The 54,396-nt window shown below is 59.8% G+C and carries 60 protein-coding genes and 1 tRNA gene (2 of these 61 cut by a window edge); 29 read left to right on the top strand and 32 right to left on the bottom strand.

All coding sequences use genetic code 11. The features are described from left to right. On the top strand, nt 1–281 hold the 3' portion of the coding sequence (locus E4P01_RS16340) for a hypothetical protein (RefSeq protein ID WP_078820533.1). 88 nt of this gene lie to the left of the window's left edge; the window shows 281 of its 369 coding nt (coding positions 89–369); the start codon falls outside the window, past its left edge; its stop codon occupies nt 279–281. A gap of 156 nt (nt 282–437) precedes the next feature. Beyond that, nucleotides 438–890: a DUF3757 domain-containing protein gene (locus tag E4P01_RS16335; RefSeq protein WP_078820534.1), complete on the top strand. Its 453-nt coding sequence runs from the start codon at nt 438–440 to the stop codon at nt 888–890. On the opposite strand, the gene E4P01_RS16330 is transcribed toward E4P01_RS16335, so the two are convergent. After that, complete coding sequence (locus tag E4P01_RS16330) at nt 876–1,988, bottom strand: enoyl-CoA hydratase/isomerase family protein (protein ID WP_078820535.1); 1,113 nt, start codon at nt 1,986–1,988, stop codon at nt 876–878. The two genes, E4P01_RS16335 and E4P01_RS16330, sit on opposite strands and share 15 nt — an antisense overlap. A gap of 136 nt (nt 1,989–2,124) precedes the next feature. Between E4P01_RS16330 and ung the strand changes: the two genes are divergently transcribed. Next, on the top strand, nt 2,125–2,817 hold the full coding sequence (gene ung / locus E4P01_RS16325) for a uracil-DNA glycosylase (RefSeq protein WP_032877279.1): 693 nt from the start codon (nt 2,125–2,127) through the stop codon (nt 2,815–2,817). A gap of 15 nt (nt 2,818–2,832) precedes the next feature. Here ung and E4P01_RS16320 read toward each other — a convergent pair whose 3' ends face one another. From E4P01_RS16320 to E4P01_RS16295, 6 genes are all read right to left on the bottom strand, one after another. Beyond that, the gene (locus E4P01_RS16320; RefSeq protein WP_216090877.1) at nt 2,833–3,768 is read right to left on the bottom strand and encodes a YncE family protein; all 936 of its coding nucleotides are present in this window, start codon (nt 3,766–3,768) and stop codon (nt 2,833–2,835) included. Nucleotides 3,769–3,886: 118 nt separating this feature from the next. Next, complete coding sequence (locus E4P01_RS16315; protein WP_078820536.1) at nt 3,887–4,915, bottom strand: AbrB family transcriptional regulator; 1,029 nt, start codon at nt 4,913–4,915, stop codon at nt 3,887–3,889. After that, nucleotides 4,908–6,422: a tripartite tricarboxylate transporter permease gene (locus E4P01_RS16310; RefSeq protein ID WP_057701193.1), complete on the bottom strand. Its 1,515-nt coding sequence runs from the start codon at nt 6,420–6,422 to the stop codon at nt 4,908–4,910. Before E4P01_RS16310 ends, E4P01_RS16315 begins: the two co-directional genes overlap by 8 nt. A 1-nt stretch (nt 6,423) precedes the next feature. Continuing rightward, entirely contained in the window at nt 6,424–6,882 is a 459-nt protein-coding gene (locus tag E4P01_RS16305) for a tripartite tricarboxylate transporter TctB family protein (protein WP_078820537.1), read from the bottom strand. Between the two features lie 61 nt (nt 6,883–6,943). After that, nucleotides 6,944–7,927 (bottom strand): tripartite tricarboxylate transporter substrate binding protein, encoded by a 984-nt coding sequence (locus tag E4P01_RS16300; RefSeq protein WP_216090878.1) that lies wholly within the window; start codon nt 7,925–7,927, stop codon nt 6,944–6,946. 47 nt (nt 7,928–7,974) lie between these two features. Next, a complete protein-coding gene (locus E4P01_RS16295) occupies nt 7,975–9,267 on the bottom strand; it encodes an OprD family porin (RefSeq protein WP_032877274.1) in 1,293 nt (430 codons plus the stop codon). Between the two features lie 247 nt (nt 9,268–9,514). Between E4P01_RS16295 and E4P01_RS16290 the strand changes: the two genes are divergently transcribed. Further along, complete coding sequence (locus E4P01_RS16290; protein WP_005785982.1) at nt 9,515–10,186, top strand: response regulator; 672 nt, start codon at nt 9,515–9,517, stop codon at nt 10,184–10,186. Beyond that, nucleotides 10,179–11,564, top strand: coding sequence for a sensor histidine kinase (locus tag E4P01_RS16285; protein ID WP_078820540.1), 1,386 nt, complete (start codon nt 10,179–10,181; stop codon nt 11,562–11,564). Before E4P01_RS16290 ends, E4P01_RS16285 begins: the two co-directional genes overlap by 8 nt. On the opposite strand, the gene E4P01_RS16280 is transcribed toward E4P01_RS16285, so the two are convergent. Both E4P01_RS16280 and E4P01_RS16275 read right to left on the bottom strand, forming a co-directional pair. Beyond that, nucleotides 11,565–12,386, bottom strand: a complete 822-nt coding sequence (locus tag E4P01_RS16280) for an HDOD domain-containing protein (RefSeq protein ID WP_032877272.1) — start codon at nt 12,384–12,386, stop codon at nt 11,565–11,567. 36 nt (nt 12,387–12,422) lie between these two features. Then, nucleotides 12,423–13,364 (bottom strand): folate-binding protein YgfZ, encoded by a 942-nt coding sequence (locus E4P01_RS16275; RefSeq protein ID WP_216090879.1) that lies wholly within the window; start codon nt 13,362–13,364, stop codon nt 12,423–12,425. A 139-nt stretch (nt 13,365–13,503) separates the two neighbouring features. Here E4P01_RS16275 and E4P01_RS16270 point away from each other — a divergent pair, with 139 nt between their 5' ends. Together E4P01_RS16270 and E4P01_RS16265 are read left to right on the top strand one after the other, a co-directional pair. After that, nucleotides 13,504–13,758, top strand: coding sequence for a succinate dehydrogenase assembly factor 2 (locus tag E4P01_RS16270; protein WP_005785986.1), 255 nt, complete (start codon nt 13,504–13,506; stop codon nt 13,756–13,758). Continuing rightward, nucleotides 13,742–14,188 carry a protein YgfX gene (locus tag E4P01_RS16265; protein ID WP_216090880.1) on the top strand — a complete coding sequence of 149 codons (447 nt, stop codon included), beginning with the start codon at nt 13,742–13,744 and terminating at the stop codon, nt 14,186–14,188. Before E4P01_RS16270 ends, E4P01_RS16265 begins: the two co-directional genes overlap by 17 nt. Here the strand turns inward: E4P01_RS16265 and nadB are convergent. Further along, nucleotides 14,157–15,773, bottom strand: coding sequence for an L-aspartate oxidase (nadB, locus tag E4P01_RS16260; protein WP_216090881.1), 1,617 nt, complete (start codon nt 15,771–15,773; stop codon nt 14,157–14,159). The two genes, E4P01_RS16265 and nadB, sit on opposite strands and share 32 nt — an antisense overlap. Before the next feature lie 461 nt (nt 15,774–16,234). On the opposite strand from nadB, the gene rpoE reads away from it, so the two are divergent. The 4 genes from rpoE to E4P01_RS16240 all read left to right on the top strand — a co-directional run bounded on the left by rpoE (nt 16,235) and on the right by E4P01_RS16240 (nt 20,084). Next, on the top strand, nt 16,235–16,816 hold the full coding sequence (rpoE, locus tag E4P01_RS16255; RefSeq protein ID WP_003172477.1) for an RNA polymerase sigma factor RpoE: 582 nt from the start codon (nt 16,235–16,237) through the stop codon (nt 16,814–16,816). A gap of 32 nt (nt 16,817–16,848) precedes the next feature. Then, a complete protein-coding gene (locus tag E4P01_RS16250) occupies nt 16,849–17,436 on the top strand; it encodes an RseA family anti-sigma factor (RefSeq protein ID WP_005786011.1) in 588 nt (195 codons plus the stop codon). 16 nt (nt 17,437–17,452) lie between these two features. After that, nucleotides 17,453–18,412 carry a MucB/RseB C-terminal domain-containing protein gene (locus E4P01_RS16245; RefSeq protein ID WP_216090882.1) on the top strand — a complete coding sequence of 320 codons (960 nt, stop codon included), beginning with the start codon at nt 17,453–17,455 and terminating at the stop codon, nt 18,410–18,412. Between the two features lie 235 nt (nt 18,413–18,647). Further along, nucleotides 18,648–20,084 (top strand): DegQ family serine endoprotease, encoded by a 1,437-nt coding sequence (locus tag E4P01_RS16240; protein WP_005786015.1) that lies wholly within the window; start codon nt 18,648–18,650, stop codon nt 20,082–20,084. 80 nt (nt 20,085–20,164) lie between these two features. Here E4P01_RS16240 and E4P01_RS16235 read toward each other — a convergent pair whose 3' ends face one another. Beyond that, on the bottom strand, nt 20,165–21,598 hold the full coding sequence (locus tag E4P01_RS16235; protein ID WP_032877266.1) for a M48 family metalloprotease: 1,434 nt from the start codon (nt 21,596–21,598) through the stop codon (nt 20,165–20,167). A gap of 95 nt (nt 21,599–21,693) precedes the next feature. On the opposite strand from E4P01_RS16235, the gene E4P01_RS16230 reads away from it, so the two are divergent. Further along, nucleotides 21,694–21,933, top strand: coding sequence for a sulfurtransferase TusA family protein (locus E4P01_RS16230; RefSeq protein ID WP_078820544.1), 240 nt, complete (start codon nt 21,694–21,696; stop codon nt 21,931–21,933). A gap of 19 nt (nt 21,934–21,952) precedes the next feature. Here the strand turns inward: E4P01_RS16230 and E4P01_RS16225 are convergent, their stop codons facing one another. Then, entirely contained in the window at nt 21,953–22,426 is a 474-nt protein-coding gene (locus tag E4P01_RS16225; RefSeq protein ID WP_005786022.1) for a peroxiredoxin, read from the bottom strand. 10 nt (nt 22,427–22,436) lie between these two features. Beyond that, the gene (locus E4P01_RS16220) at nt 22,437–22,997 is read right to left on the bottom strand and encodes a glycine cleavage system protein R (protein WP_003189463.1); all 561 of its coding nucleotides are present in this window, start codon (nt 22,995–22,997) and stop codon (nt 22,437–22,439) included. Between the two features lie 262 nt (nt 22,998–23,259). On the opposite strand from E4P01_RS16220, the gene dapA reads away from it, so the two are divergent. From dapA to E4P01_RS16195, 5 genes are all read left to right on the top strand, one after another. Continuing rightward, nucleotides 23,260–24,138, top strand: a complete 879-nt coding sequence (dapA, locus tag E4P01_RS16215; protein WP_032877264.1) for a 4-hydroxy-tetrahydrodipicolinate synthase — start codon at nt 23,260–23,262, stop codon at nt 24,136–24,138. A gap of 17 nt (nt 24,139–24,155) precedes the next feature. After that, nucleotides 24,156–25,271 carry an outer membrane protein assembly factor BamC gene (gene bamC / locus E4P01_RS16210; RefSeq protein ID WP_078820545.1) on the top strand — a complete coding sequence of 372 codons (1,116 nt, stop codon included), beginning with the start codon at nt 24,156–24,158 and terminating at the stop codon, nt 25,269–25,271. A 4-nt stretch (nt 25,272–25,275) separates the two neighbouring features. Next, on the top strand, nt 25,276–26,034 hold the full coding sequence (locus E4P01_RS16205) for an MBL fold metallo-hydrolase (protein WP_005786028.1): 759 nt from the start codon (nt 25,276–25,278) through the stop codon (nt 26,032–26,034). A 27-nt stretch (nt 26,035–26,061) separates the two neighbouring features. Beyond that, nucleotides 26,062–26,775, top strand: a complete 714-nt coding sequence (gene purC, locus E4P01_RS16200; RefSeq protein WP_005786030.1) for a phosphoribosylaminoimidazolesuccinocarboxamide synthase — start codon at nt 26,062–26,064, stop codon at nt 26,773–26,775. 83 nt (nt 26,776–26,858) lie between these two features. Next, nucleotides 26,859–26,948, top strand: a tRNA-Ser gene (locus E4P01_RS16195). A gap of 95 nt (nt 26,949–27,043) precedes the next feature. Here the strand turns inward: E4P01_RS16195 and E4P01_RS16190 are convergent. Then, nucleotides 27,044–27,337: a type II toxin-antitoxin system RelE/ParE family toxin gene (locus E4P01_RS16190; protein WP_057022032.1), complete on the bottom strand. Its 294-nt coding sequence runs from the start codon at nt 27,335–27,337 to the stop codon at nt 27,044–27,046. Beyond that, nucleotides 27,327–27,566, bottom strand: a complete 240-nt coding sequence (locus tag E4P01_RS16185; RefSeq protein ID WP_014717442.1) for a type II toxin-antitoxin system RelB/DinJ family antitoxin — start codon at nt 27,564–27,566, stop codon at nt 27,327–27,329. The genes E4P01_RS16190 and E4P01_RS16185 overlap by 11 nt, the downstream gene beginning before the upstream one ends. A 643-nt stretch (nt 27,567–28,209) precedes the next feature. On the opposite strand from E4P01_RS16185, the gene E4P01_RS16180 reads away from it, so the two are divergent. Then, nucleotides 28,210–28,461, top strand: coding sequence for a DUF3077 domain-containing protein (locus E4P01_RS16180; RefSeq protein ID WP_103733513.1), 252 nt, complete (start codon nt 28,210–28,212; stop codon nt 28,459–28,461). A 73-nt stretch (nt 28,462–28,534) separates the two neighbouring features. Here E4P01_RS16180 and E4P01_RS16175 read toward each other — a convergent pair whose 3' ends face one another. The 4 genes from E4P01_RS16175 to E4P01_RS16160 form a co-directional block, all read right to left on the bottom strand. Further along, a complete protein-coding gene (locus E4P01_RS16175) occupies nt 28,535–29,761 on the bottom strand; it encodes an MFS transporter (protein ID WP_032877262.1) in 1,227 nt (408 codons plus the stop codon). Between the two features lie 238 nt (nt 29,762–29,999). Continuing rightward, nucleotides 30,000–30,287, bottom strand: a complete 288-nt coding sequence (nadS, locus tag E4P01_RS16170; RefSeq protein ID WP_003189536.1) for a NadS family protein — start codon at nt 30,285–30,287, stop codon at nt 30,000–30,002. A gap of 2 nt (nt 30,288–30,289) precedes the next feature. Continuing rightward, complete coding sequence (locus E4P01_RS16165; protein ID WP_057022036.1) at nt 30,290–30,604, bottom strand: type II toxin-antitoxin system RelE/ParE family toxin; 315 nt, start codon at nt 30,602–30,604, stop codon at nt 30,290–30,292. Between the two features lie 105 nt (nt 30,605–30,709). After that, complete coding sequence (locus E4P01_RS16160) at nt 30,710–31,651, bottom strand: LysR family transcriptional regulator (RefSeq protein ID WP_216090883.1); 942 nt, start codon at nt 31,649–31,651, stop codon at nt 30,710–30,712. A 157-nt stretch (nt 31,652–31,808) separates the two neighbouring features. On the opposite strand from E4P01_RS16160, the gene E4P01_RS16155 reads away from it, so the two are divergent. From E4P01_RS16155 to E4P01_RS16145, 3 genes are all read left to right on the top strand, one after another. Then, nucleotides 31,809–33,125: an MFS transporter gene (locus E4P01_RS16155; RefSeq protein ID WP_216090884.1), complete on the top strand. Its 1,317-nt coding sequence runs from the start codon at nt 31,809–31,811 to the stop codon at nt 33,123–33,125. An 11-nt stretch (nt 33,126–33,136) separates the two neighbouring features. Further along, on the top strand, nt 33,137–34,369 hold the full coding sequence (locus E4P01_RS16150; protein ID WP_216090885.1) for a Zn-dependent hydrolase: 1,233 nt from the start codon (nt 33,137–33,139) through the stop codon (nt 34,367–34,369). Nucleotides 34,370–34,503: 134 nt separating this feature from the next. After that, a complete protein-coding gene (locus E4P01_RS16145) occupies nt 34,504–35,541 on the top strand; it encodes a histone deacetylase family protein (protein WP_216090886.1) in 1,038 nt (345 codons plus the stop codon). Between the two features lie 18 nt (nt 35,542–35,559). Here the strand turns inward: E4P01_RS16145 and E4P01_RS16140 are convergent, their stop codons facing one another. Both E4P01_RS16140 and E4P01_RS16135 read right to left on the bottom strand, forming a co-directional pair. Further along, nucleotides 35,560–35,913 (bottom strand): type II toxin-antitoxin system RelE/ParE family toxin, encoded by a 354-nt coding sequence (locus E4P01_RS16140; protein ID WP_216090887.1) that lies wholly within the window; start codon nt 35,911–35,913, stop codon nt 35,560–35,562. Continuing rightward, a complete protein-coding gene (locus E4P01_RS16135) occupies nt 35,910–36,314 on the bottom strand; it encodes a type II toxin-antitoxin system ParD family antitoxin (RefSeq protein ID WP_216090888.1) in 405 nt (134 codons plus the stop codon). Before E4P01_RS16135 ends, E4P01_RS16140 begins: the two co-directional genes overlap by 4 nt. A 210-nt stretch (nt 36,315–36,524) precedes the next feature. On the opposite strand from E4P01_RS16135, the gene E4P01_RS16130 reads away from it, so the two are divergent. Further along, the gene (locus tag E4P01_RS16130) at nt 36,525–37,427 is read left to right on the top strand and encodes a LysR family transcriptional regulator (protein WP_057701145.1); all 903 of its coding nucleotides are present in this window, start codon (nt 36,525–36,527) and stop codon (nt 37,425–37,427) included. Here the strand turns inward: E4P01_RS16130 and E4P01_RS16125 are convergent. Continuing rightward, a complete protein-coding gene (locus E4P01_RS16125) occupies nt 37,419–38,177 on the bottom strand; it encodes a substrate-binding domain-containing protein (RefSeq protein WP_216090889.1) in 759 nt (252 codons plus the stop codon). The two genes, E4P01_RS16130 and E4P01_RS16125, sit on opposite strands and share 9 nt — an antisense overlap. Further along, nucleotides 38,174–39,481, bottom strand: coding sequence for an MFS transporter (locus tag E4P01_RS16120; RefSeq protein ID WP_032877256.1), 1,308 nt, complete (start codon nt 39,479–39,481; stop codon nt 38,174–38,176). Before E4P01_RS16120 ends, E4P01_RS16125 begins: the two co-directional genes overlap by 4 nt. A 198-nt stretch (nt 39,482–39,679) precedes the next feature. Between E4P01_RS16120 and E4P01_RS16115 the strand changes: the two genes are divergently transcribed. After that, nucleotides 39,680–39,826: a hypothetical protein gene (locus E4P01_RS16115; protein WP_164699504.1), complete on the top strand. Its 147-nt coding sequence runs from the start codon at nt 39,680–39,682 to the stop codon at nt 39,824–39,826. 187 nt (nt 39,827–40,013) lie between these two features. Then, nucleotides 40,014–40,934: a LysR substrate-binding domain-containing protein gene (locus E4P01_RS16110; protein WP_032877255.1), complete on the top strand. Its 921-nt coding sequence runs from the start codon at nt 40,014–40,016 to the stop codon at nt 40,932–40,934. A 28-nt stretch (nt 40,935–40,962) separates the two neighbouring features. On the opposite strand, the gene E4P01_RS16105 is transcribed toward E4P01_RS16110, so the two are convergent. From E4P01_RS16105 to E4P01_RS16095, 3 genes are all read right to left on the bottom strand, one after another. Further along, nucleotides 40,963–41,904, bottom strand: coding sequence for a LysR family transcriptional regulator (locus tag E4P01_RS16105; protein WP_032877254.1), 942 nt, complete (start codon nt 41,902–41,904; stop codon nt 40,963–40,965). Nucleotides 41,905–42,041: 137 nt separating this feature from the next. Next, a complete protein-coding gene (locus E4P01_RS16100) occupies nt 42,042–43,229 on the bottom strand; it encodes a cyanate transporter (protein ID WP_103733519.1) in 1,188 nt (395 codons plus the stop codon). Nucleotides 43,230–43,360: 131 nt separating this feature from the next. Further along, nucleotides 43,361–44,998 carry a 5-guanidino-2-oxopentanoate decarboxylase gene (locus tag E4P01_RS16095; protein WP_216090890.1) on the bottom strand — a complete coding sequence of 546 codons (1,638 nt, stop codon included), beginning with the start codon at nt 44,996–44,998 and terminating at the stop codon, nt 43,361–43,363. A 111-nt stretch (nt 44,999–45,109) separates the two neighbouring features. On the opposite strand from E4P01_RS16095, the gene E4P01_RS16090 reads away from it, so the two are divergent. Then, nucleotides 45,110–45,979: a LysR substrate-binding domain-containing protein gene (locus tag E4P01_RS16090; RefSeq protein ID WP_032877251.1), complete on the top strand. Its 870-nt coding sequence runs from the start codon at nt 45,110–45,112 to the stop codon at nt 45,977–45,979. 38 nt (nt 45,980–46,017) lie between these two features. Here the strand turns inward: E4P01_RS16090 and E4P01_RS16085 are convergent, their stop codons facing one another. Both E4P01_RS16085 and E4P01_RS16080 read right to left on the bottom strand, forming a co-directional pair. After that, nucleotides 46,018–46,632 carry an NAD(P)-dependent oxidoreductase gene (locus E4P01_RS16085; RefSeq protein ID WP_216090891.1) on the bottom strand — a complete coding sequence of 205 codons (615 nt, stop codon included), beginning with the start codon at nt 46,630–46,632 and terminating at the stop codon, nt 46,018–46,020. Between the two features lie 34 nt (nt 46,633–46,666). After that, on the bottom strand, nt 46,667–47,533 hold the full coding sequence (locus tag E4P01_RS16080) for an MBL fold metallo-hydrolase (RefSeq protein WP_216090892.1): 867 nt from the start codon (nt 47,531–47,533) through the stop codon (nt 46,667–46,669). 105 nt (nt 47,534–47,638) lie between these two features. On the opposite strand from E4P01_RS16080, the gene E4P01_RS16075 reads away from it, so the two are divergent. Both E4P01_RS16075 and E4P01_RS16070 read left to right on the top strand, forming a co-directional pair. Further along, a complete protein-coding gene (locus tag E4P01_RS16075; protein WP_216090893.1) occupies nt 47,639–48,544 on the top strand; it encodes a LysR family transcriptional regulator in 906 nt (301 codons plus the stop codon). A 100-nt stretch (nt 48,545–48,644) separates the two neighbouring features. Continuing rightward, the gene (locus tag E4P01_RS16070; protein WP_003189580.1) at nt 48,645–48,824 is read left to right on the top strand and encodes a hypothetical protein; all 180 of its coding nucleotides are present in this window, start codon (nt 48,645–48,647) and stop codon (nt 48,822–48,824) included. On the opposite strand, the gene E4P01_RS16065 is transcribed toward E4P01_RS16070, so the two are convergent. Beyond that, entirely contained in the window at nt 48,817–49,692 is an 876-nt protein-coding gene (locus tag E4P01_RS16065; RefSeq protein WP_005786075.1) for a helix-turn-helix domain-containing protein, read from the bottom strand. The genes E4P01_RS16070 and E4P01_RS16065 overlap by 8 nt on opposite strands. Nucleotides 49,693–49,872: 180 nt before the next feature. Between E4P01_RS16065 and pobA the strand changes: the two genes are divergently transcribed. Further along, nucleotides 49,873–51,066 carry a 4-hydroxybenzoate 3-monooxygenase gene (gene pobA / locus E4P01_RS16060; protein ID WP_216090894.1) on the top strand — a complete coding sequence of 398 codons (1,194 nt, stop codon included), beginning with the start codon at nt 49,873–49,875 and terminating at the stop codon, nt 51,064–51,066. A 66-nt stretch (nt 51,067–51,132) separates the two neighbouring features. Beyond that, complete coding sequence (locus E4P01_RS16055; RefSeq protein ID WP_216090895.1) at nt 51,133–52,650, top strand: MDR family MFS transporter; 1,518 nt, start codon at nt 51,133–51,135, stop codon at nt 52,648–52,650. A gap of 87 nt (nt 52,651–52,737) precedes the next feature. Here the strand turns inward: E4P01_RS16055 and E4P01_RS16050 are convergent, their stop codons facing one another. The 3 genes in view from E4P01_RS16050 to E4P01_RS16040 are tightly spaced (at most 54 nt apart) and all read right to left on the bottom strand, a layout consistent with a single transcriptional unit that may run on beyond the window. Then, nucleotides 52,738–53,577 carry a cache domain-containing protein gene (locus E4P01_RS16050; RefSeq protein WP_148852364.1) on the bottom strand — a complete coding sequence of 280 codons (840 nt, stop codon included), beginning with the start codon at nt 53,575–53,577 and terminating at the stop codon, nt 52,738–52,740. Between the two features lie 54 nt (nt 53,578–53,631). Further along, nucleotides 53,632–54,102 carry a cyanase gene (gene cynS / locus E4P01_RS16045; RefSeq protein ID WP_005786081.1) on the bottom strand — a complete coding sequence of 157 codons (471 nt, stop codon included), beginning with the start codon at nt 54,100–54,102 and terminating at the stop codon, nt 53,632–53,634. A gap of 27 nt (nt 54,103–54,129) precedes the next feature. Then, nucleotides 54,130–54,396 carry the 3' portion of a carbonic anhydrase gene (locus tag E4P01_RS16040; protein WP_005786082.1) on the bottom strand. It continues 375 nt past the right edge of the window, so the window shows 267 of its 642 coding nt (coding positions 376–642); its start codon lies off the right edge, out of view — the gene reads right to left on this strand; the stop codon is at nt 54,130–54,132.

Here is a 54,396-nt window from a genome sequence, read left to right as displayed (position 1 = left end):
GCTCCGAAGTCTATACCGCACCGGCGCCCGCCTATTATTACGGCGGCCCGCGCTATTCTCCCTATGGGCGCAGCTATTACACCCCAGCGCCTCGCTACTATGCACCACAACCTCGCTATTACTCGGCGCCGCGTTATTACCAGCCGGCCCCGCGTTATTACCCAAGGGCGGGTTACCGACCTTACTCCAATCAAGGGTGGGGTAATCGCTGGGGCAACGGCGGGCATGGCGGGCATGGGCGTGGTTCCGATCACGGAGGTGGCCGCGGCGGTCATCGTTAAATATCTTGAAAAACAAGCGGCGCATCAAGCGCCGTTTTTTATAGGTACCGTATGTCCGTACTGTCAGATTTAACAGCTATCTTTGAGGCGATAGCTGTATTTCACTAGCGAAAAGCCCTGCGCTTTGCGTGGTGAAACTGAGCAGATGGAATCCCTATGTTCAAACAACTTATTTGCGTGCTCCTGCTGACGAGCTGCATCGTTGCATCGGCCAGAGCGGAGCAAGGCTGTCCTTACCCGGCGCAGGTCTTGTATGTCGACGGGCATTATCGCGTCGAGGATAACGGCCTGCGGTGGCAAAGCCCGAAGGTCAAGTATCGGGGCCTTATCGACGGATTCATCGGCGCGGTCTTCATACCGGGGGAGCAAGAGCAGAGGGAAAACGGCTACATGGATAAGTGCATCTACCGCACCGGTTGGGACGGGGTTGTAGCGCTGAGGCCCTACAAGGACAGTAAAATTATCAACATGTCATTGACCAGCACCTTGTATTGGGAACTGCGGCCCGGCGCGTTCACACTGCCGGTATATACCTGCACGGACAGCCAGCCGGACAACTGCGCTTTCAACGTCAACGACAAGCGAACGGACCTGTCAGTAGTCAGATAAATCCGCCAGAGGATTCCTACCTTCCCATGCCTTGCTGAAATGCGCGTGCACCACCGCTTCCGGAAGGGTATTGATATCCGGCCAATGCCAATGAGGTGTCTGGTCCTTGTCGATCAGGCGTGCTCGAACACCTTCGGCGAACTCTGGATGACGGCAGCAATTGAGGCTCATGGTGTACTCCATCTGAAACACCTGTGCCAGGGATAGATGACGGGCACGCTGAATCTGCTCCCACACCAGGTGTGCCGTCAGCGGGCAGCCTTCACTGAGGGTTTTACCCGCGCGGGCCAAGAGCGGATCGCTGTGATCACGCAACAGGCTCAATGCACGCCAGGCACACCGTATATCACCCACATCCAGCCATTCGTCGATCAGCCCACGGCGCGGCAACCATTGCGCTTCGGGTTGGTGGCCGACCGCTTCCTGGGCAAGGGCCTTGAGCAAACTGTTGAGCTGCATTGCGGCCTGTTCCTGCCAGTTCAGTTGCAGCAAACCGTCAAGCAGCTCGTCTTGCTGGTCATCACGCAGGAAGCGGTCAGCCAGGCCCAGTTCCAGGGCATCGCGGCCGTTGACATGAGCACCGGTAAGGCCCAGGAACAAACCGAGCTTGCCCGGCAGGCGAGACAGAAACCAGCTGGCACCTACATCCGGGTACAACCCGATGCTGATCTCGGGCATGGCCAGGCGACTGCTCGGCGTAACAATACGTACCGAGGCACTTTGCAACAAACCCATACCACCGCCCAATACATAGCCGTGGCCCCAGCAAATCAGCGGCTTGGGGTAGGTATGCAAGCGGTAGTCGAGGCGATATTCGGCAGCAAAAAACTGCGCGGCCAGGGCCGGTACTTCGCCGGGTTGTTCACGGCACTCCTGAGCCAGGCTGCGCACTTCACCCCCAGCGCAAAAGGCTTTTGGCCCGTTGCCGCGCAACAACACACAGGCGATTTGCGGGTCGTTGGCCCAGGCATCCAGGCGTTCTGCCAACGCCAGAATCATGGGCAGGGAGAGGGCGTTGAGGGATTTTTGAGCGTCCAGGCTGGCGATGCCTATGCGCGCACCGCCGTTGCCGGCCAGTTCTTCGAAGTGCAGGTTCATTGTGACCTCAATCGAGAAGGTGAAGGATGAGTATGATCCCTTCGTGGGAAAGTGCCGGTGGTGTGTCAGATCAATTGACAAGCGGGGTCGGCTTTCCTAGGGTTCGCCTCATTCTTTTTTACAAGACAATTCAACTATGACCGATGGCGACCGTATCAAACTCGAACCCAGCTGGAAACACGCCTTGCGCGATGAGTTCGAGAAGTCCTACATGGCCCAGTTGCGCGAATTCCTGCGCCAGGAACATGCCGCCGGCAAAGAGATCTACCCGCCCGGTCCGTTGATTTTCAACGCTCTCAATTCAACGCCCCTGGACAAGGTCAAGGTCGTGATCCTCGGCCAGGACCCCTACCACGGTCCCGGCCAGGCCCATGGCCTGTGCTTTTCGGTACAACCGGGGGTGCCGGCGCCGCCGTCGCTGGTCAATATCTATAAAGAGCTCAAGCGCGACCTGAACATCGACATCCCCAACCACGGCTACCTGCAAAGCTGGGCCGATCAGGGCGTGCTGATGCTCAACACCACCATGACCGTGGAGCGCGCCAACGCCAACGCCCATGCGGGCAAGGGCTGGCAGTTCTTCACCGATCGGATTATCGAGGTAGTCAGCGAGCATCAGCCGCACCTGGTGTTCCTGCTGTGGGGCGCTCATGCTCAAAGCAAGCAGAAGCTGATCGATGCCACCAAGCATCTGGTGCTGACGTCGGTGCATCCGTCGCCGTTGTCGGCGTATCGCGGGTTTCTGGGCTGCGGGCATTTCAGCCGGGCTAACAAGTTTCTTGAACAGAATGGCGAGGCACCGATCGAGTGGCGGCTGCCGCCACTCTGAACCGGACGACCATGGCTACAGACGGACTTGCGACACTGTGCTATTGCCAATATTGGCCACGTAGGCGGTTCGGCCGTTGGGTGTCACGACGATACCCCGCGGTTTGTTGAAGCCTGTGAGGGTGTCCGTTACGGTTTGTGTGCGGGTGTGGAGGATACTCACGCGATCGCCATCGGTTTCCGTGATGTAGGCGAATTCGAGCATCGTATGAAATGCCACCTGATAGGGGCCTAGCAAACCGTCCAGTATGGTACTGACCTGTGCGGCGGAGGTATTGCCGATATAGACCTCACCACGGTCCTGGTAGGTGATGTAGACACGTGCGTTGAAGCGAGCATGAGCAATGGAGGTAGGTTGACCGGCAACGGTATTGGTTTGGGTCACAACCCTGTTGGTCCCCAGGTGGATGCTGGTCCACCCATCCAAATCCGAGGCAAGGTGTAAACGGGCGTTGCCGGGTGCTATCGCTATCTCTCGAGGGTAACGCACTGGGGTGGTGGCGATTCGCTGATGATTGGCGGTATCGATCACCACCACTTCCGATGCGGCGTGGTCGGCGACGTACAAGCGTGCTCCGGTAGAATTCAAGGCCAACCCATTGATGGCAGTAAACCCCCTGATCTGGTCACTGACGGTATCGGTCAAGGTGTCTATCACTGTGATCGGCGTATTGCTGGCCTGGCTGTTATCGCTGGCGTAAAGGCGCGGGGCCGTGGGGTGCATGGCCAGCCAAATGGGGGATCCCACATTGGTGATGGTCCTGACGACGCTAAAGTTCGCTGTGTCGATGACAGTAATGCCTTGTGGCAATGTGGAGCTTGCGACATACAGACGCGTTCCATCCCCATTGAGTACAAGGCGATTGGGGGAACCATGGACGGTAATCGTATTGACGATTGCGGCGGGCTCTTCATTCTCGTTTTTGAGCGTTGTTTCGGTTGGGGTCACCACGATTGCGCTCCTCAAAGGGAAGTCGCGCCATGGAACACCTGATAAGGTGAGCTTGGCTAGCTGTGAAGAGTGCCAGTTCAGACAAACGGTCGTGGCCCCTGAGGGGCCACTTCCAGAGTTAAGATTGGCGGTTCCAGTGCCTGAACAACGGCTCTGCCAAAAACAGCACAAACAGCAGACGCATCACCTGCATTGCTGTCACCAACGGCACCGACAATTGCAGGGTCTCTGCCGTCAGGCTCATCTCGGCAATGCCGCCAGGCATCATGCCCAACGTCAGTGAGCGCAGGTCCAGGTGGGTCAGCGCACTCAACCCTACCGCTGCCAACGTGGCGAGCGCCATGGTCAAGGCCGTGCCAATCAAGGTGCGGCCCATGAACGCCGGGGCGCTGCGGAAGAACTGCCGATTGAAGTGGCAGCCCAAACCGCTGCCGATCAGCCATTGGCCGATCTGGCTGCCGCCGTCGGGTAGGCCGATGTGCAAGTCCCACGTCACACTGGCGATGGCGCTCACCAGCAACGGCCCGAACAGCCAGGGATTGGGTTGGCGCAAACGCTGCCAGCCCCAGGCCACCAGCGCACCTACCGGGAACAGCAGGGCCAGCCAGGCCCAGTCCACAGGCGCCGGGTGAAACTGCGGTGCACCGCCGCCCAGCAAATACTTGAAGATCGCCGGCACACACAACACCACCACCAGCACACGCAGGCTTTGCCCTGCCGCCACCCGGCTGAGTACCGCACCATTGCGGGCGCCCAGGTTGACCATCTCCCCGGAGCCGCCCGGCATACTCGAGAAAAACGCCGTGGCGCGGTCTTCACCGCTGCGGCGCATCAGCCACACACCCACCACGCTCGACAAACTGGTGACCAGCGCCCCGAAGAAGATCAGGCCGAAGTGGCTCATCACCTGTTCGATCACCACGGGCGTGAAGTGCAGGCCGATGCCGATGCCCACCACCCATTGGCCGCACTTGCGCCCGCCGGGAATCTCTGCCAACTGCCAGGGCGTGAGGCAGCGAACCAGGATGATCGCCAGCAACGCGCCGACCATATACGGCAAAGGCCAGCCGACGAGGCTGGCCAGGTAACCGCCGGCCAGGCCGACCAGCGGTGTTCCCCACCAATGTTTGAAGGTGACTTCAGACATCGGCTACGGCACGGCGCTGCAAGGAGCGCTTGCGCCAGATACGCAGCAATGGCACGAGCAGCATGATGGCGGTCAGTACCCATACACCGAAGGTGATCGGGCTGGACCACAGGATCTCCAGCGCGCCATTGGAAATCGACAATGCGCGACGCAGGTTCTGCTCCATCAGACCACCGAGGATAAAGCCCAGCAGCAACGGCGACAGTGGGAAGTCCAGCTTGCGCAGGATGTAGCCGAAGATGCCGATGGCGATCATCAGGAACAGATCGAAGGTGGTGGCATGGACGGCGTACACGCCAATCGCGGTGATGATAGCGATCACCGGTACCAGCGCCCAGTTCGGCACGGCAAGGATGCGCGTGAAGATACGGATCATCGGGATGTTGAGGACCACCAGCATGATGTTGGCAATAAACAACGAGGCGATCAGGCCCCAGACGATATCAGGTTGCTGTTGAAACAGCAGCGGACCGGGGGTGATGTTGTACAGCGACAGCGCGCCGATCATCACGGCCGTGGTACCCGAGCCGGGAACGCCGAGGGTCAGCATCGGCACCATGGCGCCGCAGACCGAAGCGCCGATGGCGGTTTCCGGTGCGGCCAGGCCGCGCATGTCGCCTTGGCCGAATTTGCCGCTGGCGCCGGCGATACGTTTTTCGGTCATGTAGGCCACGGCCGAGGCCATGGTCGCGCCGGCACCGGGCAACACGCCGATGATAAAGCCCGACACCCCGCAACGCAGGTTCACGGTCAACACCGACAAGGCTTCCTTGACGTTAAACATCATGCGCCCGGTGGCTTTCACCGCTTCCTGGCCGCGGTGAGTTTTCTCCAGCAGCAGCAGGATTTCACTGATGGAGAACAGGCCCAGCACCAGCACCACGAACTGGATGCCGTCGGTCAGGTGAATATTGTCGCCGGTAAAGCGGTACACACCACTGTTGGCGTCGATGCCCACGCAGGCAAGGAACAGGCCGATCAGCGCCGACACAAAGGTTTTCAGTGGTTTGTCACCGGCCATGCCGCCCAGGCAGACAATCGCAAATACCATCAACACGAAGTATTCCGCCGGCCCAAAGGCAATTGCCCATTTGGCCAGCAGCGGGGCGAACAGCACCATGCCGCAGGTGGCGATAAAAGCACCAATGAACGAGCTCCAGGCAGACAGCGACAGCGCCACGCCGGCCATACCTTTACGAGCCATCGGGTAGCCGTCGAGGGTGGTCATCACGGTGGAGGCTTCGCCCGGGATATTAAGCAGGATCGAGCTGATCCGGCCGCCGTATTCACAACCCAGGTACACGGCTGCCAGCAGGATCAGCGCTGACTCGGGCGGCAGGCCCAGGGCAAACGCGATGGGGATCAACAGTGCCACGCCGTTGATCGGTCCCAGGCCCGGCAGCAGGCCGACCACGGTGCCGATCAGGGTGCCGCACAATGCGGTTACCAGGTTGTAGGGGCTCAGCGCGACGCCGAAACCCTGGCCCAAATAGCCAAAAGTATCCATATCAGTTCTCCAGAACGTCGAGCAGACCGAGGGGCAGTGGCACATCCATGGTTTTATCGAACAACAGATAAAGACCGATGCTCATCAAGGTGATGATGACCACGCTGTGCAACCAGCGGCCGCCATACAGCCGCGCCATCGGAATACCGATCAGCATGCTGCTGAGAATGAAACCCAGGGATTCGAAAGTGCTGGCAAACACCAGCAGCAAAGCCACGCAAATCCCGATTTTGATCAGGGTCGGGCGGTCCAAAGCTGGCTCATCGTCGGTGTGCTTGGTCGGTTGCGGACGAATCAGCATGTAGATCAGCGCCAGGCCCATCAGCCCAATCAGCAGCAGGGGGAAAGCCCGAGGCCCTACCGGTTCGTAGGAAAAGGCCGCCTGATACGGCCAGGCCATCAATGCCAGGCCGATACAGGCCAATAACATCACGGCAGCGAAAATGCGTTGAAAGAGCATGGAAAACTCCTGGGCCACGCCCTCGATGCGTGAAGGCGTGGCCGCGCGAACAGGTAGGCAATTACTGGATCAGGCCGAACTCTTTGGCCAATACTTTGTAGTCGGCCACCTGTTTCTTCACGTAGGTGTCCAGTTCCGGGCCGGTCATGGCGAACGGGAACAGCTCGCGTTGGTCACGCAGCTTGGCGAAGTCCTCGGATGCCAGCAGTTTGTCGAACGCGTCTTTCCACCAGGCATAGTCGGCATCGCTGACTTTTGGCCCAAGGTAGAAACCGCGTACCACCGGCCAGACGATGTCGTAGCCTTGCTCCTTGGCCGTCGGAATATCTTTCATTTCCGGCTCGTCCAGGCGCTTTTCAGCGAACACGGCCAGTAGGCGCATATCGCCGCTTTGGATGTGTGGCATGGAGTCGGAAATGTCGGTACTGCCTACCTGGATATGGCCGCCCAGCAGCGCCGTGGCGATTTCGCCGCCACCTTCGAGCGCCACATAACGCAGGTCACGCGGGTTGATGCCGGCGGCCTTGGCGATCAGTGCGGTTTGCATCCAGTCCTGGCTGCCGACGGTGCCACCGGAACCAATCACCACCTTGCTCGGATCTTTCTTCAACGCCTGGACCAGATCGTCGAGGGTCTTGTAGGGCGAGTCGCTTTTCACCGCGATGGCGCCGTAGCTGGTGCCCACCGCCGCCAGCCAGCGCACGTTGGTTTCGTCGAAGCGACCGAACTTGCCTTGGGCCAGGTTCAACAGCGAACCACTGGACCAGGCCACCAAAGTGCCTGCGTCCGCAGGGCGCTGGGCGACCACTGCGTTGTAGGCCACCGCGCCAACGCCGCCGGGCATGTAGGTCACACGCATCGGCTTGCTCAGCAGCTTCTGGTTGACCAGCGCGCTTTGCGCCAGCTTGCAGGTCAGGTCGAAACCGCCGCCAGGTGAGGCCGGGGCGATGCATTCCGGGCGCTTGGGTTCGTCAGCGGCCAGCAGTTGGCCGGCGAACAACATGCAGCCGGCGGCGAGGGCAAATTTACGCACTGAAGGGTTCATGGTTATCTCCATCGTTGTTGTTATAAGGTTTTAGTACCAACGCACATTTACCAAAGGGCAATGCTATAGCTGACCAGCAAACGCATTTCATCCGCATCACGGGCTGAATAGTTGGAGCGGTAGGTCGCGTTACGCAGACGCACGGCCACATCCTTGAACGTGCCGCTTTGCACCACGTACTTGATCTCGCTGTTGCGCTCCCACTCTTTGCCCGTTTGGCCGTTCTTGAGCTTGATGTTGTCGCCCGACAGGTAACGGCTCATGAAACTCAGGCCGGGAATCCCCAGCTTGGCGAAGTCGTAGTCGTAGCGTGCCTGCCAGGAGCGTTCTTCGGCGCCGGCAAAGTCGTTGATCTGTACGAAGTTGACCAGGTACGGGTCGCTGCCATCCACATACGGAAAGGCGCTGTCGCCGGACATGTGCTGGTAGCCGGCGCTGAGCTTATGGCCATTGAGGGCATAGCTGAACAGGCCGTTGAGGGATGTGTTGTCGATATTGCCGCCGCGGGCGCTACCGGTGTCGTCACTGATGGCCATGCGCAGGTCGGCGGCAAACGTGCCGGGGCCCATCGGGCGCGCGGCGACCAGGCCGAGGAAATGCTGGCGGTACACGTCATCGAGTTGGGCGAAGTGATAGCTGCCGGTGATTTTGTCGGCGAACTTGTAGTCCACGCCGCCGAAGTTGAAGTGCTTGCCGGTGGCGCCACTGAGGAAGCGGCTGTTCTTGTTATTGAGCGCAATATCTTCGTAATTGGTGTCGTCGCGGTCCTTGGCCTTATCCAGGCGGCCACCAGTGAACACAAGGTTCTTGAATTCCTTGGACGTCAGCAGGCCACCGTTGAAGGTCTGCGGCAGGATGCGACCGTCGTTGGGCTTGAGGATTGGCAATTCGGGTATCAGCGCGCCGATCTTCAGCTCGGTGGCGGAGATTTTCACTTTGCCGGTCAGGCCCAGCTTGGAGTACTCATTGGCGGCACGGCCGTCGTCGTGGGTCGGCAGCAGGCCGGTGCCGGTGCGGTCGGGGCTGGAGTCGAGCTTGATGCCGAGCATACCCAGCGCATCCACGCCAAAACCGACAGTGCCGTCGGTGTAGCCCGATTGCAGGTTGAGCATGAAACCCTGGGCCCATTCGTCGCGTTTGGATTGCTGCGCACGGGTACCGTCGCGAAAGTCGCGGTTGAAGTACATGTTGCGGGTTTCCAGGGTCGCGGTACTGTCTTCGAAGAAGGCAGCCTGGCTTAGCGGCGAAAAGCCGGCGAGGGCGCAAGCACTGGCGAGAGCGGTGTGGCTCAGACGGCAAGAACGAACAGGCGTGCAAGCCTGGGGCTGTGTCGACAGCATCGTGATGGACTCCGTTATTGTTCTTATTTTTGGCGAAAACGCTTCGAGGCGTTTTTCGGGCGCTACGGATGAGGCAGCTCGGCGGGCAGAAACCACCGTAGCTGGATGCTAAAGGGCGAAGCTTTCACTAACCTTTCAATTGTCTTTCAATGTTTTCGGGCTTCACAGGGCAGGTTGCGCCTGTAAACTCGCCGGCCAGCGGGCCAATAAAACGCCGCGCCGACCACTCCTCATGAGGTAGAAATCCATGCGTGTCCTCCTGGTTGAAGACCATCTGCAACTTGCCGAAAGTGTTGCGCAAGCGCTCAAGGGCATGGGTCTGACCGTCGACGTGCTGCACGATGGTGTGGCCGCGGACCTGGCCTTGGGCAGCGAGGAATACGCGGCGGCGATCCTCGATGTGGGCCTGCCGCGCATGGATGGTTTCGAGGTGCTGGCGCGCTTGCGGGCCCGAGGGAAAAACCTGCCGGTGCTGATGCTGACGGCACGCAGTGATGTCAAAGACCGCGTGCACGGCCTGAACCTGGGCGCCGACGACTACCTCGCCAAGCCGTTCGAACTGACAGAGCTGGAAGCGCGGGTCAAGGCGCTGCTGCGCCGCAGTGTATTGGGCGGGGAGCGCCAGCAGACGTGCGGGGTGCTGGTATACGACCTGGACACACGACGCTTCACGGTTGGCGGTGAATTGATGACGTTGACCTCCCGCGAACAAGCCGTACTCGAAGCCTTGATCGCCCGACCGGGCCGCGTGATGAGCAAAGAGCAATTGGCCTCTCAGGTTTTCGGCCTGGACGAGGAGGCCAGCCCCGATGCCATCGAAATCTACGTGCACCGCCTGCGCAAGAAGCTCGACGGCCAGCCCATCGCCATCGTGACGTTCCGCGGCTTGGGCTACTTGCTGGAAGCCCGCGATGCATAAGCCCAGCAGTCTGCGCTGGCGCTTGCTGTGGAACCTGGCGCTGTTGCTGGTGCTGTTGATGCTCGCCAGCGGCATGAGCGCCTACTGGAACGGGCGCGAAGCCGCCGACACGGCCTATGACCGCACGCTGTTGGCTTCGGCGCGCACCATTGCCGCAGGCTTGACCCAGGTGGACGGCACCCTCAGCGCCAATGTGCCGTATGTGGCCCTCGACACTTTCGCCTACGACAGTGCCGGGCGCATCTATTATCAGGTCAACGATATCCATCAGAAGCTGATTTCCGGTTACGAAAACCTCCCAGGCCCGCCGCCCGGCACTCCCCGCACCGACGATTACCCGGCCTTGGCGCGCTTCTACAACGCCATGTACCAGGGCCAGCACGTGCGAGTGGTGAGCCTGCTCAAGGCCGTTTCCGAGCCGAACATGAATGGGATGGCCGAGATTCGTGTCGCGGAGACCGACGAAGCACGCGTTGCCATGGCCCGCAGCTTGATGGCCGACACGTTGCTGCGCCTGGGGATGCTGGCCATCGGCGCGTTGCTGCTGGTGTGGTTTGCGGTGAGCGCTGCACTGCGTCCGCTCGAACGCCTGCGTACAGCGGTGGAAGAACGCCAACCCGATGATTTGCGGCCGCTGCCATTGGTGGAAGTTCAGGATGAGTTCGGCCCGCTGGTGCGCTCCCTCAACCATTTCACCGAACGTCTGCGCGGCCAGTTCGAGCGCCAGGCCCAGTTTATTGCCGATGCAGCCCACGAACTGCGTACGCCCTTGGCGGCGCTCAAGGCTCGCCTGGAACTGGGCTTGCGTGCCCAGGAGCCGTCCACCTGGCACAGCACCCTGGAAAGCGCTGCCCAGGGCACCGACCGCCTGACCCATCTGGCTAATCAATTGTTGTCCCTGGCCCGTATCGAAAACGGTGCCCGAGCCATTGCTGAAGGAGGCGCGCAGTTGCTCGACCTCAGCCAGTTGGCGCGCGAACTGGGCATGGCCATGGCGCCGCTGGCTCACGCACGCGGGGTGGCCCTGGCACTGGAGGCGGACGAGCCGGTCTGGTTGCGCGGTGAACCGACGCTGTTGAATGAGCTGCTGAGCAATCTGGTGGATAACGCTATGGCCCACACGCCACCTGGCGGCAATGTGATTTTGCGCGTGACCGCGCCGGCGGTGCTGGAGGTTGAGGATGATGGCCCAGGCATCCCGTTGGATGAGCGGGACCGGGTATTCGAGCGCTTTTATCGCCGTAGCCAGCAGGGCATGGGGTCTGGCTTGGGGCTGGCGATTGTCGGGGAGATCTGCCGTGCGCACCTGGCGCAGATCAGCCTGCATGATGGCGAGTTGGCCGGGTTGAAAGTGCGCGTGAGTTTTATCGCCGGTTGATCAGTAGAACATCGACCGTGCTTCATCCAGTTCGGTGCGCGATTTCTCGCTGTAGAGATCAATTCGCAGCTTTTTCATCGCAGGTACGCTGGTAATGTCGACTTTCGCCAGCGGATGGTCGGTGTTGTGATGGCAGTAGAGCACGGCGATCTGCACCAGATCCACATAGTCGAGTGTGGCAGAGTTGCGTTCCAGGTTCAGGTACTGGCCCGGCAGTTTCGCCAGCATTTCGGGGAAGTCCCAGCCACTCAGCAGTTTGTCGCCCAGTAACGGATGAATGCTTTCGATGACGTGGTTGAGGCTGACCGGGTCGGAAAGCAGCTCGTAGTGGTCTTCGGCGTAGGTGAGGATCGGCAGCACGCCGATCTGATGCACCAACCCGCCGAGGGCCGCCTGGTCGGCCTTGAGGTGACTATGCCGGCGACACAAGGCATAGCTGACGCCGGCGACTTCCAGGCTACGGCACCACACATCGCGCATTTTCTGTGCGACCACTTCGGAGCGGGCGTGAAAAATCTGCTCCATCACCAGGCCGATGGCCAGGTTGCTGCTGTAGTTGGTGCCCAGCCGCGTGATGGCCGTGTGCAGGTCGGTGACTTCCTGGCTCGCCCGTAACAGCGGGCTGTTGACCACCTTGATCAGGCGCGCCGACAGGGCGGTGTCGCGACTGATCACCTTGCTCAAATGACTGATGCTGATCTCAGGGTCTTCGGCGGCCTGGCGAATTTTCAGGGCCACCTCCGGCAATGTCGGCAGAACCAGGTCATCGTTGTCGATGGCCGTCACCAACGCCTGTTGGACTTTTTCCGCCAGCTTGTTCATTCATGCTCTCTAGGGTGCTGCAAAAAGGTATGGCGATTAACGCTGGATCTCGCGATCACGGTCCAGTTGGTAAGGCAGATCAAGCAGCTGCAGGCCGGGCCCTTCCAGGCTGCCTGTACGCACGTCGCCACTCTCGGCAGCTTCGGCTTGCAGCACAGCGAGAAGTTCAATCGACTGGTCAGCTTTTGCCGCGATCACGACCTCGCCAACCGCGCTGTTATGGCCTGGGGAAAACAACGGCGTGCCGGGCTCGGGTAATTGCGTGGCTTCAAGGCTCAGTCGATACAGGCGTCGCTTGAGTTTGCCCAGGTATTGCATGCGCGCGACGATTTCCTGGCCGGTGTAGCAGCCTTTCTTGAAACTGACGCCGCCCACGGCTTGCAGGTTGAGCATCTGCGGGATGAACAGTTCGCGGGTCTGCGCCATTACCTGGCCGATACCCGCGCGAATCTGGCCAAGTAGCCAGGCATTCAACTCAGCCTGTGGCAATTGTGCGGCCAGTTGGTTGCGCACGGTGTCGGCTTGTTCGGTGGGCACCCAGAGTTCGGCACGGCCAGGGGACACGCGAATAGCGATCAAGGTGTCGGTGCGCACCATGCTGTCGGTTTCGGCGGGTAGCGTCAGGCCAAGGGCGGCCAGGGACGCGTCTGCGTTCGCCAATCCGAAGCGTACCCAGGCGGCGCTTTCGTCGGTAAGTTTGGATTTGGAGAACACCGCGTATTTCTTCAGGTCTGCCAACTGCGGTTCGAGCAGCTCCGTGGCCATGGCCAGGAGTACGCCGTCACCTTGCAGCAGGATGCGGAAGCTGGACTGCATCCGGCCTTTTTGCGTGCAGCGCGCGCCCAGGCTGGCCTGGGTATCACTCAGGTAATTGAGGTTGCAGGTCAGCTGGCCTTGCAGGAATTTGGCAGCATCAGAACCGCGGACGGCGAGAACGCCTTCGTGGGACAGGGGGCAGAAGAAAGCAGAGTCAGCCATGGGTCATCGCAGGTTAAAAAGTCATGGGTGCATCATAGAGGGGCGTCCGGCAAATGCATAGTTTCGTCGCGGGCGACCAAAGCCGACTGTTCCGGTGTCGCCGGGCCTGTATACTTGCGCTCTATTTGAGGAGGGCTCCATGGTCGAAGATGTAGAAATCAATCGCCTCTACTGGCACAGCCGTCGTGGCATGCTGGAGCTGGATGTGTTGTTGGTGCCTTTCACCAAAGAGGTGTACGCAACGCTCGATCAGGTGGACCGCGAGCTCTACGTCAGGTTGCTGACCTGTGAAGATCAGGACATGTTCGGCTGGTTCATGGAGCGCGCTGAATCTGAAGATCCAGAGCTGCAGCGCATGGTTCGGATGATCCTGGATCGTGTCCAGCCCAAGTAATCGTTTTGAATGCCGCTGGCAGGCCTCGCGGCGGTTGCTGGCGGCGTATCTGCTTGCCCTGCTGATCGCACTGGGCAGCCTGCTGGTTTTGAACCTGCCTTATTCGAGCCTCGGCATCCTGTTATGCCTGGCACACTGTGCGTGGGTGCTACCGCGCCATATTCTGCTTACTCACCGTTCGTCGATTCGTGGCCTGCGCCGCGACGAAGATGGCTGGCAGTTATGGAGCTCTGCGCGCGGCTGGCACGCCGTGCAACTTCGCCCCGACAGCCTGGCGTTACCGTTGATCGTGGTGTTGCGTTATCGCGTGCAGGGTGAGCGGCGAGTACGCGCGGTCTGTGTGCCCAAGGACGCGCAGGCCGCCGATGTGCATCGGCGCCTGCGGGTACGCCTGAAGTTCAGCCGCCGTAGGTGGTTGGCACCAGAATAGTGTCGCGGGCTTCGGGCAACATCTGCGGATAATCGAGGGTGTAATGCAGGCCCCGGCTTTCCTTGCGCTCCATGGCTGAGCGGATCATCAACTCGGCTACTTGCGCCAGGTTGCGTAATTCGATCAGGTCGCGGCTGACTTTATAGTTGCTGTAGAACTCGTCGATCTCGTCCAACAGCAAACGTACCCGGTGCTGCGCCCGTTGCAGGCGCTTGTTGGTGCGCACAATGCCCACGTAGTCCCACATGAAACGCCGCAACTCGTCCCAGTTGTGCGCGATGATCACGTCTTCGTCCGAATCGGTGACCTGGCTGGCGTCCCAGCGGGGCAGGGTGGCTGGAACCTTGATGCGCGGCAGTTGTTCAAGGATATCCGCTGCTGCCGAGCGAGCGTACACGAAGCACTCGAGCAGCGAATTGCTGGCCATGCGGTTGGCGCCGTGCAGACCGGTAAAGCTGGTTTCGCCGATGGCGTAGAGGCCGGGCACGTCGGTGCGCCCGTGCTGGTCAACCATCACGCCGCCGCAGGTGTAGTGCGCGGCCGGCACTACCGGGATCGGGCCTTTGGTGATATCGATATTGAACGTCAGACAGCGTTCATAGACGGTCGGGAAGTGGGCCTTGATAAACGCTTCGGGCTTGTGGCTGATGTCCAGGTAGACGCAATCGATCCCCAGACGCTTCATCTCGTGGTCGATGGCGCGGGCGACAATGTCGCGCGGTGCCAGCTCGGCGCGTGGGTCGAAGCGCTGCATGAAGCGCTCGCCATTGGGCAGCTTCAAGTGCGCACCTTCGCCGCGCAGGGCTTCGGTGATCAGGAAACTCTTGGCTTGCGGGTGATACAGGCAGGTGGGGTGGAACTGATTGAACTCCAGGTTGGCCACCCGGCAGCCCGAGCGCCAGGCCATGGCAATGCCGTCACCGCAGGCGCCGTCAGGGTTGCTGGTATAGAGGTAAACCTTGGCTGCCCCGCCCGAGGCAAGAATAGTGAAGCGCGCCCCGTAGGTATCGACTTCGCCACTGGTGCGATTGAGTACGTAGGCGCCGAGACAGCGCTCGCCCGCAAGGCCTAGGCGTTTTTCGGTGATCAGGTCGACAGCGACGCGTTGCTCCAGCAATTGGATGTTGGGCCGTTGGCGAGCCTGGTCGAGCAGGGTCTTGAAAATCGCGGCACCCGTGGCGTCGGCGGCGTGAATGATACGGCGATGGCTGTGGCCGCCTTCGCGTGTCAGGTGGAACTCAAAGCCGCCGTCGTCGCTGCCGGCATGTTCATCACGGGTGAAGGGCACACCTTGGTCGATCAGCCATTGGATGGCTTCCCGGCTGTGCTCGACGGTGAAGCGCACGGCCTCCTCATTGCACAGGCCGCCGCCAGCGTTAAGGGTGTCTTCGACATGCGATTGCACCGTGTCGGTGTCGTCCAGTACCGCCGCGACACCGCCCTGGGCCCAGAATGTCGAGCCGTTGGCCAGGTCGCCTTTGCTCAAAACCGCAATGCGCAGGTGGCTGGGTAGGGTCAGGGCAAGGCTCAAGCCGGCTGCGCCGCTGCCGATCACCAGCACATCGTGTTGAAACTGTTGGCTCATTGGAAGGATTCCGCAAAAAGCGATCCGAAGGAGCGGCGCAAACAGGACGCCTGGATCGGCGAATCAAAGGGTCACACGGGCCACTAGTATATAGAGGGGTGGAGCGGCACAATAGCCACGCATTCGTGGCATTGTGAGATTATGCTGCGCAGCTTTGGGAAACAGCCGGTTGGCGGGACGGGAACTTTTTGCATGGGCCCCGACTCAATAGCAGGTTGCCCGAAAGCTGGGAAAACGTTGAGTTTATTGGCCCGTCGGGAGCATTGGACGCGTCACGAAACCGGCGACAAGATTATTCGCGCAGCCGGCCCCGCCCGGGCTGCGTTTTTCGTGTGTGCCAAATCAGTGCATGCCGGAAACTTGCTTGAAGGGGGAGAACTTTTGCGAAAAGCCCGAGTCTATGTTTGCAAGCCTGATCGTTTAGTTATGCAAGCCTCCTTCAAGTACAACGAGGAGTGTTCATGCTAACCCAGGAAGAGGATCAGCAGCTGGTCGAGCGCGTACAACGCGGCGACAAGCGAGCATTTGATCTGCTAGTGCTGAAATACCAGCACAAAATTCTCGGGTTGATCGTGCGGTTTGTGCACGACACCCATGAAGCGCAGGACGTTGCACAGGAAGCCTTTATCAAGGCGTACCGTGCACTTGGAAATTTCCGCGGTGATAGTGCGTTTTATACGTGGCTATATCGCATCGCCATTAACACGGCGAAGAACTATCTGGTGTCTCGCGGCCGCCGCCCACCAGACAGTGATGTCAGTTCAGAAGATGCTGAATTTTACGATGGTGATCACGGCCTCAAAGATCTCGAGTCGCCGGAGCGTGCATTGCTGCGCGACGAGATCGAAGGCACCGTCCATCGAACAATTCAGCAACTGCCAGAAGATTTGCGTACGGCATTAACTTTACGTGAATTCGATGGTCTGAGTTACGAAGACATTGCGAGCGTCATGCAATGTCCGGTGGGGACTGTAAGGTCACGGATTTTCCGGGCCCGGGAAGCCATCGACAAAGCCTTGCAACCATTGTTGCAGGAAAACTAAAGACAGCGGCGACAGCCAAGAGAGGAACCGCCATGAGTCGTGATGCCCTGCAGGAATCGCTGTCCGCAGTGATGGATAACGAAGCGGATGAACTGGAACTTCGTCGAGTGCTTAACGCATTTGATGATGCCGAAACCCGTGATACCTGGTCTCGTTACCAAGTCGCTCGGGCGGTGATGCACAAGGATCTTTTAATCCCTCGTCTGGATATTGCTGCGGCCGTTTCTGCCGCGCTGGCTGATGAAGCCGTTCCGGCCAAAGCTGCTCGTGGCCCGTGGCGTAGCCTGGGTCGACTGGCAGTGGCTGCCTCGGTGACCGTCGCCGTACTGGCTGGTGTTCGCCTGTACAACCAGGACGAAATTGCCGGTGCCGAACTGGCCCAGCAAACTCAGCAGCCCGTCATGGCGGGTCCGCAAGTCAAAGGCCCGGCTGTACTGGCAGGCTACAAGGAAAGCTCTGATACCACAGGTCCGATGGCCAATGGTGTGCTTCAAGGGCAATCCGGCTGGCAAGATCAGCGTCTACCAGGCTACCTGCGTCAGCACGCACAGGAATCGGCCGCCAAAGGCACCGAAAGCGCTCTGCCATACGCTCGCGCAGCCAGTCAGGAAAACCGCTGATCCGTTAGGGAGCTCTATGCGCGCCATACCGCTCCTTGCGCTTTTGCTCAGTAGTTGGATTGCACAGTCCGCCCATGCCGATGAAGCCCAAGACTGGCTGACTCGACTTGGGCGTGCAGAGCAGCAGCAAAGCTTTGAAGGTACGTTTGTTTACGAACGTAATGGCAGTTTTTCTACCCACGCTATCTGGCACCGTGTGCAGGACGGTCATGTCCGTGAGCGGTTGCTGCAACTGGACGGCTCGCCTCAGGAAACCGTACGGTTGGATGGCCGGACGCACTGCGTCAGTGGCGATCTGAGTGCTGGGTTGGTTGCTTCTTCTGATGCACCTTCGCGTGCTCTCGATTCAAAAAAACTCACTCAATTCTATGAACTTGCCGTCATTGGCAAATCCCGCGTGGCCGGTCGTCATGCTGTGATTGTGTCAATCAGCCCGCGAGATCACTACCGCTACGGCTTTGAATTGCACCTGGATCGTGAGACGGCTCTGCCGCTCAAATCCCTGCTGCTCAATGATCAGGGGCAGTTGCTGGAGCGCTTTCAGTATGCGCGCCTGGATACCTCGGTCGTTCCTGCCGAGCATGACTTACAGCCTGGCAGCGAATGCTCGCCTGTTGCTGCTTCCACCGACAAAGCCTCTGACATGCCTGCCTCCCAGGCGTGGCATCTGGATTGGCTGCCGCCTGGCTTCCAGCAGGTCAGCAGCACCACGCGCAAAGACAGCCAAACGAAATCGACCGTCGATAGCCTGATGTATGACGATGGGCTCGCACGCTTTTCTGTATTTCTTGAGTCCGCCAAGGGCGCCGACATGAATGAAACCCGCGCTCAGCTCGGCCCGACGGTGGCGGTTTCTCGGCGTTTGAATACGGTTGACGGTGAGATGATGGTCACCGTAGTAGGGGAGATCCCCGTCGGCACTGCTGAGCGTATCGCGCTGTCGGTACGCGGTGAAAATGCCGCTGCCAAGCCGTGAGATTGTTAATTCTATGTTCATCCTGACCTTTCAATCTGTGCTCAAGTTAGGTTGAGGGCCGATCGTATGAAATTTCTGGATCAGCATTTTCACTTGCAAAAACTTCCCATGTTTTTTATAGGTCAGGGTTTGTTGGCTCTGGCCTTGTTTTGTTCGCGGAACAAAAATGTCGTTTGCCGCATTCGGCGTTTATTGGACCCTGTCGCTTAACCCTGCTCGTCGTAACGGGAGCTGTATGTCGATACCACGTTTGAAGTCTTACCTATCCATAGTCGCCACAGTGCTGGTACTGGGTCAGGCCTTGCCTGCGCAAGCAGTTGAGCTGCCTGACTTCACCCAACTGGTAGAGCAAGCCTCACCGGCGGTGGTGAATATCAGTACCACCCAGAAACTGCCGGATCGCAAAGTCTCGAACCAGCAGATGCCCGACCTGGAAGGCTTGCCGCCCATGCTGCGCGAGTTCTTCGAGCGCGGTATGCCGCAACCGCGCACCCCTCGTGGTGGCGGTGGTCAGCGCGAAGCCCAATCCCTGGGGTCCGGCTTCATCATTTCGCCTGACGGCTATATTCTGACCAACAACCACGTGATTGCCGATGCCGACGAAATCCTCGTGCGCCTGGCTGATCGCAGTGAGCTCAAGGCCAAGCTGATCGGTACCGACCCGCGTTCCGACGTAGCCTTGCTTAAAATCGATGGCAAGGACCTGCCGGTTCTCAAGCTGGGCAAATCCCAGGACTTGAAGGCCGGCCAATGGGTCGTCGCGATCGGTTCGCCGTTCGGCTTTGACCATACCGTCACCCAGGGTATCGTCAGTGCTATCGGCCGCAGCCTGCCGAATGAAAACTACGTACCGTTTATCCAGACCGACGTGCCGATCAACCCGGGCAACTCTGGGGGGCCATTGTTCAACCTGGCTGGCGAAGTGGTAGGCATCAACTCACAGATCTACACCCGTTCCGGTGGTTTCATGGGCGTGTCTTTCGCGATCCCGATCGACGTGGCCATGGACGTCTCCAATCAGCTCAAAAGCGGTGGCAAAGTCAGCCGTGGCTGGTTGGGCGTAGTGATCCAGGAAGTCAACAAAGACCTGGCTGAATCCTTCGGCCTCGACAAGCCGGCCGGTGCTCTGGTTGCGCAAATCCAGGACAATGGTCCAGCGGCCAAAGGCGGCCTGAAAGTCGGCGACGTGATTCTGAGCATGAACGGCCAACCCATCGTGATGTCAGCGGACCTGCCTCATCTGGTCGGCGCGCTCAAGGCTGGCGGCAAAGCCAAACTGGAAGTGATTCGTGACGGCAAGCGCCAGAACGTGGAGCTGACCGTCGGTGCGATCCCGGAAGAAGGTGCGACGCTGGATGCCCTGGGTAATGCCAAGCCGGGTGCAGAGCGCAGCAGTAACCGCCTGGGCATCGCCGTGGTTGAACTGACCGCCGAGCAGAAGAAGACGTTTGACCTGCAAAGCGGTGTGGTGATCAAGGAAGTCCAGGATGGCCCAGCCGCCTTGATCGGCCTGCAGCCGGGCGACGTGATCACTCACCTGAACAATCAGGCGATCAACACCACCAAGGAGTTCACCGACATCGCCAAGGCGTTGCCGAAGAACCGTTCGGTGTCGATGCGCGTACTGCGTCAAGGTCGTGCCAGCTTCATTACCTTCAAGTTGGCCGAGTAATCGTCAAGCCTGCATTGCAATAGAAACAAAAAGCCCCGCTGCCGGTTAACGGCCGCGGGGCTTTTTTGTGGGTGACGGGTTTAGCTCATCATCCCTTTCACCAGGCGTTCCTGTTCGATCAGCTCACGCTGACGTGCGTCGATACGTGAGGACAGTGGGAAATTACTGCCGGCGCGGCGCTTGGCAAAGTCCAGTTGCTGGATGGCCTGCTGGAAGTCCCCCACCAGTGCGAAGTATTCGGCGCGGGCCTGATGCAGGCCGATGATGTTGCCGGACAGGCCGCGTGTTTCGGCCACCTGATACCACACGTCCGGATCGTCGGGGCGTGACTTGAGCAAGCCATCCAGCGCCTTTTCGGCATCGGCGGTGCGGTTCTGCTTAAGCAGCAGGTCTACCCGCACCTGGTTCAGCGGATAGTTGCTGGGGTACTGGGTGAGCATACGGTCAGTCCGTTGCTGGGCATCCGCCATGCGGTTGTTGGTAATGTCCAGTTCGATCTGCGCCAGATTGTAGGTGATGTCATTGGGTGCCTTGGCCAGCAGCGGTGCCAGGCTTTCCCGTGCTTCCTTGAGTTGGACTCCCTTGATCTGCGCAATGGCGAGGCCATAACGCGCTACATCGTTTTTGGGGTTGTCGTCCAACTGCGCCTGGAAGCGCTTGGCAGCCAGGCCAGGCGTGTCTTCGTATTTCAACTGCACGCGTGCGCGAATCAGTTGATAGCGCAGGCTGTCTTCCTTGCCGCCGAGTTTGGCCTGCTCGGCGCGGTTGCGGGTGTCGGCAATACGCGATTCGGTCACTGGGTGCGTCAACAGGAACTCCGGTGGCTTGGCATCGAAGCGGTACTGACGCATCAGGCGTTCGAACATGGTGGGCATCGACCGCGGGTCGTAGCCGGCTTTCTCCAGGTTGAGGATGCCGATGCGATCTGCCTCTTGTTCGTTCTGCCGGGAGAACCGGCGCTGCTCCTGGATCGCAGCCGCTTGTGAGCCGGCAATTGCGGCGATACCCGCATCGCCGGCACCCGCGGCGGCGGCAATAATGCCGCCAAGCAGCGCCGCCATCATTGGCAGTTGCATGCGTGACTGGGCTTCCACGCCCCTGGCAAAGTGACGCTGGGACAAGTGCGCCAGTTCGTGGGCCAGTACCGACGCGTACTCACCTTCGGTCTGGGCATTGAGGAACAAGCCGCCGTTCACCCCAATGATCCCCCCGGGTGCCGCAAAGGCGTTGAGCTGCGGGCTGTTGATCAGGATGAATTCCAGGCGCCGATCGTTGACCTGGCTGGTCTCCACCAGCTTGTACACGCTGGTTTCTACGTAGTCCTTGAGTTGCGGGTCGTTAAGCTGCGACACCTGACCGCGCAAATAGGCCAGCCAGGCGCGGCCCAGTTGATATTCCTGTTGGGGCGAGACAATGGCAGAACTGGCGTCACCAAGTGACGGCAGCTCGTCAGCGAAGGCCGGGGAGGCCAGCAGGCAGGCGAGCGTCAGCAGGGTAGGGCGCAAAAAAGTCATGCACAAAGCCTTTCGACAAAGAGCTTACTGTAGCCGGACACTGCGCCTGGGACCAGATATTCTAAGCAACCCGAATGTTTGCCTGGAGTAACACCATGACCGACGCCTTAGCCTTTGACGCCGAACTTGATGCCAGCGGCCTCAACTGCCCGTTGCCCTTGCTCAAGGCCAAGATGGAACTCAATAAAATGGCCCGCGGTGCGGTGCTCAAGGTGACCGCCACCGACGCTGGCTCCCAGCGTGACTTCCGCACCTTTGCCAAACTCGCCGGCCACACCCTGGAGCATGAAGAAGACGCCGAGGGTGTGTACCGGTATTGGTTGCGCAAGGCCTGACGGCTTTATCGACGCACAATCAGGCCTTGTTCAGCGCCTGCGCTGCCGCCAACACGGCATCCACATGCCCCGGCACTTTCACGCCGCGCCATTCCTGACGCAGCACGCCTTCGCTGTCGATCAGAAAGGTGCTGCGATCCACGCCCAGGTATTCCTTGCCGTACAGCTTCTTGAGCTTGATCACATCAAACAGCTGGCAGACCGCTTCGTCCTTGTCGCTGATCAGCTCGAAAGGAAACTCCTGCTTGGCCTTGAAGTTCTCGTGGGACTTCACGCTGTCACGCGACACACCAAACACTTCAGTGTTGGCGGCCTGGAAAGCTGCGTACTGGTCACGAAAGCCCTGGCCTTCAGTGGTGCAGCCCGGGGTGCTGTCCTTGGGGTAGAAGTAGATCACCACTTGCTTGCCCTTGAGAGCTGCGAGGCTGAAAGTCTGGCCGCTGGTGGCCTGGGCTTCGAAGTCTGCGACGGGTTTGTCGATGGCTACCGGCATGAGTCTTTCCTTACATTGGGTTCTGTGGGCGCCATGGCTCGATCAGCGCGTCGAGGTTCAGGGCATCGGCAAAATCCAGGAACTGGTCGCGCAACCAACTGATCTGTACGCCGGCCGGCAGGGTAACGGTGAACGTGGCGTTGAGCATGGTGCCGCCGGTTTGAGGCGCCTGGTAGGTGTCGCAGGTCAGGTTTTCCAGCTCGACGTTGTGGTCGATGAAGAACTGGCACAACTCGTTGACGATGTCCGAGCGGTAGGCCGAGCTGACGTACGCCACATAAGGCAAGGCCTGTGGGCGATTTTCCAGGGCGGCGCTGCGCACCACATTGACGGTGAAGTCGTGCTTTTTGGCCAGGCCCGGCAGGCCGGTTTCCAGGCGCGCCAATGCGTCCCAGGAGCCGGAAATCTGCAAAACCAGCGCGCTGCACTCGCCATGGCGAGTCAGGCGCGAGGTCACCACCGCGCAGCGGTTCTCATGGCTGGCGCGGCACAGGACGTTGGTCAGCTCCATGGGGTTGGCGCCGAGGGCACTGATAACAAGGAATTGTTCGCGAACTGTGGGGGTGGACATGCAGCCTTCCTAAAGCGATGAGCGGTCAATACTGTGTGGGCCGTATCGATCAAAGGATCAAGGGTAGCGAAAAGCGTCGCCAAGGGCTAGGAGGTGGCGTTTTCATTGCGTGATCGGCCGGCTTGAAGCGGTGCTTTGGCCCAATGATGGCATTGCTCGACGTTTAGTTGCTCCAGAACGCATCCTCACGCGGTACTTCGCTTGTACAAGCATCTTGGCGCCAGTACCATTACGGCTCTCTTTTTCCGGCAGGAGCGGTTGCATGATTGCGGGCAGTATGGTGGCACTGGTCACACCCATGGATGCACAAGGTCGTCTCGACTGGGACAGCCTGGGCAAACTGGTGGACTTCCACCTGCAAGAGGGCACCAACGCCATCGTGGCGGTCGGCACCACAGGTGAATCGGCCACCCTCGATGTGGAAGAACACATCCAGGTGATCGAGTTCGTGGTCAAGCGCGTTGCGGGCCGCATCGCCGTGATCGCCGGAACGGGTGCCAACTCCACTCGCGAAGCGATCGAGCTGACCCGCAACGCCAAGAAAGCCGGCGCCGATGCGTGCCTGCTGGTGACCCCGTACTACAACAAGCCGACCCAGGAAGGCTTGTACCAGCACTTCAAAGCCATCGCCGAAGCCGTCCAGATCCCGCAGATCCTCTATAACGTACCGGGTCGTACCGCGTGCGATATGAAGGCCGAGACCGTGATCCGCCTGTCCACCGTGCCGAACATCATCGGTATCAAGGAAGCCACTGGCGACCTGCAGCGCGCCAAGGACATCCTGGCCGGCGTGAGCAGTGACTTCCTGGTGTATTCCGGTGACGACGCTACCGCTGTCGAACTGATCCTGCTGGGTGGCAAGGGCAACATCTCCGTGACCGCCAACGTGGCTCCGCGTGCCATGAGCCAAATGTGCGCCGCCGCCATCGCCGGCGATGCCGCGACGGCCCGTGCGATCCACGAGAAGCTGATGCCGCTCAACAAGACACTGTTTATCGAATCCAATCCTATTCCCGTGAAATGGGCGCTGACTGAGATGGGCCTGATGCCGGACGGTATCCGTCTGCCGCTCACCCGGCTCAGCGAAGCCTGTCACGAACCGCTGCGACAGGCCCTGCGCCAGTCCGGCGTCCTGGTTTAATTGAGGAAGCACTACGCATGAAGCGATTGGCCGGACTTTCCGCACTTGCCTTGATTATCTCCAGCACCAGTGGCTGCGGTTGGGTATGGGGCCCGGAAGGCTACTTCCGTGACCGCGGCAGCGATTACCTGGAAGCGCAAGCAACCAAACCGATGCAGTTGCCGCCTGATGTCAATGTCGCCAAGCGTCTTGACCCCTTGTTGCCGATCCCACGCAACGTTGCCGACGACACCGTCAAGGGCGAGTACGTAGTACCACGCCCGCAGCCGATCACGGCAGTGGCCGATGCCAGCGACTACAGCCTGCAGAAAAGTGGCGACAACCGCTGGATCGTGGCTCAGCGCCCACCTGCCGAAGTCTGGCCGGTGGCAGTGCAGTTCTTCCAGGACAACGGTTTCCGTCTCGACCAGCAACGCCCGCAAACCGGTGAGTTCACCACGGCGTGGCAGCAAGGCCGCGAGTTGTCCGCCAACATGGCTCAGCGCCTGCTGGCCGGCGGTGTAGCCGCCGAAAGCGAGGCCCGTGTGCGTGTGCGCATCGAGCCAGGCGTGCAGCGCAATACCAGTGAAGTCTATGTGGTCAGCGCCGAGCGCCCTGCCGGCAGCACGGCCAACGTCGATTTCACCCCGCGTTCGGTCAACACCGGCGTCGATGCCGCGCTGGTCGACGAGATGCTCGCCAGCATGAGCCGTATCTCCGAGAAGGGCGGTTCCGTTTCCTTGCTCGCGGCCCGTGACTACGACACCCCTAACCGCGTCAGCCTCACCGAAGACGGCAGCGGTAACGTGGTGCTCAACCTGGGTGAAGACCTCGACCGTGCCTGGGCCAGTGTTGGCCGTGCGTTGGAGCAAGGCCCTTGGCGCGTTGAAGACATCAACCGCAGCCTGGGCCTGTACTACATCAACGTGGCTGAAAAGGCCGAGAAGAAAGACGACGAGCCAGGTTTCTTCGGCAAACTGTTCGGCAGCGCGCCGACCAAGGAAGAGATCGAAACCCGTGCCGAGCGTTATCAGGTTCGTTTGAGCAAGGTTGGCGAAAGCGTGCAAGTCACCGTCGAGAAGAACATCAACACCGTCGCGCCAGCTGAAACAGCGCGCAAAGTGTTGGGCGTGATTCAAGACAACCTGGGCTGATTCGGTGCGCTTTGCCGTTCTCGGCAGCGGTAGCCAAGGGAACGGTACGCTGGTCGCCCACGATGACACGTATGTGCTGGTCGATTGTGGTTTCTCGTTAAGAGAAACCGAGCGACGCCTGCTGCGCCTCGGGGTTCACCCCACGCAGTTGAGCGCAATTCTGGTCACCCACGAACATGCCGACCACGTGCATGGCGTGGGTTTACTGTCTCGGCGCTACAATCTGCCGGTGTACTTGAGTCGCGGCACGCTGCGCGGGATGCGTAAACCCATCGAGCCGGCAGGTTTTCTGGCCGGTGGCGAGCAACTGCAAATCGGTGCCTTGAGCATCAATGTCATCGCGGTTGCCCACGATGCCCAGGAGCCTACGCAATACGTATTCAGTGACGGCCAGCGGCGTTTTGGCGTGCTGACCGACCTGGGTTCCTACTGCGCCAGGGTGCTGGACGGTTACCGGGACCTCGATGCCTTGATGATCGAGTCCAACCACTGCAGGGATCTGCTGGCGCGCGGTCACTACCCTTACTTTCTCAAGCAGCGGGTGGGCGGCGAGCTGGGACATTTGAACAATCACCAGGCGGCGTACCTGGTGTATGAGTTGGGCTGGCAAGACCTGCAACACCTGGTCCTGGCTCACCTCAGCAGCAAGAACAACCTGCCGACGCTTGCCCGGCAATGTTTTGTCGACACCCTCGGGTGCGACCCGGACTGGCTGCAACTGGCCGATCAAGATTCAGGGCTCGATTGGCGACACATCGCCTAGCCCACCTTACTCAAAGCGGAGCCCATCATGGAAAAACGTGAAGAACTCTACCGCGGCAAAGCCAAGTCGGTGTACAAGACCGACGACGCCAACCGCCTGATCCTGCTGTTTCGCAACGACACCTCGGCGTTCGACGGCAAGCGCATCGAACAGCTTGATCGCAAGGGCATGGTGAACAACAAGTTCAACGCCTTCATCATGCAGAAGCTCGAAGCGGCCGGTATCCCGACCCAATTCGACAAACTGCTGGGCGACAACGAGTGCCTGGTCAAGAAGCTCGACATGATCCCGGTGGAATGCGTCGTGCGTAACTACGCCGCCGGCAGCCTGGTCAAGCGCCTGGGCGTGGAAGAGGGCCTCAAGCTCAACCCTTACACGTTTGAACTGTTCCTGAAGGACGACGCCAAGGGCGACCCGTTCATCAACGAATCCCACGTTGTGGCGTTCGGCTGGGGCACCGCTGAACAACTGGCGCGCATGAAGGAGTTGTCCCTCAAGGTCAACGACGTGCTGACCAAGCTGTTCGACGACGCAGGCCTGTTGCTGGTGGACTTCAAGCTCGAATTCGGCGTGTTCCACGACGGCTCCATCGTCCTGGGCGACGAATTCAGCCCGGACGGCTGCCGCCTGTGGGACAAGGACACCAAGAAAAAGATGGACAAAGACCGCTTCCGCCAGGGCCTCGGTGACGTGATCGAAGCCTACGAAGAAGTCGCCAATCGTCTCGGCGTACCGCTGTAATCGACGCAAGCATCTGATAGCACGGAAAAAAATCGCTTCGGCGCTTTGCATCCATCAATCATGCTGTTATGATGCGCGCCGTTGGAGAGATGCCAGAGTGGCCGAATGGGACGGATTCGAAATCCGTTGTACCTTCACCGGTACCTAGGGTTCGAATCCCTATCTCTCCGCCATTACATAGAGAAAGCCCCGTAGCTGAATAAGCTGCGGGGCTTTTTCGTTTCCAGCCTTTATCTACGACTGCTTCAGTGATTTTTTCCAGTCCTGCCTAGCGCTGATCAAGGCGCTCAGACGCTTTGCGATAAGCCTGATCTCGTTCACGTTTATCAATAGCGACCACGAACACGGTAACTTCCTGATCTATCACTTGATAGACCAGCCTGTACCCGCTACTACGCAGTTTGATCTTGTAGCAGTCAGGCAGGCCATGTAGGCGGTTAGCCTCAATACGTGGGTTGTTCAGGATTTCCATCAGCTTCTTCTTGAGTTGCTGACGGAGGGTGTCGCCGAGTTTCTGCCATTCCTTCAATGCACGCGCATCAAAATCAAGGCTATAGGTCATCCAAAGAAACCCTCACGCGTTGAGGCGACGCAAGGCGCTCACGTACGGTCGCCATCAAGGCTTCATCCTCTTCAGTCATGAGGACAGGCTTAAATGGCAACTGGCCGCGTTCGGCAACATATTGCAACGCCTGACGTATCAGTTCGGAAGGGGTGACACCGAGTTTCTCCAGCTCAAGGTAGGCGCGAGCTTTCAGGTCGTCATCGATACGGATGTTGATAGATGCCAAGGGATAGCTCCTTGTGTAATGACGTTGGTCATTACATTGGGGCAATCGGGTTTCATTGGCAAGTCTGTCTGGACATACGGCAGTCGCTCTCATCTGTTGATCCTACTTCTTGGCCGGCGGCTTTGCCGGGCGCTTTTTATCGGTTTCCTTCACCGTTTCCCTTGGTCTTTTCTTCGCCTCTTGCTCGGTTACGTATTCACCTGTGACCGCATCGCGATATCTCGTTGGCATATCAGCATCCTTGACAGTATGTCGCCACGGCGGCGACCTTTTTGAGGCTAGCTTGCAGGCTTATGCACACAAGGTTCCTCGCCGGAATTCTGGTTACCAAGCTTTTCCGAAACAGGTGCTTACGTTGTGCCGGTTCGACAGTTTTCCAGCAGGGTTGCGTTGACTGGGGCAGGACGCTAACCTTTCGCCGTCGCCCTCATGGCGACCGGTTTTGACAGACTGATTTACAGGTGTACGACCTCCATGCGATTACAGGCTTTTCTGCTGTGACGTCGTTTTATGGCGGCTGTGCGTGGGGCATCTTCGGGTGCGCCGGGTCCTGTATACCGGTCTGTCAACCCGCGCATAGCTGCCACCTGATTCTGTTTGACAGCGGGATGTGGCAGCTCCCATTGCATACAGGAGCTACACAATGAGCAATCTCGATTCTGACTCCGAATTTTCCCCTCGGAAAATCTTCCATGTAGGTGCAGATGTTGGCACCGAAGAAGCCCTCACAAACGCCACCGAAATCCTCTCATCCGCCCTTCAAACCGCCTACCAATGCGCCGAAGATCCACACAGCACGCAGTCGCCCGTGATCATGGCCCTGGCTCAATTGATCGAGAACGCGCAAGCCTTGGTGGACGCCGTACTCGAGCGTGATTTCCCCACGGCCAAATAAATACCTGCTCCCTGAAACGAAAAAAGCCTGCTGAACTCAACGCTCAGCAGGCTTTTTTGCGCATACAACCCGGTCAGGCAGGCTGTGCCACCAGGTTATTACTGACCTTGCGCCCCAACACCAGCACGGTCGCAAACCCGAACCCCACCAACACCGTGGCCAGGCTCAACAACACCGAGCTGCCCATCTGGTCGACGATGCGCCCGCCAAAGAACGAACCCAGGGCGATGATCACCTGAAACAGCGCCACAAACAGTGGCATTCCGCGCTCTACATCCTTGGGCGCCACCACAAACATCCAGATACTGGCGCAGGCTGGGAAGGCGCCGAAGGCGAAACCCCAGAGTGCGATCAGCATCGAGGCGCCGGAAAGGCCGGTGGCGAAGTAGGGGAACAGTGCTGTGCTGGTGCCAATCATCAGTGCAACCAGCAGCAGGGTGTGACGCACACTGCGGTTAGCGGCGAAACCGGCAAAAACATTGCCCATTACCCCGGCTACGCCATAGAGCAGCAGCAATGAACCAATTGTCGGGCCGTCAAAGCCGGAGCTGTTTTTGAAGAAGGGCGCGACATAGGTATACGCAGCAAAGTGCGCCAGGCCGATCAGCAATACAGCGATCAAGCCGACTCGCGCCTGTGGGTTGATAAACAACGCGGGCAAGTCACGAATCTCAATGGCCTTTTCCGGGGTCAGTCGCGGTAGCAGGAAGATCTGCGCCAGCAGCACCGGAATGCCCACCAACGCAGTAACCAGGAAGGTCATGCGCCAGCCCATCAGTCCACTGAGCCAGGTACCCACAGGCACGCCCAGAACGGTGGCCAGGGTCACGCCCATCATGATGATCGAGGTGGCTTTCGCAACTCCCACGCCTTTGGGCGCCAGCCGCCCGCTGAGGGCAATGGCCGTGGCCCAGAAGCCGCCGATGCTGATGCCGAGCAATACACGGCCGAACAGCAGCAGGCTGAAATCGGTGGCGAAGGCCACCACCGAGTTGGCGATGATCATCACCAGTGTCAGGCCAATCAGCAGATAGCGACGGTCCATGGCGCCAATGCTGACCGACAGAAACGGCGCGGCGAGGGCGGCCATGATGCCGGGCAATGTGACCATCAATCCGGCGTGACCGGCACTGATGCCCAGGTCGCTGGCAACGTCGTTGAGTACGCCCACCGGCAGGAATTCACTGGTCACCAGGGCGAAGGCACCCACGGCGACCGAAAGAATCGCCAGCCACTGCTGTTTGACGCTTTGTTGATTATGTTCGGGAAGCCCGCTAGGGGCCTGGCTCGCGCTTGGCATGGGATTGGGTTCCGGGAGGATGTCGCCTGAAGCCAGGCGGGGAGGGAATTTGGAGCGATTATAGGAATCAGTGGCGGCAATCGTTCAGGCGCTCGTTTCGATAGTAATCATCAGTGGTATCGATGTGAGATTTTAAAGAGCCTTAAATCTGCCGTACAAACGAAAAAGCCCGTCGCTGAGTCAGCTCCGAGCTTTTCCGGTTATGACGATGTTTAAGGCGCAGCAGTGGAGTCTTATTTTAGCTAGCCAACGCATTCAGTACATGGACTGGGTCATTATGGATAGCTTTCAACAATGCCTTTGCTGGTCCGGTAGGTTCACGACGACCCTGCTCCCAGTTACGTAATGTGCCAAGTTGCACATCAATCAGCGCTGCGAATTTAGCCTGGGTCAGCCCTGTCGCCTTACGGATCTCTTTGACTCGCATTGAATCAACATGGAATTCACGAGAAGGTTCGCGTTCTCCGCGCAGGATCTCGTTCATCTCTTGAACGCTTTCCATCAATTCATCAAAAAATCTGCTCATAGCTATCTCCAGTGCTCAATCGCAGCCTTCAGTGACTTGCGCTCGTCGGCAGTCAAGTCCTGCTGTTCATTTTTGGGATAGATCATCAGTAGAACAATCTGTGATGCCGAGACGAAGTGGTAATAGATCACCCGCGCCCCGCCTCGTTTGCCATGGCCCTTGGCTGCTACTCGTATCTTGCGAACTCCACCCGTACCCTCGATTACATCGCCAGCAGAAGGGTTGACTACCAACACGTTCTGAAGAGCCGTGTAGGCATCCTCGTCGATCAATTCTTTAACGCGACGGGTGAAGACTGACGTCTCTATGAAAATCATCGCTAATGTACGCCATTGGCTTAGTTGACTGCAATCCTAGCCGTGCGTGCTTCGACGTGCATCCAGTGAGTTGTAACTGCTTTTTGACACGCAGGATGTGGCCAATTATACGTCGGCCAACCGCCCCATAAGACACTCAATAAACACCCCCTCCGCCCGACTCATCTTCTGCTCGCGATTCCACAACAGGTGAATATCCACATCCGCAATCCCCTCATCCGGCGGCAACCGCCACAGCAGCCCGTTTTTCACATCGTCCGCCACCACATGAGTCGGTAAGCAACCCAAACCAAACCCGGCAATCACCAAACGCCGCACTTCTTCCAGGCTGGAGGATGACGCCACGATCCGCCCACCGAAGCCTTGCTGATCACGGAAAATCGTCAGCGGCGAGAGCATCCCGCCAATCTGGTCGCTGGTAAAACTCACGAAGTTTTCCGACTGCAAATCCCCCTCGGCCAGGTTTGTGCGCCCGAACAATGGGTGATGTTTTCCGCAAAAGAACGCGTAGCGCTGACGCAGAAACAGGTGCTGTTCCAGGCGCGGCTGAGGCCGACGATTGAGGCTCAACCCCAGGGTCGCGGTTTTTTCCAGCAGGGCGGCGACGATGTCGGAGCTGCGCATCACTTCGACTTCCAGATCGACCCGCGGATGTTCGCGATGAAAGCTGGCGAGAAAGTCATCGAAAGTGTCGGAATTAATCCGGCTGATCATCAGCAAGCGCACTTTGCCGATCACTTCATCGCCGGGCTTTTGCAGGGCGTTGCTCATTTGCGAAACCTGGCCGTACATCTCGCCGGCAATCGCGAAAATCTGTTCACCTGCCTCGGTGAGCACGAAGCGCGGGCCGCGACGTACGATGAGCTGGCAATCCAGCTGTTCCTCCAGGCGCTTGAGCGCCTGGCTGATGGCCGGTTGCGTCAGGTGCAGGCGCGCTGCGGCGCGGCTGATGCTCAGTTCCTGGCCGATCACGCGGAAGGTGCGCAGCAGGTTCCAGTCCAGGCGGTCGTTGAGCAGGGGGTGAATATCGCGGCGGGATTCGGGCATGGTGTCGCTCGATAATAAGCAGTATTTATAATCAAGATAATAAATAGAAAATTTACTAATCATAGCCCCAGGCCGAAAAATCGGGCTCAACAAGCGCCATCAGAGCGCACCGGTTCGACCTTCTCCTGCCAAAAAAATAACCAAAGGAGCCAGCCCCATGAAGCCTTCCGCTTCGCCGCAGCCTCGCCGTGCCGCGGCCGCCGCTTTTATCGGCACCATGATCGAGTGGTACGACTTTTACATCTATGCCACCGCTGCGGCGCTGGTGTTCGGTCAGCTGTTTTTCCCCTCCGACGATAAATTGTTCAGCACCATGGCTGCGTTCGGCACCTTCGCCGTGGGCTTCTTTGCGCGGCCGTTGGGCGGCATTGTGTTTGGCCATATCGGCGACCGCATCGGCCGCAGGAAATCCCTGGTGATCACCCTCGTGATGATGGGCGTGGTCACGGTGTGCATCGGCCTGTTGCCGACCTATGCGCAGATCGGCGCCGCAGCACCGGTGCTGCTGATACTGCTGCGGGTAGTGCAGGGCATTGCAGTGGGCGGTGAGTGGGGCGGGGCGGTGTTGATGGCCGGAGAACATGCGCCAAAGGGGCGGCGTAACTTCTTTGCATCCTTCGCGCAATTGGGCAGCCCGGCCGGTTTGATTCTTTCCCTGCTGGCGTTCAGTGCGGTGACCCGCTTACCGGAAGAAGACCTGCTCAGTTGGGGCTGGCGCCTGCCGTTCCTGGCCAGTGCCTTGCTGTTGGTCGTCGGCCTGGCGATTCGCCTGGGTGTAAATGAGTCGCCGGAGTTCCTCGAAGACAAGGCCCAGGCGGAAAAAGCGCGGGCGATCAAGAAGGACCAAGCCCCCGTGCTGGAAGTGCTGAAGACCGCATGGCGTCCACTGTTGTTGTGCATTGGCGCCAACACATTGGGGATTGCCGGCGTGTATTTCACCAACACCTTCATGATTGCCTACAGCACTCAGCAACTGAACCTGCCGCGCTCGCTGATTCTGGAATGCCTGTTCTTCGTCGCCATTATCCAGTTCTGCGTTCAGCCACTGGCCGCCTGGGTGGCAGAGAAGGTCGGCGCTACACGGTTCCTGTGCGCCATGTGCGTACTGGCAATGGCGTCGCCGTACCCCATGTTTGTGCTGGTCAGCAGCGGCCAGGCGCCCTTGATCATCCTCGGCATTGCCCTGGCGGTGGTGTGCATGGCGTCGTTCTATGCCGTCATCGCAGGCTTTGTCAGCGGCCTGTTTGAAACCCGTGTGCGCTACACCGCGATCTCTCTGGCTTACCAGGTATGCGGCGCATTGGCCGGCGGCCTGACACCGTTGATCGGCACCTGGCTGGCCCATCAATACCTGGGCCAATGGTGGCCGATGGCAGTGTTTTACAGCGTGATCGCGGCGGTCTCGTTGGTGTGCGTCCTGGCCTTGTCCCGCCGCCACGCCACGGCTCACCGCCTGGAAATGGCACACAGTTGAGGAAGTCAGCAATGTTGAAGATCAATGGCGAGCGCCTGTGGCATAGCTTGATGGCCATGGCCGAGATCGGCGCGACTGCACGCGGTGGCAGCTGCCGCCTGGCGTTGAGCGCCGAAGACAAGGCCGGTCGCGAGCTGTTCAGCCACTGGTGTACAGCGGCTGGCCTGACGTTGAGCGTGGATGCCATCGGCAATCTGTTCGCCCGTCGTGCGGGTACCGACAATGACGCCGCGCCGGTGATGATCGGCAGCCATCTCGATACCCAGCCCGAAGGCGGGCGCTTCGATGGCGTGTACGGCGTATTGGCTGGCCTGGAGGTGATCCGCAGCCTCGACGACCACGGCATCCAGACGCGCAAACCCCTGGAAATTGCGGTGTGGACCAACGAAGAAGGCGCGCGTTTCACCCCGGCGATGCTGGGCTCGGCGGTCTTCACCGGTGCCCTCGCGCTGGACAAGGCGCTGGCGACCACCGACGGTGATGGCGTCAGCGTGGCCGAGGCGTTGCGCACCACCGGTTATAACGGCGAGCGTGCATTGGGTGGGGCAGTGGATGCGTATTTCGAAGCGCATATCGAGCAAGGCCCGATCCTGGAAGACAACGCCAACAGTATCGGCGTGGTGACCGGCGGCCAGGCGATTCGCTGGCTCGATGTGCGGGTCGAAGGCATGGCTGCCCATGCGGGCACCACGCCGATGGCACTGCGCAAAGATGCGTTGTACGGCGCTGCAAAAATGATCCAGGCCCTGGAAAACCTCGCTGCCGATTTTGCCCCGCATGGCCTGACCACTGTGGGTGAATTGAGCATCGCCAAGTCGTCGCGCAACACCATTCCCGGTGTGCTCGACTTTACTGTCGATCTGCGCCATCACCGCGACGCCGATATCGACGCTATGGAGCAACAAGTGCGCGCACGCCTGCAGGCGATTGCCGACAACCGTGGCCTCAGCGTGACTATCACACCGCACTGGATCAGCCCGGCCACGCCGTTCGATGCTGAGTGCGTGGCCTGCGTACAAGCGTCGGTGGATGCTCTGGGCTACAGCCAGCAGACCATCATCAGCGGTGCCGGCCACGATGCTATCCACCTGGCGCGCTATTGCCCGACTGCGATGATCTTCATCCCCTGTGTCGGTGGCCTGAGCCACAACGAAGCCGAAGATGTCTTGCCTGAAGACGTGCGCCAGGGCACAGATGTATTGCTCAACGCCGTGTTGAAACGCGCCGGCCAGGTTCATTTCTAAAGGCTGACGCCGTGCCCATGTGGGAGCTGGCTTGCCTGCGATAGCGGTGAAGCAGGCAGTACATTGTGCTCTGACCGTGCGCAATCGCAGGCAAGCCAGCTCCCACAGGTTCTGTGTTTATCCAGGAGCATCCTATGAATACGTTTTTCCATCCCGAACAACTGCTGCATCACCCACGCAGCTACTATTCTCGTGGCCAGATGCGCACGCCACAGGAGGTCCCCGAGCGTGCGCGCAACCTGCTGCTGGCTGCGCAAACCCTGGGCTTTGATATCCAGCAACCAAGCGACTACGGTATGGAACCGCTGCTCGCCGTGCATGGCGCGGCCTACCTGGGTTTTCTTCAAGAGGCTCACCAGCGCTGGAAGGAAATTCCTGAAGACTGGGGCGACGAAGTCATGTCCAACATCTTCGTGCGCGAGCCCAACGCCCTGCGCGGCATTCTGGCCCAGGCGGCACGTTACCTGGCAGATGGCAGTTGCCCGATCGGTGAACTGACCTGGCGCTCGGCGTATTGGTCAGCCCAAAGCGCCGTCGCCGCTGCCAAGGCGATCCTCGATGGCGCACCTGCCGCCTACGCCTTGTGCCGACCACCGGGGCATCACGCCCGCTTCGATGCGGCGGGTGGTTTCTGTTACATCAATAATGCGGCGGTGGCTGCGCAAGCGTTACGCCAAGGCTTCCAGCGCGTCGCGGTGCTCGATACCGACATGCACCACGGCCAAGGCATCCAGGAGATTTTCTACCAGCGCGATGACGTGCTCTACACGTCGATCCATGGCGATCCCACCAACTTCTATCCCGGGGTGGCGGGCTTTGCCGAAGAAAGAGGCGATGGTGCAGGCTCAGGGTTCAACCTCAACCTGCCCATGCCCCACGGTGCCAGCGAAGCGCTGTTTTTCGACAAGCTGGAGCTGGCCCTGGCAGCGGTGAAGGATTTCTCGGCGGATGTGCTGGTGTTGTCACTGGGCTTTGATATTTACGAGTTGGACCCGCAAAGCAAAGTCGCGGTGACGCGGGAAGGCTTTGCGCGGTTGGGCGAGTGCATTCGAGGGCTGGGGTTGCCATGCTTGATCGTGCAGGAAGGGGGTTATCACTTGGAGACGCTGGACAGTAACGCGCAGGCGTTTTTCAGTGCGCCAGCGGCGTGGGAGAAATTATCAGTCGATTAAGCGCTAAAAGCCTGCCGATCAGTTTTCAGCAGGCTTTTCGTCAATCAATGAGCAGTCGTTCCCCTCACCCTGGAACAGCGCCGCGTAGTTTTGCCCGCCATAAAATACCCCCACTATCGACACCGTTTCGCAATCAGGCCTCACCCTGAACGCGATGATGGTGCTGCGACGATAGTGCGTGATGCGCAAGCCTGTAAGCAGGTCGTCACGGCGCGTGCCACGCAAGGGGAACAGGGCGAGGTTTTCACAGTAGCTGACGAGATTGTCGATAAAGCGCGTCGCTACCAAGGGGGAGCCGGCATCGCAGATGTAATCCTCAAGGGCATTGAGTTGCGTCAGGACTTCAGGCGAAAAAACCACCGAGTAGCTCACGCGTTCCCGATGCCTTTGCGTTGACGCCTGGCTGCCATATGCTCGCGAACCTGTTCTGCAGATAACCCGAGCTCAGGCTGTGCCTCAAGAGCGGTCGCTGCCGGGATGACTTCGTCCCTCAGCCAGTCTTCCATGGCACGGTCACGTGCCAGCAGCACCCGCAATCCGTCGCGAATCACTTCGCTTTCGCTGGCATATTCGCCTGCAGCCACCTTGGCTTTGACCAGGGCCGCCATTTCAAGGGGCAAGGTGATGCTCATTTGCTGGGTTGAGCGCATTGGGATGTCCGCCAGAAGTGAGTAGGATTCAATCCTACTTGACCATTGGCGCGATGCAAGAAGCAACTGATCAATGCCGATATCCGGCGTCTCGTCGTCCATCCAGAAGGGGTAGGTTTGCATGGGGTGTCGCGTCTCCAGTTGTGTAGGTCAGGCCGCAAGTATTGACCCGTTTTGGCGATCGCGTGGCCGCAGGTGGCCGATAAGCTGCTGAAATGTATGACTTGATATCTGTAACAGGATTATCTCGATAAAGCCGCCCCGGCTCGCATGGCATCCCATCGGCTCCCATACGATAATGCTCGTCACCCCGACCACTTTGGCCCGCCTCCCGTGATCATCAATTTCGACCTCAACGACCTCCAAGCCTTCCGCGCCGTGGTAGACAAGGGCAGTTTCCGTGGCGCCGCCGAGGCCATCCGTATCTCGCAGCCGGCCCTCAGCCGACGCATCGAGAAGCTTGAATCCGCCCTGGATGTAAAGCTGTTCGAACGCACCACACGGCGGGTCAGTCTGACCATGGTCGGTCGCGCCTTCTTGCCCCAGGTGGAGCGAATGCTCGACGATCTTGACATCGCCTTGATGGGCATCAGCAACGTCGCGTCCACACGCATGGGCAACGTCACCATCGCCTGTGTGCCGTCTACCGCGTATTACTTCATGCCCCACGTGATCTCCGAATTCCACAAGCTGTATCCGAAGATTCGCCTGCGGGTGCTCGATGCCAGTGCTGGTGAGGTGAGCAATGCGGTGGCAAGCGGTGAAGCGGATTTCGGCGTGAGCTTCAGCGGTAGCCTGGCCGACGAGGTCGAGTTCGAGCTGTTGCTGCAGGAGCGTTATGTGCTTGCCTGTCGGCGTGACCATCCGTTGGCCACGCGTGAGAGCGTGACCTGGACCGAGGCCTATGAACACGACTACATCAGCGTGGACAAAACCTCGGGCAACCGCTTCCTGCTCGACCAGGCGCTGCGTGGCGTGCGGGTGAAAAAGCCGAGTATCTGCGAGACCCATCACGTGACCACCATGATCGGGCTGGTGGAGGCGGGGCTGGGCGTGGCGATGGTGCCGTCGATTGCGATGCCGGCGTGCGAGCACCCGATTCTGGTGAGTGTGCCGCTGGTAGAGCCGCAGGTGATGCGCAATGTGGGCTTGATCAAGCGCCGCGGGCGGACACTGCCGCCTGCGGCGCTGGAGTTGGAGCGATTGGTGCGGGAGATGCCGTTTCGGTCAGCGTGACACCGAGTCCAGGCCGGTGGATTGCACCGCCGGTTGAGCTTCGGGCGAGGCCATGAACTCCAGCAGCGCCTTGGCTTCGTCCGGGTGTTCGGCGTTGACCGGAATGCCCGCCGCAAAGCGTGTCACCGATTGCACGTTTTCCGGGATCTTGCCGACAAACGTCACACCCTTGACCGGCAACAATTCAGCCACCTGTTGCAAGCCCACTTCGTAGTCACCCTTGGCCACCTGCTCGCCCACCGGCACGCGTTCGATCATGGTGCCTTTGGCCGGCATACCGAGTTTCTTGAACAACTCTTTCTCGACGTACACACCGCTGGCGCTGTCCGAATACGCCACGGATTTGGCTTTGCTCAGCACGGCCTTGAGTTCGGCGTCGGTATTGATCGCAGGTTTTTGCGCGCCTTCCTTCACCACCAGGCCAATGCGCGAATCGGCCAGTTCCACGCGGGACGCGGGGTCGACCTTGCCTTGCTTGATCAGCTCATCCAGGGCGTAGCCGACCATGATCACCACGTCGGCGTGCTCGCCGCGGGCCAGGCGGTTGGGAATCGCTTCCGGCGCCTTGCCCATGGACGGGCCGAGAATGGTGTCGAGGGTGTCACCGCTTTGCGTGGCGTATTGCGGGCCAAGCAGTTTATAGGCGGCGGTGAAGCCACCAGAGGTCATCACCTTGAGCTCTTCGGCCTGGGCCGTCAGCGCCAGGGCGCCGAGGACGACGGCAGTGAGGGATTTGAACAAAGGCTTCATTGCACCGCCTCCTGCATGACTTGGCCACGGGTATTGGCGTGGCGATACAACGCCAGGGTTGAACACAGCGCACACAGTGCGGCGAACATCATCCAATAGGCGGGAGATGCCTTGTCTTCAGTGATGTGGATGAACCAGGTGGAAATCGCCGGCGTGAAGCCACCGAAGACTGCAGTCGCCAGGCTGTAAGCCAGGGAGAAACCCGCCACGCGCACTTCCACCGGCATGATTTCGGTCAGCGCCGGGATCATTGCGCCGTTGTACAGGCCGTAGAGGAAGGAGAACCACAACAGGGTTTCCAGCATGTGCGCAAAGCTTGGCGCGTTGACCACGTAGGACAGCGCTGGATAAGCAGTAAGAACAGTCAGCACGGTCATGGCGATCAGTACCGGTTTGCGGCCGAAGCGATCACTGAGGATGCCGCCGATCGGCAGCCAGAAAAAGTTCGACACCGCCACCAGCAAGGTCACCAGCAGGGCATCGGAAGTGCTCAGTTGCAGTACGGTCTTGCCGAAGGTCGGTGCGTACACAGTGATCAGGTAGAACGCGGTGGTGGTCATGGCCACCATCAACATGCCGCCGATGACTACGGTCCAGTTCTTCACCAGGGTCGCCATCACTTCACGCATGGTCGGGCGATGCTTGCGGTTGGCAAACTCTTCGGTTTCCTGCAGGTTGCGACGCAGCACAAAGATAAACGGAATGATCACGCAACCTACGGCAAATGGAATACGCCAGCCCCAATCGGCCACCACTGCCGGTTCCATCCACACGTTCAAGCCATAACCCAGCGCGGCGGCGACCACGATGGAGATCTGCTGGCTGCCCGACTGCCAGCTGGTGTAGAACCCTTTGCGGCCCGGCGTAGCCATTTCAGACAGGTAAACCGAGACGCCGCCCAATTCCGCACCGGCCGAGAAGCCTTGCAGCAGGCGGCCCAGCAGCACCAGCAGCGGCGCCCATAGGCCAATGGTGTGATAACTGGGCACCAGCACGATCAACAGCGTGCCGCTGGCCATGATCGACAAGGTCACGATCAAACCTTTGCGACGGCCCACGTCATCGATATAGGCACCCAGAATGATTGCACCCAGTGGTCGCATCAGGAAGCCCGCGCCGAACACGGCGAAGGTCATCATTAATGACGCAAACTCATTAGCGGCCGGGAAGAACGCGGCGGCGATATAGGTCGCGTAGAACCCGAACAGAAAGAAGTCGAACTGTTCAAGGAAGTTGCCCGAAGTAACGCGCAGTACAGCGCCTACTTTCGAGCTGGCAGGGGCGGGCCGGGAAGGGCTAGTCATGATTTTGTGTCTCCAGCGTTCTTTTTAAAGTGCTTGTTTCGCTTAAGACTGGGGATAGTGGCTGACACATTTAGAAATGATAAGTGACAAATATGGATGCATTGATGTGTTTTGGCTATCAGTCAAAACGGCCATCCGATTTTTCAGACCTGTTCTATGCTTGAGCTTGTGTCCAATTCTTACGGATGGGAGGTGGCTATGGGCAACGAACACCAGCAGCACAATGAGCCAGAACGTGATCATCATCGGCGGCAGCCAGAGGAAGAAAAACCGCAAACCTGGAAGCACCCCGACGACGGCACGGAGCTTTCCGAACGGGACCAGGAGCGCCCGCTGAAACCCTGACTTCAAGTCCAATACAATCCAACTGTGGGAGTGGGATAGGCCGTTCCCACAGTTGTTTTGTGAGGCTTACATAACCTTCAAGCGCTGATTTATCGTCTCCAAACCGCCTGATGAACAGCGCGCACATAGACGCAGCCCCGTGGCCTTTCTAAACTGCGGCTTGTCTTGGGGAAAGGGGCGGGCGCCGATGAATCGCAATGAACTACGCAAGGCCGACATCAACCTGATGGTGGTCTTCGAAGCGTTGATGCTTGAGCGCAATGTGACGCGGGTGGCGGAGAAGCTGTTTCTCGGCCAGCCCACCATCAGTTCGGCCCTCAACCGCCTGCGCACCCTGTTCAACGACCCGTTGTTCATTCGTGTCGGCCATCGCATGGAGCCCACGGCCCGTGCCGAGGAAATCATCCAGCACCTGTCGCCGGCCCTGGATTCCTTGTCATCGGCCCTGAGCCTGACCCATGACTTTGATCCGTCCATCAGTACCATGACCTTTCGCATCGGCCTGTCCGATGACGTCGAGTTCGGCCTGCTGCCACCGTTGCTGCGTGCCTTGCGCCAGGAGGCGCCGCAGGTGGTGTTCGTGGTGCAGCACGTGGATTACTGGCGTATTCCCGACTTGCTGGCGTCGGGCGATATCACCGTCGGCATCACCCAGACCCGCGGCCTGCCGGCAAATGCCAAGCGCAAGCTGTTGCGGCATATCCGCCCCTGCCTGCTGCGCGCCGATGCCTCGGACACGCCGCTGACCCTCGATGAATATTGCGCACGGCCCCATGTGCTGGTGTCCCACACTGCCAACGTGGCCGGGTTTGCCGATGAGTGGCTGGCGGAGGTGGGCCGCAAGCGCCATGTAGTGCTGTCGGTGCCGCAATACAGTTCGCTGCCGGCGTTGCTCGCCGGCACCGACATGATCGCCAGCCTGCCGGATTACACTGCCCAAGCCATGGCCGCCGGCGGCAATTTGTACTGCGAGCCGTTTCCCTTCCAGACCCCGACCCTGGATTTGTCGATGGTCTGGCTCAGCCACGTCGACACCGACCCGGCGGAGCGCTGGATGCGTTCGCGACTGGAGGCGTTCATGAGTGACAAGCTCCCGGCTCCAAGCTAAAAGCAACTGTAGAGACTGCTTGGCGCCTTCAACTTGCCGCTTGCAGCTGTTCCTCACACACCCTCACCACTTGCTCACGAAACCAGCTATTGGCGCTGTCTTGCCCATTGGTTTCCTTCCAGTGCATATCCAGGGTGAACCCCGGCAAACCGTTGGGTGCTTCGCACACACCGAACCCCGGTGCCGGCGCCAGCAACTTTTGCACGCGACGCGGCAGGGTGACGATGAAGTCGGTGCCGGTAATCATCTTCAACGCTGCGCTGTAGCTATTGGCCCGCGCGATCACCTGGCGCTTGCGCGCCTGACGTGCGAGCCAGCCGTCGATCATGTTGGTGTCGGAGGACCATGGCGTGGGGAATATGTGACGCCGCTCGACGAAAGATTGCAGGCTGAACGCCGGCTCCCTGGGCGCCGAGCGCTGGTCGAACACGCAAACCAGGTCATCCTCCAGCAGCATCTGGGTCTTGAAGTCTTTATGGGTGCGATGAAAGTGTGGGCCGAAGCAGATCACCAGGTCGAGGCGGCCTTCACGCAGGTCATCGACGGGAATGTCGGTTTCCAGCTTCTGCACATTGACGATCACCGGCAGGTCGGCATGGTCGAAGTGCTTCAACAGCCGTGGCAGGATCAGTTGCTCGAAGTATTCCGGGGCGCACACATTGAAGGTCACCGCCTGTTGGGTCGGGTCAAAGGCCTGGCCACCGGCGTGACACAGGTTGATGCTTTCCAGGATCTTCTGCACATGCCCGTACATGGTGGTGGCCTTGTACGTCGGACGCATACCGGCCCGTGTGTTGATAAACAGCTCATCCTCAAAGCTGGTGCGCAACTTCTTCAGGCTGTAGCTCACCGTGGACTGGCTGACGAACAGCGTTTCGGACACATCAGTAACGCTGCTCTGGTCGTAGACGGCGATAAACACCATCAAATCCTGCATATCGAGCTTTCTGAGCGAGTTACTGTTTAGCATCGGTTTCGTCCGTAAACCCTTTGTACCGAACTCAGTACAAGACTGGGCAAAATGTTAACGGAACGCTCGTACCAATAGAAAGCTCTGTAGGACTCGTCAATGTTTCGTGTGGGACAAATACTGTTTGTAATACGACGTCAGCGGATATGTCGTACGTAATGCCGGGGGTTGAAGCGCAGGACCATCAGCAGCATCACCACAGTCACCGCGGTCAGCGACCACCAGGCTCCTTCAAAGCTGCCCAATTGATCGCGGATCACTCCGGCAATCAAGGGCGACACGCCGGCAATCAGGTAACCGATGCCCTGTACAAATGCGGTAAGGCTACCGGCGCGCCGTGGGTTGTCGAGATGGTCGAGGGACACAATCAGGCTCATGGGAAACAACCCGCCGATACCCAGGCCGAGCAGGCAAGGCCATAGCAGGCTCCAGTGTTGCGGGCTGAGGATCAGGCCGCAGAACCCGAGGATGATCAGCACCAGCAGCACCGCGATCACGCCGCGTTTATCCTGGCGTCGGTTGGCGATGGCCGGAGTGACCAGGCCGGAGATCACCTCCATGGCGGTCAGCAAGCCCAGCAGCAAGCCGGCATTCTGCTCGCTCCAGCCCTGTTCGACGTAGTACGGCGCCAGCCACGCCAATACACAGGTATAGGACGCCGTGCCCAGGCCAAAAAAGATCGCCAGCAACCAGGCGCGGCGATTGCTGAAAAATGATTCCCGAATGCTCGATTCTGCTTGAGGCAAGGGTGGCAGAGCCGAACGCTGGGCATACCAGAACACCAGCGCCAACAGCGCCAGTACCGCCCAGATCGCCAGGCCGATGCGCCAACTGCCGGTGCGCACTTGCACCAAGGGTGAGAGTGATGCCGCCAGCGCAGCGCCGCCCATGATCGCAGTCACATACAGGCCCATGAACAGCGAAACGTCAGCGCTGAATCGCGACTTGATCAGCGTCGGCATCAACGCCTGAATCAGCGCGATGCCGACCCCTGCGGCAATCGCGCTGACGATCAGCTCCAGCGCCGAATCCAGCAACAGCCGCGATAAGGTCGCCAGCCCAATCACCAGCAGCGACAGCATAATGCTGCGATGTTCGCCCAGGCGCTTGGCCAGGCCCATGCCAACAAACATCGCCAGGCCCATGGCCATGACCGGCAACATGGTCAGTAACGCGGCGCTGCTGAAACTCAACGGCACATCCACGCGAATCGACGATAACAACGGCCCCACAGCCGCCATCGACGGTCGCAGGTTAAGGGCGACCAGCACCACGCTGATCATCAGCCATACGGCGGTGGTGGGTTTTGCGTGAACGTTTTCCATGGGCCTGCCTTGTTCGAACAAGGGCGAATCAGGCCATGCAGGGGCAAGTGGGGCAAATCAGAAAGTCGCTGGGGCTATCTAAAAATTGCGGATAACTGACAGATCGCCCCTCTCACAGGGGAAAACCAGAGTCACATAGAGCGAGTTCCAGGCTTGGTCGACTCCCACCGCCCTTGGTCGATTTCAATCAGCGTCGGCCCCTGGCGATCAGCTGCGGCGCGCAGTGCCGAGCGCAGATGCTCGATGCCTTCGATGCTCTCTGCCGCGCAGCCCAGGGCCTTGGCCACGCCAATAAAGTCCGGGGTGTAAATGTCTACACCCACAGGCTCGATGGCCCGATTGAGCATGTATTTCTTGATCTCCTCATAGCCCTGGTTATTCCACAACAGCACGATCACCGTTGTGCGGGCTTCCACGGCGCTGGCCAGTTCCGGCAGGGTGAATTGCAGGCCACCGTCGCCGATCAGGCACACCACCGGTTGTTCATCGCCGCGCGCCAGCCAGGCGCCGATGGCGGCGGGCAGGGCATAGCCCAGGGTGCCGTAGCCGGTGGATGAATTGAACCAGTGACGTGGTCGGTCGAGGTTCAGGGTCAGGTTGGCGCTGTACACCGGTTGGGTGGAGTCGCCCACCAGCACGGCGCCGGGCAGTGCTTCCAGGACGGTGTTGAGAAGCCGCGTGTGTGCACGGGTGGCAGCGTCCCAAGTGGGCTCCAGCTCGGCCCACAAACGTGCGACGCGAACTGCGCCCCAATCGGTATTGCGCGGCGCCAGTGACTGGCGGTCCAGTTCGGTGAGCAGCGCCCGGGCGGCGATTTTCGCGTCGGCCACCAGAGCCACCTCGGGTGGGTAGTTGCGTACGGTCTGATCCGGGTCGATATCAATGCGCAGCAACGTACCGGGAATCTTGAAGCCGCCAGCGAAGGTCACGTCGTAATCGGTTTCCGCCAGTTCCGTGCCGATGGCCAGTACCACATCGGCCTCGGCGACCAGGGCGCGGGTGGCCGCCAGGGTCTGGGTCGAGCCGATCAACAACGAGTGTGCGGCAGGCAGCAGGCCTTTGGCATTGATGGTCAGGGCCACGGGCGCGCCGAGGGTTTCGGCCAGGCGGGTCAACTCGGGCGCCGCATCGATGGCGCCGCCACCGGCCAGAATCAGCGGGCGTTGGGCGGTGGCGAGCAAGCGGCTCATGTGCTCGATCGCCGCCGGTGCCGCTCCGGCGCGGGCCACGCTGACCGGCTGGCTGCCCAGCAGAGCGTCGGCATTCTCCACCAGCACATCCAACGGAATCTCGATATGCACCGGGCGCGGCCGCCCGGCCTGAAACAGTGCAAACGCCCGTGCCAGCACGCCGGGCAACTCGTGGGCCGACATCAAGGTATGGGAAAACGCCGCCACGCCGGCCACCAGTGCGCTCTGATTCGGCAACTCATGCAACTTGCCACGCCCGCCGCCCAACTGGCTGCGCGCCTGCACACTGGAAATCACCAGCATCGGGATCGAATCGGCATAGGCCTGGCCCATGGCCGTGGTGATATTGGTCATGCCCGGGCCGGTAATGATGAAACACACACCAGGCTTGCCGCAGGTGCGCGCGTAGCCGTCGGCCATAAACCCGGCGCCCTGTTCGTGGCGCGGGGTGACGTGACGGATGCCGGAGCGCGCCAAACCACGGTACAGCTCCACGGTATGCACACCGGGGATGCCGAACACATGATCGACACCGTAGCCTTTCAGGAGGTGGACCAATACTTCGCCGCAGGTTGCCATGCCGGTCGCTCTTGTTATGGATTGAAGGCGCTATTGGACCGGCTGGCCGGTAGCGGCAACAATCGATAAAAAGTCATACTCGCCATGTCCTCACGTCATGGCTGCGCCCTAATGAAACGCCTTCCACCGTTACCCGCATTGCACACCTTCTGGGTCACGGCCCAATGCTGCAACTTCACCCGCGCCGCCGAGCAACTGCACATCACCCAGGGGGCGGTGAGCCGCCAGATCGCGGGGTTGGAACGGCATTTGGGCTATGGGTTGTTTGTGCGCCAGGCGCGGGGCTTGAGCCTGACCGAGGAAGGTCGCGAGTGGGCGCTGCGGGTGCAGCAGGTGTTCGGCGTGATCGGTGAGGCCGTGGAGCAAATCGGCAGTCGCCGCGAGGTTTTGCAGCTCAAGGCGTCCACCTGTGTGATGCGCTGGCTACTGCCACGCGTGCTGCAATGGCAAAGGGAGCGCCCGGATGTACCGGTGGAACTGACCACCACCGTGGCCTACACCGTGGATTTTCGTCGCGAGCCATTTGATGCGGCGGTGATCTATGCGCCCATCGCCGAGCAGTCCGAGCAGGCTCGGCATTTGTTCGATGAACAACTCACACCGGTCTGTGCGCCGGCCTTGCTGGACAACTTGCACACGCCAGCGGATCTGCAACACCAGGTGCTGCTGCACCCCACGCGGGATCAGCGGGATTGGGCATTGTGGTTAAAAGCGGCGGGTACGCGCCTGAGCAGTCTGAGCCAGGGGCATCATTTCGAAACGCTGGACCTGGCGATGACGGTGGCGGCACAAGGCTCGGGCGTGGCGATCGGTGATCGTGCGCTGATTGGCGAGGACCTGAAGGCGGGGCGCCTGGTGATGCCGTTTGAACTGCGGGTGCCGACAGGCATGGGCTACTTCCTGGTGTATCCGCCGCAGACAGTGCCTTCTGCCGGGTTGTTGGCCCTGATGGATTGGCTGACCAGCCAGGCACAAATGTAGGAGGGGTTTGCCCCCTCCCACATTTTTACCGCGTGGTGTCAGTAGCCAACGGTGAAGCGCTTACGCGAGTGCTTGGGTGTTTCAACCTCGTCGATCATGGCGATGGCGTAGTCGGCAAAGCTGATCGAGCTGTTACCGTCACTGCTCACCAACAGGTCATCCTGGCCCAGGCGGAATTTGCCGGTGCGCTCGGTCCCGTCGAACAGCGCCGATGGCGAGAGGAACGTCCAATCCAATTCCGTTTCCTGGCGCAGCGTTTTCAGGAAATCAGCCCCGGCACTGGCTTCGGCCTTGTACTCCGCAGGGAAACCCGGGCTATCGATGACGCGACTGCCGTCCGGTAGCAGCAACGAGCCTGCACCACCCACCACCAGCAGGCGTTTGACCCCGGCCTTTTTCACCGGGCCGATCACGGCGCTGGCGGGCAAGGTGGCAAAGTGCGCGGCGCTGATCACCACATCGCTGCCGCTGATAGCGTGTTGCAGGGCATCGGCGTCCAGGGCATCCACCTGCTTGACCGTGACGCCTGGGCGTACGCCCAGCTTGTCGGTGTTGCGAGCGATGGCGGTGACGGTATGCCCGCGGCGCAGGGCTTCTTCCAGCAGTTGGCTACCGGCACGGCCGGTGGCACCAATGATTGCGATTTTGCTCATGACGTTCTCCATCAGGGTTAGGGTTTAAAGCCGATCACCACTTCATTTCGCCCTTGGCGACTTTGGCGCTCAATTCCAGCGAGCTTTCGTCGGCGAGGGTGGGGTAACGCTGTTTCATGGCCGCAATCAGGGCGGCGGAATCCTTGGCCTTGGCGGTTTCGATGTCGAAGGCCTGGATGTAGTCGGCGGTGAATTTCACCGAGGCCAGCGATGGGGTGCCCAGGTAGTGACCAGGGATCACTGTTTTTGGCTTCAAGCCTTCAATACGCTCAAGGGTGCTCAACCAGTCTTTATGAGATTGCGCGCCCTGAGTGTCAGCCATCCACAGGTGAATGTTTTCGGCGACAACCACGCCACCGACTACAGCCTTGATCGACGGGATCCACACAAAGCTGCGATCCGGCTGCGGACCGTCCAGGCCGACCACTTCAAGCTGTTGCCCTTCAAGGGTCAGGCTGTGGCCTTGCAACACTTGCGGCACGATCGTTTTGGTCGGTTTGTCGGCGCCCATTTTCGGGCCCCAGAATGCCAGCTTGCCGGCGACGGTGGCGTTGATATGGTCGACCACCGGTTGTGGCGCCAGCACCTTGGCGTCGGGGAACGCGGCGGTCAGGGTGTCGAGGCCGAAGTAGTAGTCCGGGTCGCCATGGCTGATGTAGATGGTGGTCAGGTGCTTGCCGCTGGCGCGGATTTTCTGCACCAGTTGTTCGGCCTGGCCTTTGCCGAATTGGGCGTCCACCAGGATCGCGTCTTTGGCACCGCTGACCAGCACCGAGCTGACGGGGAAGATCGCCGCTTCGCCTGGGTTGTACACGTCCAGTTTCAGCTCAGCGGCTGCCGCGTGGGCGGCGAACGCCAGGGCGGCAGTGGCCAGGGTCAAGCGTTTGAAGGTCGAGAACATCGGGCAGCTCCTGCCATTGGTAAGGGGTGGGTAGAGCTTAGTTGCATAAAACACCACAAAAAATGCGATGCTTGGACATAGTTTGTTTCTGAAATCGGGCAGATCATGGATCGTCTTCAAGCAATGCGCGTGTTTGTCACCGTGGTGGACTTGGGCAGCCAGTCTGCCGCCGCCGATCATCTGGACCTGTCGCGCCCGGTGGTCTCGCGTTACCTGGCTGAACTGGAGGATTGGGTCGGCGCGCGCCTGCTGCACCGCACCACGCGCAAGCTCAGCCTCACTGCTGCCGGGAGCGAAACCCTGCCGCGCTGCCGGCAATTGCTGGAGCTGTGCGCTGATATGCAGGCCGCCGTCAGCGAGCCCGATGATACGCCCCGGGGCTTGTTGCGCCTGAGCGTCAGTACCTCGTTCGGCCAGGCGCAGTTGGGCGCGGCCATTGCCGAGTACGTCAAGCGCTACCCGCTGGTGACGGTGGACTTGCAGATGCTCGACCGCACGGTGAACCTGGTGGATGAGCGCATCGACCTGGCGATCCGCACCAGCAATGACCTGGACCCGAACCTGATCGCCCGGCGCTTGACCGTGTGCCGCTCGGTGGTGTGTGCCACACCGGCCTATCTGTGTGAGCATCCGGCGCCGCAGAAAGTCGAAGACCTGGCCCGGCACAACTGCCTGACCCACTCCTATTTCGGCAAGAGCCTGTGGCATTTCGAAGAGCAGGGCGAACACGTGTCGGTGCCGGTGCACGGCAATATCACCGCCAACGAGGCCAGCACGTTATTGCGTATAACCCTGGCCGGGGCAGGGGTGGCGATGCTCCCCAGTTATCAGGCCGGTGACTTGATCCGCAGTGGTGAACTGGTGCGCTTGCTGCCTGCAGCAGAGCCACGGCAGATGAACATCTATGCGGTGTACGCCTCGCGCAAGCACATGCCCTCGGCACTGCGCAGCCTGCTGGATTTTCTGGTGCTGCGGTTTCCCGAGGCGCCTGCGTGGGACGTCGGCCTCTGAGGCGATATAAACGCGCTGAATGGCAGCCAATCATGGCAACTTGCGCTGACTGACCTATGCTTTAAACAGCACCGTGTAGATCCGTTCAGAGGTCTGTGCCATGAGTATCAAAACCAGAAAATACCTGACGATTTTCACCCTCTGTGCATTGGCGACTGCGTTGTACGGGACAGCCGCCTATCGCGTTGAGCAAACGCGCATGCAACCGGCGGCGTTCGCCATCAGTTGCCATCAGGACCAATGCGTGCCGCGCACCGGCAGCTTCAGCGCGCTCAGGTAGGCTGCTCGGCCTTCAATTGCTCGCGAAACGCCTTGGGTGAAAACCCGACCCTGCGGCGAAACAGTCGTGAGAAGTTGGTCGGATCGGAAAAGCCCAGCACCTCGGACATCTCATTGATGGTCATGCTGGTGTAGGTCAACAAGCGCTTGGCTTCCAGCAATTGGCGGTCATGCATGATCTGCAACGCCGGTTGCCCGCCCAATTCCCGACAAGTCCCGTTCAAGTGTGAGACCGAGATGCCCAGCTTGTGGGCCAAATCTTCAATCTTGGGGTGCTCACGGTAATGCTGTTCGACCAGTTGGGTGAAACGCCGAAAATACTCACGACCACGTGGGGCGCGTGGATGACGGCGCTGGATCGCCTGGCGGCTGACCCACACCAGCAGCACGCTGACCAAGGCATGCAACATCATGTCCCGTGCCGGTTGATCATCGGCGTATTCGTCCTGCAAGCGCACGAACAGGTTGTTCAAGTAGTCGCTGTCCTTGCCCGCAGGATAACTGCCGAGGGTTTGCAGGCCATCGACGGTGTCGCCCAATTGCGCCTGCAAATGGCTGACCAGCGGCGCCGAAAGGGTCACCACATAACCCTGCACATCTTCGGAAAAACGAAAGCCATGCACGCACAGTGGCGGCAGCACTTGCAGGCTCGCTTCATTGAGGGTGGTGCGCTGGCCTTCGATTTCCAGTTGTGCCTGGCCTTTGTGCACATACAGCAGTTGGCACAGATCCGCGTGCCGGTGGGGCTGGATTTCCCACTGGTATTCCCGACTGCGCCGGGAAATGGTTTCGCAGTGCAACAAATCGGGCGTCGGCCACTGCTGGCTTTCCCCGTAAAGCTTGAAGACCGGAATCGCGGTTTTGGTCATGGTTTCAATCCGATACTCAGGATAATGGTTCGGTAATCGCCCCGATTGGCGAAAAGCGCAGGCTTTGACGCAGTTTTCACCTTCTTATGCGGTTCGCTCAAGTGAAAAATGTCAGCCACAATTCCACTGACAACTCTTTCACTCGATACGTTCGGGTAAAGCGTGAAGGCCATAAAAATAATGAAAACCCTGAAAACCCAAGTCGCCATTATTGGCGCCGGTCCGTCTGGATTGCTGCTCGGCCAGCTGCTGCACAACGCTGGTATTCAAACCCTTGTTCTAGAGCGCCAGAGCGCCGATTACGTGCAGGGGCGCATCCGTGCCGGAGTGTTGGAGCAGGGCATGGTTGACCTGTTGCGCGAAGCCGGGGTGAGCCAACGCATGGATGTTGAAGGGTTGGTGCACACAGGTTTTGACATTGCCCTTAATGACCAACTTATCCCAATCGATCTCAAGGCATTGACCGGTGGCCAATCGGTGATGATCTACGGCCAGACCGAAGTCACCCGCGACCTGATGGCCGCCCGCGCAGCCGCCGGCGCTACCACGCTGTACGAGGCGTGCGACGTACAGCCCCATGATCTGAAAAGTGATCGACCCTGGCTGACGTTCAATCACCAAGGCCAAGCCTATCGCCTGGAGTGCGATTACATCGCCGGTTGCGATGGCTTCCATGGCGTCGCCCGCCAGTCGATTCCGGCGCAGGCTTTGAAGGTATTCGAGCGGGTCTATCCCTTCGGTTGGCTGGGGGTGCTCGCCGATACGCCGCCGGTACACGCCGAGCTGGTGTATGCCAAACACCCACGGGGTTTTGCCCTGTGCAGCATGCGCTCACCGACGCGCAGCCGTTATTACCTGCAAGTGCCGCAGGACGAGGCTGTGGAGGATTGGTCGGATGAGCGTTTCTGGGATGAACTGAAAACCCGCTTGCCCGGTTCATTGGCGCAGCAGTTGGTGACCGGCCCATCGATTGAAAAAAGTATCGCGCCGCTGCGCAGCTTCGTGGTGGAACCCATGCAGTACGGGCGCCTGTTCCTGCTTGGCGATGCCGCGCATATTGTCCCGCCCACCGGCGCCAAGGGGTTGAACCTGGCGGCCAGTGACGTGAGCACGTTGTTCCGGATCTTGCTCAAGGTGTACCGCGAAGGACGCCTGGACTTGCTGCAAAAGTACTCGGCTATCTGCCTGCGCCGGGTATGGAAAGCCGAGCGGTTTTCCTGGTGGATGACCTCGATGCTGCATGAGTTTCCCCAGGCGGACGCCTTCAGCCAGCGCATTGCCGAGAGTGAGCTGGACTATTTCATCCACTCGGATGCCGGGCGCAAAACCATTGCAGAAAATTACGTCGGGCTTGCTTATGAGCCTATCGAATAGCCTGCTATCGTATTGAGCATTCCCGCGGGCGATCTTGTCCTGCGGGCCTTGTTCGAAGGTTCTGCCGTGACTCACCTCAATCAGCCCGCCCCAACCGTTCCCGCCGTGCGCAGTATTCTTGCTGCGCTGATGATGGCGATCTTCCTCGGCGCCCTGGACCAGACCATTGTGGCGGTGTCCATGCCGGCCATTTCCGCGCAGTTTCATGACGTCAACCTGCTGGCCTGGGTGATTTCCGGCTATATGGTGGCGATGACCGTGGCGGTGCCGATCTACGGCAAGCTTGGCGATCTGTATGGGCGTCGGCCCATGATGCTGATCGGCATGGGCGTGTTCACCCTGGCGTCGCTGTTTTGTGGCATGGCGCAAAGCATGGAGCAATTGGTGCTGGCGCGGATTCTCCAGGGCATCGGTGCCGGCGGGATGATTTCAGTGAGCCAGGCAATCATTGGCGACATTATTCCTCCCCGCGAACGGGGACGTTATCAGGGGTATTTCAGCAGCATGTACGCGGTGGCCAGCGTGGCGGGGCCGGTGCTGGGCGGCTATATGACCGAGTACCTGTCGTGGCGCTGGGTGTTTTTGATCAACCTGCCGCTGGGCGCAGGCGCCTGGTACGTGGCCCATCGCACGTTGGTGGGACTGCCGGTGCCACAGCGCAAGCCGATCATTGATTACCTCGGCACGGTGCTGATGATCGTCGGCCTCACCGCCTTGTTGCTGGGTATCACCGAAATCGGCCAGGGCCATTCGTGGCGTGACGATCAAGTGCTGGGGTTGCTGGCCTGCGCACTGTTGGCGTTGAGCGTGTTTATGTGGCACGAACGCCGCGCGCGCGAACCGCTGCTGCCCATGCACTTGTTTGCCAACCGCAGTGCGGTGTTGTGTTGGTGCACGATTTTTGTCACCAGCTTCCAGGCGATTTCCCTGACCGTGCTGATGCCCCTGCGTTACCAGACCGTGACCGGCGCCGGTGCCGACAGCGCGGCCCTGCACTTGCTGCCCTTGGCGATGGGCTTGCCGATGGGCGCGTATTTTGCCGGGCGCATGACGTCGGTGACTGGCCGCTATAAACCGATGATCCTGAGCGGCGCGGTGTTGAGCCCGCTGGCGATTCTCGGCATGGCCTACAGCGCGCCCCAGGCAGTGGTGCTCACCAGCGTATTCATGCTGTTGTGCGGCATTGCCGCCGGTATGCAGTTCCCGACCTCGCTGGTGGGTACGCAGAATTCGGTAGAGCAACGGGATATCGGTGTGGCCACCAGCACCACCAACCTGTTCCGCTCCCTGGGCGGGGCAGTGGGGGTGGCTTGCATGTCGGCGTTGCTGCTGGCGCTGTTGCACGACTCCAGTTTCGCCCATTTGACGAGCGCCGCACTGGTGGCCGAAGGCAGTTCTGGCAACGTGCTGCTTGACGGCCTCAACGCCGCACCCGGCCCGGCGCAGGATGCGTTACGCGGGGAGTTGGCGGTGACGTTCCGGCATTTGCTGATGGTGAGTGCGGCAGTGTCGTTGCTGGGGTTGGCGGCTGCGATCGTGATGCCGAACCGGGTGCTGCGTGGTCGGGAAGACAAAGCCCGCTAGGTCCAATTGAATGTAGGAAACCAAATGTGGGAGGGGCGGCGCGACGATTCGACTTGCTCCCACAGTTTGATTGCATTTCAAGTCAGGTCAGGGGCTGTAATATCCCACCGCAACCATGAAATGCCCGCTTTTGCGCACATAAGCGTGCTTGTTCTCGACCTTACCCGTCACCGGGTTTTTCCAGCGGTATTTGTATTCGCCCTGGTCCTGCTCGGCCATCATCTTGAGGATCGGCACACCCACCGGTTTGCCATCCGGGTCCTTGATCTTGGCAAAGTCGGTGTTGATCAGGCGCAGGTTGGTGCCGTGGGCGACGTAGCGTCGCGTGTTCAGGTCTACCACGAACACGTACAGATCATCTTGCAAGAAGCCGCCCTGCAAGGAGTTGATCGCCTTGAGCGTGCCGGTTTCATCCTTGACCAGCGCTTCCACCGCCTTGTTGCGCAGCGCCCGTGCCTGTTCTGGCGTGGCGCGCGGCAAGTAATAACCGACCGCCAGGATGCGTTCGCCCACCCGCTGATAAAACACATGCTTATGTTCGACCTTGCCGTCGTTCCAGTTCTGCCAGCGATAGTCAGCCTGCTGGATACCCTGGCTTTCCGGCACGCTCAAGGCTTGTTTGAACGAGGCTTGCAGGTCGGGCCCGAGTACCTCGGACACGTCGCGACCGATCAGTGCGGAGGAGGGCCCGCCACTGGCCAACAGTACGCCTTGGGTATTGACCACAAACACATAACGGTCCTGGTCGATGAATTCGCCCTGACGGCTGAAGGCGGCGAACGCCTTGTCACCTTGCTTGTGGTAGTACGCCAAGGCCTTTTCCAGCAGGGCCTTGGCGGCTTGGGCATCCGCTTCCTGTGCCGTGGCGGCATGCACCTGGCTGCAACACAACAGCAGCAGCCAAGTGAATCGGAGCAGTCTCTTCATTTACCGTCCCTCGTTCTTGTTGGTGTGCCAAGAGCGTAGACGGTTGGCGGCAAATCAGAAGGGTTTAGTGGGCAGGTATTTGCCGTCCAGGGTGATGACCGCACGGGAGCCGCCGTCCGGGTCTTCGACTTTCTTGATGTCCAGCTTGAAGTTGATGGCGCTGATGATGCCGTCGCCGAATTGCTCATGCACCAGGGCCTTCAAGGTAGAGCCGTAGACCTGCAGCATTTCGTAGAAACGGTACATCGTCGGATCGGTCGGCACACCGCTGGGGAAACTGCCGCGCAGTGGGACGCTTTGCAGCAGGCGGCTGGCGTCCTGATCGAGGCCGAGTTTGTCGCACACGATGTCGGCCGCCTCCTTGGGCAGTGGGTGCTGGCCGAGCAGGGCGGCGGTGACGAACGCCAGGCTCAGGCCGGTGCCATCGGTGAGGTCCTGCCATGACAGATTCTTGCGTGCCTTGAGGTCGATAACGGTATCGGCCAGGGCCAGGCGTGGGGTTTGGGCGAATTGGGATTGCAACATGGTGATGTCCTCTTGGGTGGTTAAGGTTCAGGCAGCGTGGGCGCGGGTGGTTGGATGGTCGAGCAGAGAGACGAAGCGTCCGGTGCGACCGTCCAGCGCGTCGATGCCACCGGTTTCGATGTCATACACCCAGCCATGCAGGTTCATCCGGCCTTGTTCCAGGGCCAGCGCAACGCTGGGGTGAGTCTTGAGATTAGCCAGTTGGGCGACCACGTTTTCACGCACCAATGAATCCAGGCGCGCAGCGTCCGAGACATGCGTACGGGATGCATTGATCACCTTGGCCGACTCGGC

This window comes from Pseudomonas sp. NCIMB 10586 (genome assembly GCF_023127895.1).
In the GTDB taxonomy this organism is placed as follows: domain Bacteria; phylum Pseudomonadota; class Gammaproteobacteria; order Pseudomonadales; family Pseudomonadaceae; genus Aquipseudomonas; species Aquipseudomonas synxantha_A.
Note: the sequence above shows the minus strand (reverse complement) of the source record. Positions and strands in the feature narration are given on the sequence as shown.

Bases quoted from the DNA above. Each gene is read 5' to 3' on its own strand.
- E4P01_RS16335 (WP_078820534.1), top strand. From the start codon at position 438: ATGTTCAAACAACTTATTTGCGTGCTCCTGCTGACGAGCTGCATCGTT.
- E4P01_RS16330 (WP_078820535.1), bottom strand. From the start codon at position 1,988: ATGAACCTGCACTTCGAAGAACTGGCCGGCAACGGCGGTGCGCGCATA.
- ung (WP_032877279.1), top strand. From the start codon at position 2,125: ATGACCGATGGCGACCGTATCAAACTCGAACCCAGCTGGAAACACGCC.
- E4P01_RS16315 (WP_078820536.1), bottom strand. From the start codon at position 4,915: ATGTCTGAAGTCACCTTCAAACATTGGTGGGGAACACCGCTGGTCGGC.
- E4P01_RS16310 (WP_057701193.1), bottom strand. From the start codon at position 6,422: ATGGATACTTTTGGCTATTTGGGCCAGGGTTTCGGCGTCGCGCTGAGC.
- E4P01_RS16305 (WP_078820537.1), bottom strand. From the start codon at position 6,882: ATGCTCTTTCAACGCATTTTCGCTGCCGTGATGTTATTGGCCTGTATC.
- E4P01_RS16300 (WP_216090878.1), bottom strand. From the start codon at position 7,927: ATGAACCCTTCAGTGCGTAAATTTGCCCTCGCCGCCGGCTGCATGTTG.
- E4P01_RS16295 (WP_032877274.1), bottom strand. From the start codon at position 9,267: ATGCTGTCGACACAGCCCCAGGCTTGCACGCCTGTTCGTTCTTGCCGT.
- E4P01_RS16290 (WP_005785982.1), top strand. From the start codon at position 9,515: ATGCGTGTCCTCCTGGTTGAAGACCATCTGCAACTTGCCGAAAGTGTT.
- E4P01_RS16285 (WP_078820540.1), top strand. From the start codon at position 10,179: ATGCATAAGCCCAGCAGTCTGCGCTGGCGCTTGCTGTGGAACCTGGCG.
- E4P01_RS16280 (WP_032877272.1), bottom strand. From the start codon at position 12,386: ATGAACAAGCTGGCGGAAAAAGTCCAACAGGCGTTGGTGACGGCCATC.
- E4P01_RS16275 (WP_216090879.1), bottom strand. From the start codon at position 13,364: ATGGCTGACTCTGCTTTCTTCTGCCCCCTGTCCCACGAAGGCGTTCTC.
- E4P01_RS16270 (WP_005785986.1), top strand. From the start codon at position 13,504: ATGGTCGAAGATGTAGAAATCAATCGCCTCTACTGGCACAGCCGTCGT.
- nadB (WP_216090881.1), bottom strand. From the start codon at position 15,773: ATGAGCCAACAGTTTCAACACGATGTGCTGGTGATCGGCAGCGGCGCA.
- rpoE (WP_003172477.1), top strand. From the start codon at position 16,235: ATGCTAACCCAGGAAGAGGATCAGCAGCTGGTCGAGCGCGTACAACGC.
- E4P01_RS16250 (WP_005786011.1), top strand. From the start codon at position 16,849: ATGAGTCGTGATGCCCTGCAGGAATCGCTGTCCGCAGTGATGGATAAC.
- E4P01_RS16245 (WP_216090882.1), top strand. From the start codon at position 17,453: ATGCGCGCCATACCGCTCCTTGCGCTTTTGCTCAGTAGTTGGATTGCA.
- E4P01_RS16240 (WP_005786015.1), top strand. From the start codon at position 18,648: ATGTCGATACCACGTTTGAAGTCTTACCTATCCATAGTCGCCACAGTG.
- E4P01_RS16235 (WP_032877266.1), bottom strand. From the start codon at position 21,598: ATGACTTTTTTGCGCCCTACCCTGCTGACGCTCGCCTGCCTGCTGGCC.
- E4P01_RS16230 (WP_078820544.1), top strand. From the start codon at position 21,694: ATGACCGACGCCTTAGCCTTTGACGCCGAACTTGATGCCAGCGGCCTC.
- E4P01_RS16225 (WP_005786022.1), bottom strand. From the start codon at position 22,426: ATGCCGGTAGCCATCGACAAACCCGTCGCAGACTTCGAAGCCCAGGCC.
- E4P01_RS16220 (WP_003189463.1), bottom strand. From the start codon at position 22,997: ATGTCCACCCCCACAGTTCGCGAACAATTCCTTGTTATCAGTGCCCTC.
- dapA (WP_032877264.1), top strand. From the start codon at position 23,260: ATGATTGCGGGCAGTATGGTGGCACTGGTCACACCCATGGATGCACAA.
- bamC (WP_078820545.1), top strand. From the start codon at position 24,156: ATGAAGCGATTGGCCGGACTTTCCGCACTTGCCTTGATTATCTCCAGC.
- purC (WP_005786030.1), top strand. From the start codon at position 26,062: ATGGAAAAACGTGAAGAACTCTACCGCGGCAAAGCCAAGTCGGTGTAC.
- E4P01_RS16190 (WP_057022032.1), bottom strand. From the start codon at position 27,337: ATGACCTATAGCCTTGATTTTGATGCGCGTGCATTGAAGGAATGGCAG.
- E4P01_RS16180 (WP_103733513.1), top strand. From the start codon at position 28,210: ATGAGCAATCTCGATTCTGACTCCGAATTTTCCCCTCGGAAAATCTTC.
- E4P01_RS16175 (WP_032877262.1), bottom strand. From the start codon at position 29,761: ATGCCAAGCGCGAGCCAGGCCCCTAGCGGGCTTCCCGAACATAATCAA.
- nadS (WP_003189536.1), bottom strand. From the start codon at position 30,287: ATGAGCAGATTTTTTGATGAATTGATGGAAAGCGTTCAAGAGATGAAC.
- E4P01_RS16165 (WP_057022036.1), bottom strand. From the start codon at position 30,604: ATGATTTTCATAGAGACGTCAGTCTTCACCCGTCGCGTTAAAGAATTG.
- E4P01_RS16160 (WP_216090883.1), bottom strand. From the start codon at position 31,651: ATGCCCGAATCCCGCCGCGATATTCACCCCCTGCTCAACGACCGCCTG.
- E4P01_RS16155 (WP_216090884.1), top strand. From the start codon at position 31,809: ATGAAGCCTTCCGCTTCGCCGCAGCCTCGCCGTGCCGCGGCCGCCGCT.
- E4P01_RS16150 (WP_216090885.1), top strand. From the start codon at position 33,137: ATGTTGAAGATCAATGGCGAGCGCCTGTGGCATAGCTTGATGGCCATG.
- E4P01_RS16145 (WP_216090886.1), top strand. From the start codon at position 34,504: ATGAATACGTTTTTCCATCCCGAACAACTGCTGCATCACCCACGCAGC.
- E4P01_RS16135 (WP_216090888.1), bottom strand. From the start codon at position 36,314: ATGCAAACCTACCCCTTCTGGATGGACGACGAGACGCCGGATATCGGC.
- E4P01_RS16125 (WP_216090889.1), bottom strand. From the start codon at position 38,177: ATGAAGCCTTTGTTCAAATCCCTCACTGCCGTCGTCCTCGGCGCCCTG.
- E4P01_RS16120 (WP_032877256.1), bottom strand. From the start codon at position 39,481: ATGACTAGCCCTTCCCGGCCCGCCCCTGCCAGCTCGAAAGTAGGCGCT.
- E4P01_RS16115 (WP_164699504.1), top strand. From the start codon at position 39,680: ATGGGCAACGAACACCAGCAGCACAATGAGCCAGAACGTGATCATCAT.
- E4P01_RS16110 (WP_032877255.1), top strand. From the start codon at position 40,014: ATGAATCGCAATGAACTACGCAAGGCCGACATCAACCTGATGGTGGTC.
- E4P01_RS16105 (WP_032877254.1), bottom strand. From the start codon at position 41,904: ATGCTAAACAGTAACTCGCTCAGAAAGCTCGATATGCAGGATTTGATG.
- E4P01_RS16100 (WP_103733519.1), bottom strand. From the start codon at position 43,229: ATGGAAAACGTTCACGCAAAACCCACCACCGCCGTATGGCTGATGATC.
- E4P01_RS16095 (WP_216090890.1), bottom strand. From the start codon at position 44,998: ATGGCAACCTGCGGCGAAGTATTGGTCCACCTCCTGAAAGGCTACGGT.
- E4P01_RS16090 (WP_032877251.1), top strand. From the start codon at position 45,110: ATGAAACGCCTTCCACCGTTACCCGCATTGCACACCTTCTGGGTCACG.
- E4P01_RS16085 (WP_216090891.1), bottom strand. From the start codon at position 46,632: ATGAGCAAAATCGCAATCATTGGTGCCACCGGCCGTGCCGGTAGCCAA.
- E4P01_RS16080 (WP_216090892.1), bottom strand. From the start codon at position 47,533: ATGTTCTCGACCTTCAAACGCTTGACCCTGGCCACTGCCGCCCTGGCG.
- E4P01_RS16075 (WP_216090893.1), top strand. From the start codon at position 47,639: ATGGATCGTCTTCAAGCAATGCGCGTGTTTGTCACCGTGGTGGACTTG.
- E4P01_RS16070 (WP_003189580.1), top strand. From the start codon at position 48,645: ATGAGTATCAAAACCAGAAAATACCTGACGATTTTCACCCTCTGTGCA.
- E4P01_RS16065 (WP_005786075.1), bottom strand. From the start codon at position 49,692: ATGACCAAAACCGCGATTCCGGTCTTCAAGCTTTACGGGGAAAGCCAG.
- pobA (WP_216090894.1), top strand. From the start codon at position 49,873: ATGAAAACCCTGAAAACCCAAGTCGCCATTATTGGCGCCGGTCCGTCT.
- E4P01_RS16050 (WP_148852364.1), bottom strand. From the start codon at position 53,577: ATGAAGAGACTGCTCCGATTCACTTGGCTGCTGCTGTTGTGTTGCAGC.
- cynS (WP_005786081.1), bottom strand. From the start codon at position 54,102: ATGTTGCAATCCCAATTCGCCCAAACCCCACGCCTGGCCCTGGCCGAT.